Source organism: Acidovorax sp. GW835-FHT14B10 (assembly GCF_058793725.1).
In genome coordinates, this window is the sequence record NZ_JBXAGC010000011.1 from 93312 (window position 1) to 144461 (window position 51150).

The window sequence follows — 51150 nt, forward strand, 5'->3', positions numbered from 1 at the left end:
TCCCCCCCCCCCCCCCCCCCTCCCCCCCCCCCCCCCCCCCCCCCCCCCCCCCCCCCCCCCCCCCCGCCGGACCGGCAGGGGATGAAGTTGCAATCGCTCAGGTGCCGATCTTGCCGCCGTCATTCTTGGTGATGACGATGGTGGCCGAACGGGGGCGCTTGCCGGCGCCATAACCGGCGTTTGCTGGCCACTGGCTCTGGTACTTGGTGGCATCGCCAATGTTGGCCATGGCGGTGCCTTCGCCCGGGTGCTGGATGTTCACGAAGATCGCCTTGCCATCCGGTGTCTCAGCCAGGCCGGTGATCTCGCAACCCTTGGGGCCGACCAGGAAGCGCTTGAGCGTGCTCTCCGTGGCGGCCTTGCCCACGGGCGTAATGATGTCGAGCTTGCTGCCATCCGCCTTGGTGTAGCTCAGCGTCTTCTTGGCGCCATCGCCCACCTGGCCGGGCACGGCGGCCAGCATCATGCAGTTGGTCACATCGGTGTAGGCGCCGTCGTCGGTCTGGATCCAGCAGATGCCGGTAGCCTTGCTGAACACCAGGCCATCGGGGCTGGAGAAATCTTGGTCGGCGGTCAATGCCGAGATATTGACCAATGCCTTGTCCGCACCGGATTCCGCGCCGAACAGGTACACGTCCCAGCTGAAGCTGGAGACAGAAGAGCCTTCCTTCAGGCGCACCAGGTGACCATTGGGGTTGCCGTTCTGTGCGCTGGTGCCCTTCATGTCGGTGTAGGCACGGGGGTTGGCCGCATCGGGCAGGTACTGGCCGCTGGCGGGGTCGATGCGGCGGTTGCTGTTGTTGGTCAGCGTGAAGTAGATCTCGCCGTTGGCGGGGTTCACGGCGTTCCACTCGGGGCGGTCCATCTTGGTGGCGCCCACGGCGTCGGCGGCCAGGCGGGTGTTGATGGCGATGTCTGCCGCATCGGCAAAGCTGTAGGTGGTGTAACCCGAAATCGCCGTATTGGTCAGCGCGAGTTCGACCCAGGTGCCCGTGCCATCGGCGTTGAACTTGGCCACATAGAGCTTGCCGCTGTCGAGGTACTTGTCGCCCACGGCCATGCGGTCGGCGGCATTGGCATCGGCCGTGCTCCACAGCGCGGTGGAGACAAACTTGTAGATGTATTCGCCGCGCGAATCGTCGCCCATGTAGACGGACAGCGGCTTGCCGGCTTCCACCTTGCCAAACGCTGCGCTCTCGTGTGCAAAGCGGCCCAGCGCGGTGCGCTTCTTGGCCATGCGGGTCTTGTCGTAGGCATCGATCTCGACGATGTAACCCATGCCGTTCATCTCGTTGCGATAGTCATCGCTGCCATTGGCCGACACACCGATCTTGCTGTTGTTCCAGCGCTGGTACTTGTCGTCGATACCGCCCGTTTCCCAGCCGTGGCGCGATGCGGCGCCCTGGTTGCGGCCATAGCGCTTCAGGGACGTGACGCTCTTGTCGTTGCCACGCGCTGCATCGTCGGTCGCGCCGCGGGTGAAGTAGCCAAACCAGTTTTCTTCGCCGGTCAGGAACGTGCCCCACGGCGTCTTGCCGGTGCCGCAGTTGTTCAGCGTGCCACGGGTCCTGGTGCCGTCGGTCGAGTACTTGGTGACCAGTTGCGCGTGGCCACGGGCAGGGCCGGCAATTTCGATGGCGCTCAGGGCAGTCAGGCGGAAGTTCAGCGCAGAGGTGGGCACATAGCCCCACTTGCCAGCCGTCGTGGCCACTTCGATCACGGCGATGCCGTGGATGTCGGTTTCCTTGTCCACTTCGGCCGCAGGGCGTGGCAGGGTCGAGGTGCCGCCATTGGCATGCAGGAAGAAGGACGACAGCTTTTCGTCCGTGGTGGCTTCGTGGTTGATGGCCAGCAGACCGCGCTCGGTGGCGCTGTCGTTGCGCTTGCCGTCGGCCCCCAGGCCAAACCACTCCATGCCGTCATGGTGGTCGCCGGCACGCTTGTTGAAATCGCCATCGGTGCCGTCGTTCTTGTAGGCTGCAACGCCTGCGGCCAAGGGGTCGCCCAGCGCGAACAGCACGCTGGCGGTATAGCCTGCAGGCACCACCACCGTGTCGGCCAGGCTCTTGGGCACAGCGCCGAAACCCAGCAGCTTGGCTTCTGGAACGGGGTTGGCTTCTGCAATGGGATCATCGCTGCCGCCACAGGCGGTCACGCCAAAACCACCGAGCACGGCCGTGCCCACCGTACCCACGCTGCCACGCAGCAGACCACGGCGCGACAGACGGGCGCCCAGCACGGCATCAAACGTAGGGTTTGCAGAGGTGTTGGAGTTTTCGTTGTTGAAATCAATCGCCTGTTCGGGCGCATCCACGCGGTGGTTCATCGGGGTTCCTTGGGTTGTGGGTTGCAAAACCACTGGAGCGTAAGAACCCTTCACGACAACTTCGTGACGCTTGCAAGGCACTTTGACGGCAGGCCAAAGCGCAGCGCTTGAGCGGCCATGACAGCACCGCAGCCAGAAGGCACCGCACTGGGCCGACCCGCTTTGAGCGCCTGCCGCTATTGCGCTGATCGCTGCGCTTTTTGCATCCAACGTCCCGCTTGGCGTGCAATACAGCCGGTGCTGTCAGCGCCCGGCTGCATTCTTGCTGCGGTGCTCATGCAGGTACACCCGATCGTCCACACCGGAGAAAATCACGGCAAACACGATGCCCAGCGCCGCGCCCAGAATGGTGTCCAGCACACGCTCGACCGGCATGCTTGCGGCCACCGCCGGCGATGCCAGGTAGGTCATGAGCAGCGCCATGGGTGTCACGGTGATCTGGCCCAGGGCGTAGTTGTAGCCAATGACCACCTCGGTCAAAAACTGGAACACCACGATGGCCGCCACCACGATCCAGAACGAGGGCTGTTGCGCCAGCATGGCCCAGACGATGAACGAGCCCACGATGGTGCCCGCCATGCGCTGCAGCGCGCGGTTCATGGTGATATGCAGGTGCCCACCCTGCAGCACCGACACCGCACCGATCGCCGCCCATGCCGGGTGCTGCCAGCCGGCCATGAAGGCAATCCAGGCGGCCAATGCAGCGCAGGCCGTGATGCGCCCCGCCGCAATCCACTGGTGCGACCAGGGGGCCACATGCGCCGGCGGCAAGCGCAGGGCCTTGAGTTCAGGGGCGCGCCACCGGTCCGTCACGAGGCAGGTCAACACCGCCACCCCGCCGCCGGCAAGGGTGGCCAGCACCCGGGCCAGAGCCTCTGCGCCACTGCCCACGGGGTGGTAGGCCGCCCCGGCGGCAAACACGATGATTACCGCCCCGGGCCCGCCCAGACCCCACCACGACACCGCCACGGTGGCCGCGCCAGCCACCAGGGCCAGCGCGAACGCCATCATCCATGGCAGCGCGCCCGCCCACGATGCGAGCGAAGGCACCAGCACCCCCAGCGCCAGCAGCAGCGCGCAGACCACAACGATGCGCATGCGCCGCTCCACCGTGGCAAAGCGCCCGAACAAGGCCGCCAGCGCGCCCAGCGAGGCAAAACCCACCAGCTGGGGCCAGGGCGAGAAATGGGTGGCCACGATCGCCAGCAGCACGGCCAGCGCGGCCTGCAGACCGGCAATCGCAAAGATGCGCGGCGAAGGCGGCGCGCCGATGGCCATGCTCTCCCGCCACTGCGCCGGGCTGACAAGGTGGCGCGCAGAGGTGCCGTGCGATGCGCCAGGATGGTGCCGGGATGCTTGTGCAGGGTCGTTTTTATCGGTCATGGAGTCATCACTCCGTGCGACGGGCGTTCACTCCACCACCGTCAGCTTGGCCACCGACAGCGCCAGCCACTTGGTGCCATGGCGCGGAAAATTGACCTGCGCGCGCGCGTCGTCGCCCTGGCCTTCGATGGCCAGCACCTTGCCTTCGCCGAACTTGGTGTGGAACACGTTGATGCCCGCGCGCAGGCCGTGGGAGGGCGTGGCTTTCTGCGCCGGCACGGGCGGATTGGCGAAGGTTTCGGACTTGAAGCCAAATGTGCCTCTAGCGTTGGACGGATAGGCGCCTCCAGCTCCCATGTTAGGAGCATACGAACCAAAACCCTGCTGCCTGGGTGTGATCCATTTGAGCGCGCCCTCGGGCAATTCGTCAAAAAAGCGGCTCTTGATGTTGTAGCGCGTCTGGCCGTGCAGCATGCGCGTTTGCGAGTGGCTCAGGTACAGGCGCTTGCGCGCACGGGTGATGGCCACGTACATCAGGCGGCGCTCCTCCTCCAGGCCATCACGGTCGCTGGCCGAGTTTTCGTGCGGGAACAGGCCCTCCTCCATGCCGCCGATGAACACGGCATCAAACTCCAGGCCCTTGCTGGCGTGCACGGTCATCAATTGCACAGCGTCCTGCCCCGCCTGGGCCTGGTTGTCGCCGGCTTCGAGCGCGGCGTGCGTCAGGAACGCGGCCAGGGGCGAGAGGGTTTCGCCGGTGTCGGCATCCACGATGCCGGGGATGGCGGGTTTCAGGGGTTCGTCGAGCACCGGGGCGTTGGGGTCGATCCCTTGGCTCACTGCGCTCTGCGTGAGCGGCGTGCCATGCTCGTCCAGCGGCAGGGCCACGGCGTCGCGGCCAAAGCCTTCCTGCGTGACGAAGCTCTCGGCGGCGTTGACCAGTTCTTCCAGGTTCTCGATGCGGTCGGCGCCTTCCTTCTCGGTGCGGAAATGCTCCACCAGGCCCGTGGATTCGAGCATCTGTTCGATGATGCCGCGCAGGTTCAGGCCCTGGGTCTGCTCGCGCAGCACATCCACCATGGCCACGAACGCGCCCAGGTTGGCGCCCGCCTTGCCGGGCACGGCGCTCACGGCGTCGTGCAACGAGCAGCCGGCGGCGCGGGCGGCATCCTGCAACACCTCGATGCTGCGCGCGCCAATGCCGCGCGGCGGAAAGTTGACCACGCGGGTGAAGCTGGTGTCGTCGTGCGGGTTTTCCAAAAGCCGCAGATAGGCCAGCGCGTGCTTGATTTCAGCGCGTTCAAAGAACCGCAGGCCGCCGTACACGCGGTAGGGCACGCTGGCGTTGAACAGCGCCGATTCGATCACCCGGCTTTGCGCATTGCTGCGGTAGAGCACGGCGATTTCCTTGCGCGCCAAGCCGTCGTTGCGCACCAGCTGCTTGATCTCATCGACCATCCACTGCGCCTCGGCCAGGTCGGAGCTGGCCTCGTACACGCGCACCGGCTCGCCGGCGCCCTGCGTGGTGCGCAGGTTCTTGCCCAGGCGGCGGCTGTTGTGGCGGATGAGGGCGTTGGCCGAGTCGAGGATGTTGCTGTAGCTGCGGTAGTTCTGCTCCAGCTTGATTTGCTGCTTTACGTCGAATTCGCGCACGAAGTCGGTCATGTTGCCCACGCGCGCGCCACGGAATGCGTAAATGCTCTGGTCGTCGTCGCCCACGGCAATCACGCTGCCACGCGCTTCAAAGCGCCCGCCCACCTCATTGCCTGCCAGTTGCTTGAGCCAGGCGTACTGCAGCTTGTTGGTGTCCTGGAACTCATCGACCAGGATGTGCTGAAACCGGCGCTGGTAATGTTCCCGGATGGGGTCGTTGTCACGCAGCAGTTCGTAAGAGCGCAGCATCAGCTCGCCAAAGTCCACCACGCCTTCGCGCTGGCATTGTTCTTCGTAGAGCTGGTAGATCTCGACCTTGCGGCGCGCATCGCTGTCATTGGTCTGCACGTCGCCGGGGCGCAGGCCTTCTTCCTTGCAGTTGGCAATGAAGTAGGCCAGCTGCTTGGGTGGAAAACGCTCGTCGTCCACGTTGTGCTGCTTGCACAGGCGCTTGATGGCCGAAAGCTGGTCTTGCGTGTCGAGGATCTGGAACGACTGCGCCAGGCCCGCCGCCTTGTGGTGCGCACGCAGCAGCCGGTTGCACAGGCCATGGAAGGTGCCGATCCACATGCCGCGCACGTTCACCGGCAGCATGGCCGACAGGCGCGCCACCATTTCCTTGGCGGCCTTGTTGGTGAAGGTGACGGCCAGAATGCCGCCGGGCGTGGCGTAGCCGTTCTGCAGCAGCCAGGCGATGCGGGTGGTGAGCACCCGGGTCTTGCCCGAGCCCGCCCCCGCCAGAATGAGCGCATGGCCTGCGGGCAGCGTGACGGCAGCCAGTTGCTCCTCGTTCAGGTTGGCCAGGAGGGGCGATGCGGCCGAGGCCGCACCGGTGTGTGGGGGCACCAGGGCTTCTGATGCGCCCGAAAACGGGTCTTGTGGGAACATGGGGCCATTGTAGAAAGCACCCCGCCCGCCCATGAGAAACCTGGCTTTCACCCTGACCGCCCTGCTGGCACTGCACAGCCCCCCGCTGGCGGCGCAGGCCAGTTGCAGCAGCGACGGCGCACCGCGCCCCGTGGCCTTGTTTGAACGCTTCCTCAGCGCCGACTGCGAGGCCTGCTGGAGTGATCCCACCACGCCGGCGCCCGGTGCGGGTGCGCTGGTGCTGGACTGGATCGTGCCCGGCACCCTGGGCGACGATGCGCCCCTGTCGGCCGCCGCCAGCGCGGATGCCCTGGGCCGTTTGCAGGCGCTCGGGCGCCAGGCGCCCGCCACCACCGATGTGCACACCGCACCGGTAGAGGGCGCATCCTCTGGGCGGCTGCGCGTGGCGCATGGCATGGCCTTCAACGACTATCTGGGCACCTCCATCGCACTCACGCCGGTGCGGGCGGCGGCTGGGCGCAACGCGCCACCGGCCCCGTGGCACTTTTTCCTGCTGCTGGTGGAAGCCGTGCCTGCAGGCACCGAAGGCTCGCCCGTGGCCCGCAATATTGCGCGAAACCTGCTGCACGGCATATGGAATCAACGCGAACAGCGATCACAAGCAGAGCCAAAGCGCTGGATGGAAGCACGCCCCATGCGCATCCCCGAAGGCGCCCGGCCCGAACGCCTGCGCCTGGTGGGCTGGGTGCAGGATGCGCAGGGGCGGGTTGTGGCTGCGGCGCAGTCCAACTGCGGGGCGCGACCTGGCGGCCAGCAGGGCCATGACGGAAACCCCGCGCGCGGGTAGAATCAATCACCGGGCCCAAGTTTCTTGCAGCCCGGTTTTTTGTGCCTGCGCACTGCAGGGTTCGGAGCAGCCACCACGCCAGCACCCACGAAGCCGGTTTTCAAGCCAAGCGCCCATCGCGCCGGAAATCCTTCCGCTGCGACCCTTTCACAGGAGCTTGGAATCTCATGGAAATCTTCGACTACGACAACGTTCTTTTGCTGCCGCGCAAATGCCGCGTGGAAAGCCGCTCGGAATGCGATGCCAGCGTGGAGCTGGCCGGCCGCTCATTCCGCATCCCGGTGGTGCCGGCCAACATGAAGACGGTGGTGGACGAAAAAATCTGCACCTGGATGGCACAGAACGGCTACTTCTATGTCATGCACCGGTTTGACCTGGACAACCTGCAGTTCGTGCGCGATATGCACGCCAAGGGTTGCTACGCGTCGATCTCGCTGGGTGTCAAAAAACCCGACTACGACACCGTGGACCAGCTGGTGGCCGAGGGACTGTGCCCCGAATACATCACCATCGACATCGCCCACGGCCATGCCGACACGGTGAAGGCCATGATCGGCTACCTCAAGGAAAAGCTGCCCAGGGCCTTCGTGATTGCCGGCAACGTGGCCACGCCCGAAGCCATCATCGACCTGGAGAACTGGGGCGCCGATGCCACCAAGGTGGGCGTGGGCCCGGGCAAGGTGTGCATCACCAAGCTCAAGACGGGCTTTGGCACGGGCGGCTGGCAGCTGAGCGCGCTCAAGTGGTGCGCGCGCGTGGCCACCAAGCCCATCATTGCCGACGGCGGCATCCGCAGCCATGGCGACATCGCCAAGAGCATCCGCTTTGGCGCCACCATGGTGATGATCGGCTCGCTGTTCGCGGGCCACGAAGAGTCACCCGGCAAGACCGTGGAGGTGGACGGTGAACTGTTCAAGGAGTACTACGGCTCGGCCAGCGATTTCAACAAGGGTGAATACAAGCACGTGGAAGGCAAGCGCATCCTGGAGCCCATCAAGGGCAAGCTGGCCGAGACGCTGATCGAGATGGAGCAGGACGTGCAAAGCTCCATCAGCTACGCGGGCGGCACCCGGCTGATGGACGTGCGCAAGGTGAACTACGTGATCCTGGGTGGCGACAACGCGGGCGAACATCTGCTGATGTAGGCCACGCGCCCGACAGCGGGCGCGTGCAACGCGGAGCTGCAAGCTCGCTGACAGGGAGCGTCAGCGAAAACGTCCATGATGGCGGCATAAAAATAGCTGCCAAGGATGCAACCATGACCACCACCACACCGCTTCGCATTGCTGTTCTCGGCATTGGCATGATGGGCCTGCCCATGGCCCGGCGCCTGTGCGCGGCGGGCCACCGGGTGCACGCCTGGAACCGCACCCGCGCCAAGGCCGATCCGCTGGCCACCTTGGGCGCCACGGTGCACGACACCCCTGCGGATGCAGTCCGCGGCGCCGACTTCATCATCAGCCTGCTGGAAAACGGCCCCGCAGTGGACCAGGTGCTGTTCGAAATGGGCACGGCACAGGCCATGCGCGCGGGCGCCCTGTTCATCGACATGGCATCGATACAACCCCGGGAAGCCCGCGACCACGCGGCCCGCCTTGATGAAATGGGGCTGGCCCATCTGGATGCGCCCGTGTCCGGCGGCACGGTGGGCGCTGAAAACGGCACGCTGGCCATCATGGCCGGCGGCCGGGCGCAGGATTTTGCGCGCGCACAGCCCCTCTTCGCCATTTTTGGCCGCGCCACCCATGTGGGGCCCCACGGTGCCGGCCAGCTGGCCAAGCTGGCCAACCAGATGATTGTTGGCATCACCATTGGCGCGGTGGCGGAAGCACTGCTCTTTGCCGCCAAGGGCGGTGCCGACATGGCCAAGGTGCGGGAAGCCATCGGCGGCGGATTTGCCGACAGCCGGATTCTGCAGCTGCACGGCCAGCGCATGGTGGACCGCGACTTTGCACCACGCGGGCGCATGACGGTGCAGCTCAAGGATCTGGACAACGCCCTGGTCACCGCCCGTGAAATCGGTTTTGACGCCCCCATCACCACACTGTTCGAGGCGCTGTACAAGGACGGCATCGAGCACGGACTGGGCCAGCTGGACCACAGCGGCCTTTTTGTGGAGCTGGCGAGTCGCAACGCCATGCAATAATTTTTTCGTTTCGCCTTGCCATCGCCAGAAAAAATAGTGCATAATTCGAGGCTTAGCAGCAATGCTGAAAGATTAAATAGTTTGGGTTCTTAGCTCAGTTGGTAGAGCAGCGGACTCTTAATCCGTAGGTCGAGTGTTCGAGTCACTCAGGACCCACCAAGCTAGCCCGCACGGGCACACGAAACCCTGCTATCACATCGGTAGCAGGGTTTTTTGTTTTGGGGTTCGTTCCGGCTCATGTAGCCACCATGTAGCCAGCGGTACAGGGTTTTGTACCGTGTAGCCAGCATGTAGCCACCCAGCACCAGACAAAAGAAAAGCCCCACGGCGGCGGCTTCGGCCCTTCGGCATTTCAAACGCGGAAGGGTGCAACCTCAAGTTGCGCCCCTTGAACGTGGTCAGCCCTTGCGGGTGTGAAAGTACGGCAGCAGAGCCACGGCGCAGGCCATGCGCAGGCGCAGCGGCAGGGCTTCATGGTTCATTGCGTTAAGCAGCCATTGCAGGGGGCAATCGCACGCGGGCAGGCCATGCACCAGCGCAGGCCGATTGCGACTGCCTGCGGGCCTTCCAGCGCCTTTGCGGCGTCCTCCATGTCCTGCCATTTGCTGAAACTTGATTGATTTCAAAAGGGGAAAATTTTCCCTACGTGCGAAGCAATGGGGTGTCGCCAGTTCGCGGATTGCAGACTTTGAACGCCCCCCACCCCTGCAACTTTTTTTCTGTACGTTTAGCGTTGCTTGGCTGTACTGCCGGTTTACATGTCGCCCTGCTCCGACTTTGCACCGGCCCCTGCCTCGCGCGCGCACGACACGACTTGTGCGTTAGCGTTATCGCAAACCAGAACAGTCGGTTTACATATCGGCAGGGTGTACGTTTTGACCGTGCCCCCCACCCTTGCCACACCTCCAGAAAAATATTCTCAACTCGCGGGTGTGTGCAAAAAGGAGACTGAATCGGTTTCCGGGTAGCTCAGCGCAAATTTGAGCCTGCCCCCTACTCAAGCGGCAGGCCATCGCGCCCCAGCCGGAAACCATGCTTACCCAGTGCTGGCCTTTGTGTGCCGGTCAGTGCGGCTATGTCGTGGCGGTCAATGGCTTGCAGGTCGGCCACTAGGACGCGGTGCCCATGCCCCAGAACCTCGAAACCAAACGGACGGGGAATGACGCGAACCCCTGCGGCTTCGAGCGTTTTTGCTGTGTGTTGCATATGCTGTAAACGGCAGGCCCGAAGGCCCGCCTGCTCCCCTTAGCTCAGGATGGCCTCAGCAGTCGCAGCCATTGGGCGCGGTGTCTTGCTGGGCTTGGCTTGTGTCTGCTCGCCATGCCCCAATGCGACAAGGTGCGCCAGCGTTGCCCCGTCCGTCCGCACCACGTCACCCACGCTGCCCAGCCCTTCAACGCTCACCAGCAGGCGCGCATTCACCGGCCCGGCAGTGCGAAGGCGTTGCACCTCCAGGCGGCGGGTTACATCACCCAGCAGGCGGGACGCGGCGCTTTCAGTGTCTGCAAAGTTCAGTTCAGGCTCTGCCACCGCCTCAAGGCTGCATTGATACCCGGCGGCCTCGATTCCAGTCCTCACAGCAGCCTCAGCAGCCAGTGCAGCACGCAGGCCTACCAGCGCATCAGCCACGCCTTGAACGGCCTTTGCGTGCCCCGGCTGGGCCTCAGCGTTTGCTGCGGCGCTCAGTTCGCTTTGCAGCGCAGCCACCACGGCGCGTTGCGCTTCAACGGCGGGGCGCAGGGTGTCCATACGCTCGCGCACTGCGGTCAGTTCACGATTCAAGCCCGCGTTGTCGTTGCGCTGGGCAGGCTCACCACGCAGCAAGCGCAAGCCAGCGGCCAGCGGGTCGAATGTTTCGGCAGGCCCGGCCAGTGCAGCCAGCAGGCGCGATTCCTCAGCAGTGGCTGCGGCGTGTGCGTTGCTCAGTTCGGCCAGCGTGTTTTGCGCTTCGGTGAAGCGGGTGTTTTGATTGATGTTTTTCATGATGGTGCTTTCGTTTTAGATGATGACGGGGGCGTTCTTAACCAGCGCCAGGACGGCGCGGCGCTGTGCGGGCGTGAGATTGCGCGGCATGATTCCGCCAATGTTGGCGATGCCGTAGGCGATTTGCTCGGCAGTGGCTTGTTCAAATTTCGCCATCGCGGCGGCCAGTTCGGGGGTCGGTTGTTGCCCGGATGATTTTTGGTACATGGTTTGTCTTTCAAAAGTTGGTGAATGAATGGGCGGGCGGCTTGTCATGGGGCCTGTGCCACGCAAGGGAAACGCTCATGTCTGCCCCATCCGTTCCTTCCGTTCCCATCCGTTCCCATCCGTTCTTTATTTACTTGGAACGAATGGATGGGAAGGGGGGATTTAGTCCCCCTTCCATCCGTTCCCGCGTTCTCTCCCTTAGGGGAACGGATGCACGGGAACGGATGCAACCTCTCCCGTTCACTCGGCTGCATTGCATGGCTCCAGGGCTTCCGGCGTCGATTCCTCGGGAACGGATGGAATCACCCCTTTTCGCCACGATGCAGGCACGGCCAGCTTGTCCGATGGGACGGGTTCGCCACGCAAAACGGCTTCATGCTCTTCGGTGCTCAGGTTCACAAGGTAGGAACTGCGGCGCGGGTGTGCGCGCTCTTTTGCCGGGATAGCCACCTCGATAAGCCAGCGTTCCGACACAAGGTTTTCAATGCAGTCCGATACGTCTTGCCGCTTGCGTGAAACCTTCGCCTTCAACCCTTCACGGTTCAGCGGGTTCCCTGTCTGCCAGGCAATTTGCACGGCATCGCGCAGGCTCTGGCGAAGTTCGGCAGCGTCAGCCTTGCGCGCCTCTTCCTGGGCCTCTGCGGCCACTTCCCGGCGGCTCTGCTCTGGTGCTGCCAGCGTTGCCCATCGCAGCCTTACGGGCTCCAATGTCCCGAATTCATTTTTTGCCGTCACGTCGGTGAAGTGGCTCGAAACTTCCAGTTCAGGCCAGCGCGCCTCAAACCGGGTTTTGCCGCGCACCAGATAGCGGGTCTCGCCTTCTTTCACCAGATACAGCACTTGGTTCGCGTCAGCCTCAAACGCACCGGCTCCGCGTAGCGTCATACCTTGCGCTTCGCTGCGGCCCAAGTTGCTTTTGGACAGGTGCCCCACCAGCCACACGGGCAGCCCGTCAAAGCCTTGTTTCAGTGCAGCCATTGCGGCGCTTGCTTCGCTGTTGTCGTTCTCGCTATCGAGTTCCAGCGTGGCGGCCATCGTGTCGATAACAACCAGCGGCAGCACTTGAACCCCGGCGGCCTCACGGGTGAAGCTCTCACGGTACAGGCTGCCCACTTGCGCCACGTAGTCGGGGGGCAGGCGGCGGGCTTCGACAATGTGCAGGCGCTCGCGCACGGTTACCCAATCGAGCCCCAGCCCACCATAACGAACCAGCCCGGAAACGATGCGCTCGGCTTGTTCGCGCTCTTCCACGATGTAGACAACATGCCTCCAGTGCTGCGGGGCGATGGGGTCGCCTGCCACATGCAAGCCAGCGGCCAGCATGGCAAGGGGTAACAGGGTGGTGGTCTTGCCTACGCCATGCGCGCCTGCAATCACTGTCACGCCATGCCCAATGAAACCGGGAATCACCCAGCGCGGGGCGCGGGGCTCTTCGTCCAAGTCAACAAACAACGCCAGCGGGTGCGGTGTCTTTGGCTCTGGTGCGGTTGCAGTGCTGGCGCTTGCGGCCTCGTTCATAAGTGCGGAAAAGTCCACCGGCTCGGCTCTGGTGCGCTCCATGCCCAGCAGGCGGGCGGCAGCCTTCACAGCGGCGGGGAAGTCGCCCGCATGGTTCAGGATGCACCACACGCTAAAGGCGTCGTGTGAATGCTTTTCGTTGTGCAGCGGGTCGCCTGGGTGGTGCGAGTACACGCGGCCCGTGTCGGGCAGCAGTACCACGCCAGCAAGGCCCGAAGTGCTGCCATGCCACATCCAACGGTTGCGGCCCTTTGGCATGTAGCCATGCTGTTCCAGCAGGTGTGCAATGTCCGCTTGTGCGTTGAACGTGGCAATCACACTGGCACCAGCCGGGCCCGCCTTGCGTTGGGGCGGCTCTGCGCTGCGCTTGGCTTCGGTCAATAGCGCGTCAACATCCAGCACCGCACCATCCAGCACGGCAGACTGTGCAAGGTGTGCGCGCTCTTCCGGGCAGCGCGGCAAAAAGAACAAGCGGGCAGGCTCCAGGCATTTTGTGTCTGTGCAGTCACTCACACCCAGCATGGCAGCCACAGCAAGCCCCAGCGGCTTGATTTCAGCAGGCAGGATAGGACGGCTCGGGTTGAGTACCACGCGATAACGTGGGCCCAATGTGTCGCCATCGGCTGCGGGCTCTTCATGGGTGTGTGTCGTGTGCAGCACAGCAGCCAAACCCCACAGTTCAAGCTCTGCGGCCATGTCGGACATGGTTGGAGCCTTGGGGCCAATCAGGCGCTTGGAGCCATTGGGCACGCGCTCGGCCTTGCCTTCCACATCCAGCGCCAGAACGTCCCAATGTGCGACACGCTCACCAGTGCGCGGGCCCGGCTCGATGTAGCCAGGAACCCAGCCCGGCCCCTCTTTTGATGGGCTCACTACAGCATGGCAAAGCATGGCGGCAAGGTCGGAAAATTCGCAGGTTTGCATGGAACCCACGGGCGCGGATTTGTCTTGGACGGTTGCGAAGTTCATTTGTTTTTTGTCTCCCATGCCTCGGGCGGGCATGTGCCGATTTCTGCCCACTTGCGCGGGCCAAATTTGGGGGCGTGTCGCCACTCTGCGCAGGCTTGGGCCCATGCTTTCAGGTCGTGCCCCTCGGCTGCATCGCGGGCGGCGCAGTAGGCGGCCTGGGCATAGCCCCGGCGGTATGCCTTTTCGATTTCGGCGCGTATTTCCGGCGTCATGCAGCACCCCCATTCATGCGCTTTGCCTGCCACTGGTACACCTTGCGGCGGTCGCCTTCGGTCAGGAAATACACGCCAGGGCGGCAAATGAACCCGTCACGGTCAACAAAGTTGATGCGCTTGCATGGCACCTCCAGGCCACGGCGGCGAAGCTCTGCCACCAGCTCCGGCCCGTTGCTGCATCCGGCCTCTTTGTCCAGGCTCTCGCGTGGCATCGGGCGGCGCAGCAGTGCGGCAATTGCGCGCAGGTGACGGGGGTTAGCGGTGCCGGTAAACTTCGGTGTGTGTTCTTTGGAAAGCCCCTTGCCCGTTGCAGCGGTCTGGGGCTTTTTCTTTGGGGCGGCGGTCATGGGCGGCCCCCCTTGCGAAACCAGCGTGACGGGGCAGCGCACCACAGCGCCAGCAGCAGGCGATTGATAGCGGCGCTCATTCCGTCGCCTCCATTTCATCGGCCAGCTCTAGCAGCTTTGCAGCTACATCGCGCAGGCCAATCGGGCCAATCAGTGCATAGGCGCTCAGGCCCTCGGCATCGTTCGATGTAAACAGGCGGCCCGTGGCAGCCTCGAAAAAGATTTCGCCCTCGCCATCGGGGTGCAGGTAAAGCGCTTTCATTACGCCACCCCCAGCACGCGGCGCAGTTCAGAAACGGGCCACGCAAGGCGGCCAGATATACGGATGGGGCGCAGCGGCCCGTTTTCCAGACAAGCCCATGCGCGGCATGTCTGCGGCTTGCGGTTCAGGTAGTAGGCAGCGGCTGCGGTGTCCACTGTCGGGCGGGTAACAGATTCCAGCGGGGGGAACTGTTGGGGCTCAGATACAGCGCGGCGGGTGTCTGCGCTGTGTTGTGTTGCTTGCATGGTTCGCTTTCCATTCCAGCATCGCGGGCCTTGCGTTGTGCATGGCGTCCGGGCTAGGAATGAGCGAATTGCAAATTTCCGGGGTTTGCACGCAGTCACCCCGGAATTAGAAAATCCTTCTAAATCAGATACTTACGTTCATTGCAGTTGAGAAAATCGGAATTAATTCCCGGAAATTCAATGGCTCCCATCGGCATCGTTAAACATCGCGTAATGTTCATCCCAAGCGGTGCGCCAGGGCTCCAATGCCGGGTTGCTTTTGAATTTTCTATTCAAGGCTTCTAGCGTTTTTTGCTTTGCTTTACCCTGTTCTTTGCTGTGTATCAGTCGCGCCAGCGTTGCCGGGCACCATAGGCTTGTCGCTCCACCAGCAGCACCTAATGCAATTTGGGCGGGCTTTAGCCATTTCGCGTCACTCAGTCGCTTGGGCCAGTTTTCAGCGGTGAAGGGCATGGCATCAAAAAACGCTGCAACCTGTGCAGTTGTAATGCCATCCACTGGCGCATTACTGGCGTTTTCAATCACCACGGGCGCAGACGTTGCGGCGCTTTGTGTTGGCGCTGTCTTGTTGATGATTTCGGCCACGCGCTCCACGCTTTCGCGCTTGAACTTCAGTTCAGACAATGGCACGCGCAGGCCGGGCTCCACCTTAACTAAGGTGCCATCGTGGGCGGTAAACATGTTCACCAGGGCATCGCCCCTATCCGACTCCAGGCGGCATAAGTCCCCCTGAAAAATCATGCGGGTCTGGTAGCCCTCGATTCGGTCGCCGTAAATGGTGGGGTAGCCCGGCTTGTAGTCCAGCCAGAAGTGCGGCGTAAGGTGACACTCCAGCAGGCGGGGCAATACCCACGTTTGGCCTGTTTTTGCTTGCAGCCAGTTGCAGGCTTCTTCAATCGTTGCGTCTTTTGGCAAGTAGTCCATAGCACCCCTTCAAGTGCGGCCCTCATAAGGAGCCCCAGCAGGTCGGTGAAGGTGTCCGACTTTTCGGCCCGGTTTCGAAGCGGGCCTAGCTGGGGCGAAACTGTTTTACGCGGCGGCTACCACGCGCAGCGCACCGGGCGCGGCCTTGGCATCAAACGCAATCCCGGCCTGTTCCAGAACCCACGCTTCTATGCGCTCATGGTGCACGCGCAGCAGGTCGAGCGGGCGAACGGTGTAATGTTTTTCAGCGGTTGCGCTGGGCTTGTGGCCCATGATTTGAGCCACCACACCGGCGGGGATTTCCAGCCACTCCGTCAGGCTCTTAAACGAACGGCGCAGGCCATGCAGGGTTAGGCCCTCGATACCGGCCACAGCACAGGCGGCGGTGTGCGGGGCTCTCGGGATGCTCAGGGTCTGCCCTTCGGTGTCCTTGCCCCGTGCGGTGCTGGGAAACACCCATTCACTGCGGCGCGGCAGGGAGTGCAGCAGGTGCGAAACGTAGGGCGTCAGGGGTATGACTCGCTCCCCTTCCACCTTGTCCCGGATGGTCAACCCCTTCCACTTGGTGTTGACGTCCTCCCAGCGCAGCCCCAGCACCTCGCCCGGCCTTGCGCCAGTCAGCACCAGCACTTGCAGATAAGCGGCGGCGATAGGGTTTTGTATCTGTTGCACGGCGGCAAACCACGCGGGTAGCTGCTCTTTCAGCAGTGCATCCTGCTTTACCCCGGCTTTACCCAATGCCTCGCGGGCCTTCTTGGTCTTGGCAGGGTTCACACTGGGCATCGCTGGCGCATATTCCGGCTGTTCTGCGCACCAGCTTAGAAAGGCTTTCAGGCAGCGCCATGCCAGCCGGGCAGACGTTGGGCGGGTCTGTGCCTCGCGTGCTGCCCATGCCTCGATAACGGGTGCTGTCAGGTCACGCAGCGCAAGCCCCATCAGCGGATGCAGCGGCCCGGCCACAGTCACGCCACGGCCACGGGTGCCACGCTTGGAAACATCGCCCCCGACTTGAACCAGCTTCACATGGTCGGCATAGTGCCGTGCTCCCCAGTGCGGGCGGCGGGCCTCAAGGTACACGGCCCACACCTCGCCCACGGTCACAGCTTGAACGGCTGCGGTCGCCTTGGCTGCGGCTTTGTCTGCCTGTTGCTGGCGCTCTATCTCTCGGGGGTCTTGCCCGTTATCCAGCACCACGGCAAGGCGGCGGGCTTCGGTGCGGGCCTGTTCAATGCTCCACAACTTCACGTCCCCGATGGTGCGGCGGATGGTTTGCCGGTCTAGCTTGGCCTCATAGACAAAAGACTTCGCACCAGCAGCGGTTACACGCACACGCAGGCCGGGCGCTTCGCTGTCCCGCATGAATGCCTGTTGCTTGCCAGCGGGGCAGGTCAGGCGCTCGATAGCCCCGGCGGTCAGGTTCACCCGGTCGGCTAGGTCGGGGGCTTCGCTTTTCTTCGGTCGTGCCATGTTGATTGCTCCGGTCGGTTTGGCTACACGGGCAATCCATGTAGCCACCATGTAGCCAAAAACCCCCTATTTTGGGGAATATCAATCAACACTCATGCTGTGTTCTTACCCAGTACATCAGCCGTAAGTTGTTGATTTATATTGATTCTATCAGCATCAATCAACATGGCCAAATATATATTTACTCCGACTCTTAATCCGTAGGTCGAGTGTTCGAGTCACTCAGGACCCACCAAACTGCAAAGCCCCGCCTCTTCAAGATGGCGGGGCTTTTTCATTTACTGCGCCTACCCGGCCGACTGCATCGGCACGCGATGCGTCTGCACTCGCCCCATGGATGGGCCCAGTTGCTGCGCCACCCCCAGGTGAAATCGCTCGCTGATAATGGACCGGCCCGGCACCGATCATGACGCCCCGTCATTTTCGGCCCCTCTCGATCCATCTGCCCCACCACCGCCCCATGAACCCACAAGCCCGCCTGCTATGGCCTGCACCCCAATGGGCGCTGGCCGTGCTGCTGGCTGTGCTGGGCATGCTCGGACCTTTTTCGATCGATACCTACCTTCCCGCGTTCTCGGGCATTGCCTCTGCCCTGGGGGCCACGCCGGTGGAAATGCAGCAGACGCTGTCCGCCTATCTGTTCGGCTTTGCCTTCATGAATCTGTTTCATGGGGCGCTGGCGGACAGCTTTGGCCGCAGACCTGTCGTATTGACCGGTATTGCGATGTTCACGCTGGCATCGGCCGGCTGCGCGCTCTCTCAGACCATTGGGCAACTGGTGTTCTTCCGCGCCCTGCAAGGCCTGTCTACCGGTGCTGGCATCGTGGTGTCGCGCGCTGTCATTCGCGACATGTTTCCGCCCGCCCAGGCGCAGAAGGTCATGAGCCAGGTCACCATCTATTTTGGTGTCGCGCCGGCCATTGCCCCAATCGTCGGCGGCTGGCTGTTTGTGCATCTGGGCTGGCACAGCATCTTCTGGTTCCTGACGCTGGTAGGTGTGGCGCTCTGGATCGCCAACCTGCGCTTCCTGCCCGAAACCCTGCAAGCAGACCAGCGCCAGCCCTTCAACATACCGCACCTCCTGCGGGGTTACTGGGAACTGGGTTCGAGCATGCGCTTTCTCCTGCTGGCCCTCGCCAGCGGGGTGCCATTCAACGGGATGTTTTTGTATGTACTGTCGGCCCCCGCCTTTCTGAGCGACCACCTGGGGCTGGCACCCACCCAGTTTTTCTGGTTCTTTGGCCTGACCATCTGCGGCATCATGGGTGGCGCATGGCTGAGCGGTCGGCTGGCAGGGCGCATTGCACCCAAGCGGCAGATACAGCATGGCTTCGTGATCATGTGCGTGGTTGCGGTTGCCAATGTGGTCGCGAATACCGTTTTTGCAGCACATGTGGGCTGGGCACTCCTACCCGTCGCGCTGTTCGCTTTTGGCTGGGCATTGATGGTGCCGGTGGTCACCCTGCTGGTACTGGATCTGTACCCGCACCGACGTGGCATGGCATCGTCTTTGCAAGCATTTGTGGGCTCTGCCGCCAATGGCGTGGTGGCCGGCGTGGTGGCCCCACTGGTGATGCACTCCACGGCATGGCTGGCGGTGGCGTCGCTGATGATGATGGGCGTCGGCATGCTGGCCTGGATCTGCGTACACCATCGCTGGCCCGAGATCGGACGCAGCACCCCCGGGCATGGTTGACGGCACTGGCATGCGCCACTGCCAGCGGCTCTTCCACAATCAACCAGAATGCCCTGCCCCCCCCTGGACGATTTACAACACACATGACGCGCCCAACCGGGTTCGACACAGATCGATGAAATGGCCCAGATGTGCGCATGGCCGATGTTTTCATGGCGCGCATCGGCCGGACCACCGCCACCGATGGCAAAAAAAAGGGCTGGCTCCTTGCGGAGCCAGCCCTTTTCAGCGCTTGTCAGGGAGTCTGAGCAGCCCTATCAGCGTGCAGGGCGCGCAGGGCGCTTGCGGGCATCATGGGGAGCAAAAGGCTTGCCACCACCACCAGCGCCGGCTGGCTTGGAGAAAGCAGGCTTGCGGGGAGCGTAGTCACCGCGGGGTGCGCCGGCGTCGCCACGGGGGGCAAAGCCGCCACGGCCCGCATCACCGAAACCCGGCTTGCGGCCGTAGCCCTCGCTGTCGCGACGGGGAGCGCCGAAGCCGCCACGGTCGTCACGGCCGGCATAGCCGCCGTTGCCACCCTGGTAGCCATCCCGGGGAGCGGAAGCACCACGGTTGTCGCTGCCACGGCCAGCGAAACCGCCGCCAAAGCCACCACCGAAACCACCGCGGTCATTGCCACCACGCGCGGGGCCACCAAAGCGGCCGCGCGACTGGTTGTCACGGTTGTCGTACGAACGGCCCGGGGCACCACGGCCACCACCGAAATCGCCACCGCGGGGTGCCTGGGGCGAACGCTGCGAAGGCTCCATGCCGGCAATGACGTCCGACTTGAACTGCTGGCGGCTGTAGCTTTCGATGTCGAAAATCTTGCGGCGATCGCGGAACTCGGCAAAGGTGATGGCCAGGCCATCGCGGCCGGCTCGGCCCGTGCGGCCAATGCGGTGGGTGTAATCCTCGGCCTTCATGGGCAGGCCGAAGTTGAACACGTGGGTGATCGTGGGCACGTCGATGCCGCGGGCCGCCACATCGGTGGCCACCAGGATCTGCACCTGGCCGGCGCGCAGCGCCATCAGGCGGCGGTTGCGCAGGCCCTGGCTCAGGGCGCCGTGCAGTGCCACGGCCGAGAAGCCTTCCTGCTGCAGGTCGTTGGCCAGACCGTCGCACTCCACCTGGGTGCTGGCAAACACGATGGCCTGGTTGATGGTGGTGTCGCGCAACCAGTGGTCCAGCAGCTTGCGCTTGTGCTGGGCGTTGTCGGCCCAATACAGCACCTGCTTGATGTTGGCATGCTTCTCTTGCGGAGAATCGATGGTCACCTTCTGCACGGACGAACCGCCGTCGTGCATCACGCGCATGGCCAGTTGCTGGATGCGGGGGGCAAAGGTGGCACTGAACATCATGGTCTGCTTGCGCTGACTGGTCAGCTGGTTCAGCTCGGCCAGGTCGTCCGAGAAGCCCAGGTCGAGCATCCGGTCGGCCTCATCCACGACGAGGAACTGCACCTTGTCGAGCTTGATCTGCATCGAGCGTTGCAGGTCCAGCAGGCGACCGGGGGTGGCGACCACGAGGTTGGCGTTCTGCAGCTTGGCGATCTGCAGCTGGTAAGGCATGCCGCCCACCACGTTGGCCACGCGCAGGCCGCGGCAGTGCTTGACGAGGTCGATGGCGTCGTGCGCGACCTGCTGCGCCAATTCACGCGTGGGGCACAGGATCAGGGCGCCAGGGGTGGCGGCCTTGAAATTGCGCGAGTTGGTGGGGTCCTTGCGCTTGGCGCGCTTGGGAGCGGGCTCGCCCCGGGCAGCGGCTTCGGCCACGGCACGCTCGAAGGCGGCGCGTTCTTCGGCTTCGGCCTCGGCTTGCTGCTGGATCAGCGTGTTCAGCACCGGCAGCAGGAAAGCAGCGGTCTTGCCGGAACCGGTCTGACTGGAGACCATCAGGTCGATGAACTTGGTGGCGTCGTTGCCACCACCCATGGCCAGAGGAATGGCCTTGCGCTGCACGCTGGTGGGCTGGGTGTAGCCCAGATCGGCCACAGCCTGCACCAGTTCAGGCGCCAGTCCCAACTCGATGAAACCATTGGGCTCGGCAGTGACAGCCTCGCTGGTGGATTCCACAGAAGATTCAAGGATGGACTGCACAGAAATATCGGCAGCAATAGAAGTATCGGCAGGCGCGAAATCGCCCTGCACCAAAGAGGTGTCGGTCATGAATTTTTCTCTCACGAAGACGTTCGCAGGCGTAGCCCGCGATGGCTTCGTCAATGGTTAAAAAACATCAACCATCAAACGAAACCTGCATGCGCTCTGGGCGGAATGCGGGTGGGCGTTGTTCGCCAGTCCTGCGCTGTCTGAGACAGCCGGCTGGCAAGCCCGGTGTGTGAGGGGAGATGCACAATCTGCGTACAGTTTCCTGCGCAGCCTGCGATTGTCGCACACTTAAGGGTTTCCCCGCAAGTGCTCTTTGAATTGCGCCCACATGCCAGGCAATTCAGGTGTCACCCACCCGGCGATGCGGCGACCGGCATCAGACGGACAGCAGGTTCTTGCGATAGTGCGCCAGTTCGTCGATGCTCTCGTGCACATCGGCCAGCGCGGTGTGCTTTTGCGCTTTCTTGAAGCTGCTGTAGGCCTCGGGCTTCCAGCGCCTGGCCAGTTCCTTGAGGGTGCTCACGTCCACATTGCGGTAGTGAAAGAAGCGCTCCAGCTTTGGCATGTAGCGCACCAGAAAGCGCCGGTCCTGGCCGATGCTGTTGCCGCACATGGGCACCGTGCCCTTGGGCACGTAACGGGCCAGGAAATCCAGGATCTGCTGCTCGGCCTCGGCCTCGGTCACCGTAGAGGCCTTCACCTTGTCGATCAGGCCGCTGCGGCCATGCGTGCCCTTGTTCCAGGCATCCATCTTGTTCAGCAGTTCATCGGCCTGGTGAATGGCCAGCACCGGGCCTTCGATGCGGGGCTCCAGCTGGGGGCCGGTCACGATCACGGCAATCTCCAGCAGGCGGTCGGTATCGGGCTCCAGGCCGGTCATTTCGCAGTCCAGCCAGACCAGGTTCTGGTCCGATTTGGAAAGCACGGGGGGTACGGGGTTGTTGGCGTCAGACATGGCGCGCATTGTCGCTGATGGCCTAAACTCGCCCCCTCATGCCAACGCCCGACGCCTTTTCGCCCTCCACCGCCCTCACACTCGCCTTTGCTGCGGTGGTCTGCGCTGGCCTGCTGCTCAAATTCTGGCTGGCCTCCCGCCAGATTCGCCATGTGGCAGGGCACCGGTCCCGCGTGCCCGAGGCCTTTGCCACGCGCATTGCGCTGGTCGCCCACCAGAAGGCCGCCGACTACACCATCACCAAGGCACGTTTTGGTCTGCTGGAGATGGCGCTCGGCGCCGCTGTCTTGCTGGGCTGGACGCTGCTGGGCGGCCTGGACGCCCTGAACCAGGCGCTGCTGGGCGCCTTGGGTGGCGGCATGGCGCAGCAACTGGCCCTGCTGGCGGCCTTCGTGGTCATCAGCGCCACCATCGACCTGCCGGTGACGCTGTACCAGACCTTCGTGATCGAGCAGCGTTTCGGCTTCAACAAGATGACGCTGGCCCTGTGGCTGGCCGATCTGGCCAAATCGGCCCTCGTGGGCACCCTCATCGGTCTGCCCATTGCAGCGCTGATGCTGTGGCTGATGGGCGCTGCCGGGCCCTTGTGGTGGCTGTGGGCCTGGGGCCTGTGGATGGGCTTGAACCTGCTGCTGATGGTGGTGTACCCCACCTTCATCGCACCGCTGTTCAACAAGTTCCAGCCGCTCGAAGACGAAGCGCTCAAGGCCCGCGTCACGGCGCTGATGCACCGTTGCGGCTTTGCGGCCAAAGGGCTGTTCGTCATGGATGGCAGCCGCCGCAGCGCCCATGCCAATGCCTATTTCACCGGCTTTGGCGCGGCCAAGCGCGTCGTTTTCTATGACACCCTGCTGCGCCAGCTCTCCCCGGGCGAAGTGGAAGCCGTGCTGGCCCATGAACTGGGGCACTTCAAGCACCGCCATATCCTCCAGCGCGTGGCGAGCCTGTTTGCCCTGAGCCTAGTCGGCTTTGCCCTGCTCGGCTGGCTGTCCACCCAGGTGTGGTTTTATACCGGGCTGGGCGTGCGCCCCAATATCTCGCTGGACCTGTCGGTGGCTGCCGCGCCCAACGATGCGCTGGCCCTGCTGCTGTTCCTGCTGGCAGTGCCTGTTTTCACGCTGTTCATTGCGCCCCTGTTTGCCCAGTTGTCGCGCCGCCACGAATTTGAAGCCGACGCGTATGCGGCATCCCAGGCCAGCGGTGCGGATCTGTCCTCGGCGCTGCTCAAACTTTACGAAGACAACGCCTCCACACTCACCCCCGACCCGGTGTATGTGAAGTTCTACTACTCGCACCCGCCCGCTTCCGAGCGGCTGGCACGCATGCCCTCACCTGCCCGACCATGACATCGATGTTCAAGAAAAAAGACTGGTCAGCGCTGGCCCGCCGTGCGCTGACAGCTACAGAAATTGTGGCCAATCTGGCAAAAATCGAGGGCTGGTCCCTGAGCGGCGACGGCGCCCAGGTGGCCATCGAAAAGACATTCCATTTCGCCAACTACTACGAGACCATCTCGTTCGTGAATGCCGTGGCCTTCGTGGCCAACGCGCAAGACCACCACCCCGATCTGTCGGTGCACTACAACCGCTGCGTGGTGCGCCTCAACACCCACGACGTGCAGGGCATCTCCGCCACCGACTTCGATTGCGCAGCCCGATTCGACGCCCTGCTGGCATGAACCCTGCCAACCGTCCGCATGACTGAACGCAGCGCCCTGATGGAAGGCTTTGTGGTTGCCGGCCACGGGCGCCACTGCATGGTGGAAACCGCCGACGGGCAACGCCGCATCTGCCATCCGCGGGGCAAGAAGAACCAGGCCGTGGTGGGCGACCGGGTGCTGTGGCAGGCCCCTCCCAAGGGCCAGGGCGAGGAAGGCACCATCGAAAAGGTGCTGGAGCGGCGCAACCTGTTCTATCGCCAGGACGAGATCCGCACCAAGTCCTTTGCCGCCAATCTCGACCAGATCCTGATCCTGATCGCCGCCGAGCCGGTGTTCTCGGAAAGCCAGCTGGCCCGCGCATTGATCGCCGCGGAAGCCGCGGGCATCCAGCCGCTGATTGCCCTCAACAAGAGCGACCTGGTGGAGCCTTTTGCCCGCGCCTGGGAACGCCTGCTGCCTTACCGCCACATGGGCGGCGGGCACCACTATGGCGTGCTGCCGCTGTCGTTGTCGCTGTCGGGCGAGGTGGACCGCGCCCTGCTCATGCAACACCTGCAGGGCAAGACCACGTTGGTGCTGGGCCCCTCGGGTTCAGGCAAGAGCACGCTGATCAACCTGCTGGTGCCGGGCGCCAGCGTGCTGACAGGCGAGATTTCACAGGCACTGAACTCGGGCAAGCACACCACCACCAGCACCAACTGGTACTGGGTGGACAGCGCCCGCACCACGGCCCTGATTGATTCACCGGGTTTTCAGGAGTTCGGCCTGCAGCACATCGCCCCCATGCAACTGGCATCCTGCATGCCCGACATCGCCGTCCACGCCACCGACTGCAAGTTCTACAACTGCACCCATCTGCACGAACCGGGTTGCGGTGTGATTGCCACACTCGGAAAGAACGCCAGCGTAGAGGGAATCAGCGCAAATCGCTATAAAATTTATAGCGATTTATTCGCCGAATTGAGCCACACGCGCTACTGAATCACACCTTGCACATCGGTCACCCGGCCAGGGGACGGCCATCAGCCCAACAGGCGCGCCAGGGTCAACAGCGCCAGCAACAGCATCCACACCACCACCGAGCGCCAGACCAGGCCTACCACGCTGCGCAGATGCACCACCTCCGGCTCGCGACCGGGGGTGCTGTCGCTGTCGCCCATGTCGGCCTCGATTTCCAGCCCCTGGGGTGTCGTCGGATCGGCACGGGCAGGCAGGGCCTCGCCGCCCAGCTGCACATTGATGGCACCTGCGGTGGCGGCCAGCACCACGCCGTCGTTGTCACTGGGAAAGCGCTGCGCATGAAAGCGCCAACCCTCGATGGCCTCCTCAAAACTGCCCACTACGGCAAAGCTCAAGGCCGTCATGCGCACGGGCAACCAGTCCACCAGGGTCCAGGCCTGGGCCGAGGCTTGCTGCAATGCCGCGCTGGCGGGCTGGACGCCAGTACGTTCCTTGTACTGCCAATAGCGCGAGACAAATTCGGCCAGCCGGTACAGCACCGCACCCGTGGGCCCCAAACCCAGCGCTGCCAGCACGGAAAACCACGCCAGCACGCCGAATACATGGCGGTGTGCCGACAGCACCGAATACTCGATCACATGGCGCACGATCTCGCTGCGCGGCAGCGCGCCGACATCCACCTGCTGCCAGTCGGCCAGGCGCTCGCGCGCCCGGTCTTCATCGCCCTCCTCCAGTGCATCGCGGATGCCGGTGAAATGGTGGCTGAACTGGCGAAAACCCAGCGTGACATACAGCACCGCCACACTCCACACCACCGCAAACGGCCAGCCCAACCCCAGCAGCAGCAACCAGTGGACAGCCAGCGTGACCAGCGCCGGCACCAGCACGGCCAGGCTCCAGGCCACCCAGCCGTGGTGGGGCTTGCCCGCGTCGAAATTGCGGCTGACCGACAGAGCCCACGCCCGCAGTCCCGCGTGGATGGGGTTGGTGCGGGCCAGAGGGCGGGCCTGCTCGATCAGCAGAGCGAACAGGATGGCAAAGAAACTCATGGAGGACAATGATACTGGGGCTGCACACCTTTGGGCCATGCGGGCGCCTACCCCTCCGTCACGCCTGCATGAATCGATAGAAATTGCGCAGCATGCCGGCAGTAGCGCCCCAGATAAACCGGTTTTTGGTGCCATCCTGGTAAGGCATGGAGAACCATTCCCGGCGCACGCCTTGCCACTCGAAAACATGGCGCTGGTGGTGGGCAGGATTGAGCAGGAACGCCAGTGGCACCTCGAACACATCCGCCACCTCGTAGGGGTTGGGATGCAGCACGCAGTCCGGTTGCACCAGCGCCACCACCGGCGTGATGATGAACGAGGAGCCGGTGACATAGGTGGGCAGCACGCCCAGCACCTCGACAAAGCGCCGCGCCAGCCCGACCTCTTCCTCGGCCTCGCGCAAAGCCGTATCGGCCGTGGAGGCATCTTCTGGATCTGCCCGCCCGCCCGGAAAGGCCACCTGGCCCGAATGGGTGGAAAGATGGGCCGTACGCTCCGTCAGCAGCACCATGGGCTGTTCGCGCAGCACGATGGGCACCAGCACGGACGCGTGGGCCGGCGCGCGATGCATGAACTGCTTTTCCAGCACCACCTCGGGCGTCCATACGGGCGGGTGGGCAAAACGCGCCCGCAGGGCCTGCGGCGTCTGGGCTTGCACCGGCACTGCGGGCAGGTGCCCGTCCACGCCCACCACCGGGACGGCACGCGGATCGAAATCAGGCAGCGCCGAAAGCGACGCCGGGTTGACCGATGGAACAGGGGCGGAAGAGGGATTCACGACAAGCCTGGAACGCAAGGCCCAAGGGGGGCCGCAAAAAACAAAAAGCCGCTACAGGCAGATGCTGTAGCGGCTCCGATCAGGGATGGCCTGTGCCTTATGCGGCGACAGCGGCGGCCACCTTGGCGCGCGAAGGCAGCTTTTCCTTGATACGTGCCGACTTGCCACTGCGTTCACGCAGGTAGTACAGCTTGGCACGGCGCACGTCACCACGGCGCTTGACTTCAATGCCTGCGATCAGCGGGCTGTAGGTCTGGAACGTACGTTCCACGCCTTCGCCGCTGGAGATCTTGCGCACGGTGAAGCCGCTGTTCAGGCCGCGATTGCGCTTGGCAATCACCACGCCTTCGTAGGCCTGCACGCGCTTGCGCGTGCCTTCGACCACGTTCACGCTCACAATGACCGTGTCGCCAGGGGCGAACACGGGAATGGTCTTGTTCAAGCGGGCGATTTCTTCCGCTTCCAGGGTCTGGATCAGGTTCATTTGGGTATCCAACGATCTTGTCCGCGCCAAAAATGGCAGCGTCGGGATTGACGATTCAGGGTTTCGCGGCAGGCTTTGCAAGCAAAGCCACTGGGCAAAACGGCCGGCCAGAGGATCGAAAAGCCTTTGATTATAGCAATTCAAGCCAGCCTGGCCAAGACCACCTCATCGGCGGGCGCCAGGCGTCCTGCCTTGCGTGCGGCGTCGATCAGGTCGGGACGGTACTTTGCCGTGGTGGCCAGGCGCTGATCACGGCGCCAGCGCTCAATCTGCGCGTGGTGCCCGGACATCAGCGGCGCGGGCACCGGGCGACCCCGCCATTCCTCGGGGCGGGTGTAGTGGGGGCAATCGAGCAAGCCGTCGAGCGCCGGATTGAAGCTGTCGAGCTGGTGGCTGCCCTCGTCATGGAGCACCCCCGGCTGCAGCCGCGCCACGGCATCGAGCAAGGCCATGGCCGCAATTTCACCGCCCGAGAGCACGAAGTCACCCAAACTGATCTGCAGATCGACATGGGTGTCAATAAAGCGCTGGTCGATCCCTTCATAACGCCCGCACAGCAGGACAGCGCCAGCGCTGGCAGACCAGCGCTCCACCGCTGCATGGTTGAGCGATTCGCCGATGGGCGAGAAAAGCACCAGCGGCGCCTGGCTGTCTTGCGGTTCGCCACGTTCGGCGCGAATGGCGGCCAGGCACCGCGCCAGCGGTTCGGCCAGCATCACCATGCCCGGGCCACCGCCAAACGGGCGGTCGTCCACGCGCCGGTAATTGCCCTCGGCATGGTCGCGCGGGCTCCACAGATGCACATCGACCTGTCCGCTGGCGTAGGCGCGGCGGGTCACGCCGCTGACCAGGAAGGGCGCAAACAGCTCGGGGAACAGGGTGATGATGTCAAAGCGCATGGTGCGCGGCATGCCAGAACACAGGCCGGTCAGTAGTCAGGCTGCCAGTCGACCGTGATGCGCTTTTCGGGCAGATCCACCTTGTCGACAAACGCCGAAACGAAGGGAATCATGCGCTCCTGGGCCTTGCCGTCCTGCTCGTAGGCCAGCACCAGCACGGTTTGCGGGCCGGTGGACATCAGCTCCTGCACCTGCCCCAGCGCCACGCCTTCGCGGTTGAAGACCTGAAGGCCGATCAAGTCAACCCAGTAATACTCGTCCTGCGTGGTGGCCGGAAAACTCGACCGCGGCACGAAGATGCGCGCACCCCGCAAGGCCTCTGCGGCATCGCGGTCATCAATGCCCTGCGCCCAGGCCACCACCGTGTCGGAATGGTCCTTGGCCTGGCGGATCGGCAACAGCACGGTGCCAGAAAACGTCTTGGCGCCCCGCTCGGAAGGCTGCAGATACCAATGCTTGGCGGCAAACAGCGCCTCGGGCGTGGTGCTGTGCGACACCACCTTGAACCAGCCCTTGACGCCCCAGGCGTCGGCAATGCGTCCGACCTCGACGGCATCGGCAGGGAGTTCGGCGGATTCGAGCGACAGGGGTGCGGCCATGGTGTGTCTCGTGCAAAAAAGAAAAGGGCGGGTTCCGCCGGGCAAGCCCACGGAACCCGCCCTTTTCGGGGAGCTTTAAGCAGCCTTCTTGGCGGCTTGCTTGATCAGGCGGTCCACCGTGGGCGAGGACTGGGCGCCCACGCTCTGCCAGTACGTCAGGCGGTCTTGCACGATGCGCAGACCTTCTTCGTTTTCCTTGGCGGTGGGGTTGTAGAAGCCGATGCGCTCGATGAAGCGGCCATCACGGCGCACGCGCTTGTCGGCAACGACGATGTTGAAGAAAGGACGGCCCTTAGAGCCGCCGCGGGAGAGTCGAATGACGACCATGATTTATCCTTCGGGTGGTGAACTCCGGCAACATTTGCCCAGAGCCACAGTGTTCGCAACCATATTCGCAACGCTTGAGACACGCGACATGGCCACCCGGCCAGCGACACGCTGCAAAGCCCGCGATTATATCTATTTGTTCCAATGTCCACCATCCGTCCCAGCACAGACCGCGATATTCCCGCCATCACCGCCATTTACCAACACCATGTGCTGCACGGCACAGGCACGTTCGAGCTCGACCCGCCCTCCGAAACCGACATGGCCGGCCGTCGCGCCGACGTGCTGGCCAAAGGCCTGCCCTGGCTGGTGGCCGAAAAAGACGGCCAGGTGCTGGGCTTCGCCTACGCCAACTGGTTCAAGCCACGCCCGGCCTACCGCTTCTCGGCCGAAGACTCCATTTACGTGGCCGACAGCGCGCGCGGCATGGGTGTGGGGCGCAAGCTGCTGGCCGCACTGGCGGTGCAGGCCGAGGCCGCCGGCGTGCGCAAGCTGCTGGCCGTGATCGGCGATTCGGCCAACGCGGGCTCGATCGGATTGCACCGCGCGCTGGGCTTCACCGACGTGGGCGTCATGCGCTCGGTGGGCTGGAAGTTCGGCGCCTGGCGCGACATCGTGCTGATGGAAAAGCCCCTGGGCGCGGGCGACACCACATCCCCGGAATAATGCCGCGCATGAACAATAACCCCCACGCTCCCCACTTCGTCTGGTCACTTCCCCCCGAGGGGGCCGCTTTTCATCTTGGGGCGACCCGGCGATGAAAAACAAAACCGTGGCGGCCTGGCTCGCCTTCGTGGGGGGTCCCCTGGGCCTGCACCGCTTCTATCTGCATGGCCTCTCCGACATGCTCGGCTGGCTGCTGCCCATTCCCACCGCCCTGGGCCTGTACGGCATCCAGCGGGTGCAGGCGCTGGGGCAGGACGACCACACCAGCTGGATATTGATACCGCTGCTCGGCTTCACCATTGCAGGCTGCGCACTGCAGGCCATTGTGTATGGCCTGACGCCCCCCGAGAAATGGAATGCCCGCTTCAATGCGGTGGCCGCGCCGGATGCGCCTGCCGGCCGCACCCGATGGGCCACCATTTTTGCCATCGGACTGGCGCTGATGATCGGCACCACCGTGCTGATGGCCAGCCTGGCCTTCAGTTTTCAGCGCTACTTCGAGTACCAGATCGAAGAAGCACGCAAGATCTCGCAGTAAGCACCGGCTTCAAGCAAAAAGAGCTGCCAGCGCATTTTTATCAGGCGCTGGCAGCTCTTTTTTTGATAGCGTTCTGCGACCTCAATACAGCTGCAAGCTGACCCAGTAAGCCATGGCAGCAACGAACGCACTGGCCGGAATGGTCAGCACCCAGGCCCAGATGATGTTGCCCGCCACACCCCAGCGCACCGCGCTGGCGCGCTGCGTGGAGCCCACGCCGACAATCGCCCCGGTGATGGTGTGGGTGGTGGACACTGGAATTCCCAGCGCGGTCGCCAGGAATAGTGTCAAGGCCCCGCCGGTTTCGGCGCAGAAACCGCCCACGGGCTTGAGCTTGGTGATTTTCTGCCCCATCGTTTTCACGATGCGCCAGCCGCCAAACATGGTCCCGAGGCCGATGGCCAGATAACAGCTCACGATGGTCCAGGTGGGCGGAGAGGCATCCGCAGCCGACGCATAGCCCGTGGCAATCAACAGCAGCCAGATGATGCCGATGGTCTTTTGCGCGTCATTGCCACCATGCCCCAGGCTGTAGGCCCCGGCGGACACCAGCTGCAGGCGGCGGAACCACTTGTCCACCTTGTTGGGACGGGCGCGCCGGAACATCCACGCCACCAGCACCATCATCGCCGAGCCGAGCAGAAACCCCAGCAGCGGCGACACAAAAATGAAGGCCACCGTCTTGAGGATGCCCGCGGACACCAGCGAACCAGCCCCCGCCTTGGCAATCACCGCGCCCACGATGCCGCCGATCAGCGCATGCGAGGAGCTGCTGGGAATGCCGTAGTACCAGGTGATCACGTTCCAGGTGATGGCGCCCACCAGCGCGCCGAACACCACATGGGTATCGACCACGCCCGGCTGGACGATGCCCTTGCCCACCGTGGCTGCCACGCTCAGATGGAAAACAAAAATGGCCACCACGTTGAAAAACGCGGCAAACAGCACGGCCTGGGCCGGCTTGAGCACGCCGGTGGAAACCACCGTGGCAATCGAATTGGCGGCGTCGTGGAACCCGTTCATGAAATCGAACAGGATGGCCAGCGCCACGAGCAAGACCACAACCCACAGGGCCGTCTGTACGGTTTGCATGGTGATGGGCCCTGCGGATCAGGAGTTTTCGAGGACGATGCCCTCGATGCAGTTGGCCACGTCCTCGCACTTGTCGGTGATCGTCTCCAGCAGCTCGTAGATGGCCTTGAGCTTGATCACCTCGCGCACATCCGGCTCTTCGCGGAACAGCTTGCTCATGGCGCTGCGCATCACGCGGTCGGCATCGCTTTCGAGCCGGTCGATCTCTTCGCAGGTCTTGAGCGCGGCTTCGGCCACGGCCGGATCGGCAATCGTGCCGAGCAGCTTGACCGCATCGCGCAGGCGCTCGCAGCATTTCACGCTGAGGTCCGTGAGGCGCGTGATTTCCTCGGTCATGTGGTGCACGTCATACAGCGCCATGGTCTCGGCCGAATCCTGGATCAGGTCGGCCACATCGTCCATGGTGTTGATGAGCGTGTGGATCTGCTCACGGTCAATGGGCGTGATGAAGGTCTTGTGGATCAGGCGATTGACGTCCTGGGTGACACGGTCGGCGGCACGCTCGGCGTTGTCCACATCCTCGTTGTACTTGTCGCGCAGGTGCGGATCGTTGTAGTTGGCCACCAGTTGCGAAAAGGCCCTGGCGGCCTCGACGATGCGGTCCGCATGCTGGTTGAACATCTCGAAAAAATTGCCTTCGCGCGGCAACAGCTTGCCAAACAGCATGAGGGGGGCTCCTGGTGCGGAATCTGAATAAAAGTGGCCACTTAGCGCCTTTTCATGACGGGCGAGTGACCAATTTGTGACTTTGAAAACCCGCGGAGTTTAACCGCCCGCCACCTCTCGCCCGGCCCCCACCCCGCACCAATGCGGCGCGAAGCGCCCCCAACCACCCACTGTGGAAGATGAAATACACCGCACCGACCCTGCACAGACCCACCCAAAGGCAGTCCCACTGGAGGGGCTGGTCGAGAGAGAACACCGCAAACGGCACAAACACCGACGGCGTGATGACCTCTTGCAGGATCTTGAGCTGCCCCACATTGAACTGGGTGTAGCCCATGCGGTTGGCGGGCACCAGCAGCAGGGACTCGAACAGCGCAATGCCCCAGCGGGCCAGCGCCGCCACGTACCAGGGCGATGTCGCCAGGTTTTTCAGGTGACCCTGCCAGGCAAAGGTCATGAAAATATTGCGGCCCACCAGCAACACGATGGTTGGCAGGCTGACGGGAAGCGATTGCACAGAGTTCATGGACACCATGCCACAGAGCAGTCAACACGAAAACACAAGCCAGATATGGCTGCATCCATTGCCGGATAAGCGCTAATAGCTATTCATAATGAGGTATTCCACACCCGGCACAGGACCAACAAAAAAGGCACTGCAGCCCGTGCAGTGCCTCTGGAATAACGCCTGCGCCCGCAGGCACCACGCTCACTCGCCCAGATAGGCGGCGCGCACGCGCGGGTCGCTCAGCAGCTCCTGCCCGGGGCCGGTCATGGTGATGAGGCCCGACTCCATGACGTAACCACGGTCGGCAATGGCGAGGGCCCGGCTGGCGTTCTGCTCCACCAGCAAGATGGTTACACCCAGGGCGTACACGTCGCGCACCACTTCGAAGATCTTGTCCACCATGATGGGCGACAAGCCCATGGAGGGCTCATCAAGGAGCAGCACCTTGGGCTGGCTCATCAGCGCCCGACCCATCGCCAGCATCTGCTGCTCGCCACCGCTCATGGTGCCGGCCAGCTGATCCTTGCGCTCGCGCAGGCGCGGGAAGATGGTGAACATCTTCTCGATGTCGGCCGCGATGCCCGCCTTGTCGTTGCGGATGTAGGCGCCCATCTGCAGGTTCTCGGTGATGGTCATGCGGGCAAACACGCCGCGGCCTTCCGGCACCATCACCAGGCCCTTCTTCACCAGGTCCCAGGCGCCCTTGCCCTTGATGCTTTCACCCAGGTACTCGATGTCGCCATCGTTGATGGGCAGCGTACCGGTAATGGCCTTCATGGTGGTGGTCTTGCCGGCGCCGTTGGAGCCGATCAGCGACACCAGCTCGCCCTCGCGCACCTCGAAGTCCACGCCCTTGACGGCCTGGATACCGCCGTAGGCCACCTTCAGGCCCTTGACCTGCAGCAGTACCTTGTTGGAATTTTCGGCCATTCTCAGTGTCCTCCGGTGCCCAGATAGGCCTCAATCACTTTTTCGTTCTTCTGCACTTCGGCAGGGTTGCCTTCGGCGATCTGCTTGCCGTAGTCGAGCACCGTCACGCGGTCGCACAGGCCCATCACCAGCTTCACATCGTGCTCGATCAGCAAGATGGTGCGGTTGTCGTTGCGAATGCGATCGATCAGCTCGCGCAGCTGCACCTTCTCGGTGGCGTTCATTCCGGCGGCGGGCTCATCGAGCGCGATCAGCTGCGGGTCGGTGGCAAGCGCACGGGCAATCTCCAGGCGGCGCTGGTCGCCATACGACAGCGTGCGCGCCTTGTAGTCGGCGAACTTGCCAATGCCTACATAGTCGAGCAGTTCCTGCGCGCGCTTGGCAATGGCCGCCTCCTCCGCCTTGAAGCCCTTGGTGCGCAGCACGGCGCCCAGCAGGCCGGACCTGGTGCGGATGTGGCGGCCCACCATCACGTTCTCCAGGGCCGTCATCTCGGCGAACAGTCGGATGTTCTGGAAGGTGCGGGCGATGCCCGCCTTGGCCACTTCATGCACGGCCGTGGGCTCGTAGGGCTTGCCGGCCAGCTCGAAGCTGCCGCTATCGGGCGTGTACAGGCCGGTGATCACGTTGAAGAACGTGGTCTTGCCCGCGCCGTTGGGGCCGATCAGGCCATAGACCTGGCCGCGCTGGATGGTGATGCCCACGTCGGACAGGGCCTGCAGACCGCCGAAACGCTTGGAAATGCCGGCGACCTTCAGCACCACATCATTGGATTTCTCTGTCATTGCGAACTTTCGGTGGGATGCTTCAGGTCTTCTGCGTCAGGCTCTTGCCGCGCTCGGGCGTTGGCCACAGGCCGCGGGGGCGCAGCAGCATGATGATGATCATGGCCAGAGCAATCAGCAGCTGGCGCAGGATGGCGGAATCGAGGCGGCCGTCCGTCATGGCCTGCAGCGGGCCGGCGACATAGCGCAGCACTTCGGGAAGGGCCGACAGCAGCACAGCGCCCAGGATCACACCGGGGATATGGCCAATGCCGCCCAGCACCACCATGGCGACGATCATCACCGACTCCATCAGGCTGAACGACTCGGGCGACACGAAGCCCTGGAAGGCGCCGAACATCGCACCCGACACACCGCCAAACGAGGCGCCCATGGCAAAGGCCAGCAGTTTCATGTTGCGGGTGTTGATGCCCATGGCCTTGGCAGCGATTTCGTCCTCGCGGATCGCCATCCAGGCGCGGCCGACGCGCGAGTCCTGCAGGCGGTAGCAGATCACCACGCTGACGACCACCAGCACCAGGAACAGGTAGTAGTAAAGCGTGACGGAGTTGATGTCGAAGCCGAACAATTCGAGCCGCTTGCCCAGATCGAGCCCGAAGATCTTGACCGAGTCGATCTGGCCCATGCCCTTGGGGCCGTTGGTCAGGTTGACGGGATGGTCCAGGTTGTTCAGGAAGATGCGGATGATTTCGCCGAAGCCCAGGGTCACGATGGCCAGGTAGTCGCCGCGCAGCTTGAGCGTGGGCGCCCCGAGCAGCGCCCCGAAGAACGCCGCCACCAGCGCCGCCAGCGGTATCACCAGCCACAGCGAGGTGTGCAGCCCGTCGGGGAACATGGCGGCAAACGCCGCGAAGTTGTCGGCCAGGTGCGGCGACGCCATCAGGGCAAACAGGTAGGCGCCCACGGCGTAGAACGCCACGTAGCCCAGATCGAGCAGGCCGGCATAGCCCACCACGATGTTCAGGCCCAGCGCCAGCAGCACATACAGCAGCGCCAGGTCGGCAATGCGCACCCAGGCGTTGCCAAAGTACTGCAGCAGCAGCGGCAGGACCAGCAGGGCGATGCCGCCCAGGATCCAGTTGGTTTTGGTGTTCTTCATGGCAATAGGTCCTCAGGCACGGTCGGCCACGCGTTCACCCAGCAGGCCCGAGGGGCGCAGCGTCAGGATGATGATGAGCACGATGAAGGCAAAGATGTCGGTGTAGTGGCTGCCCAGCAGGCCGCCGGTGAGCGTGCCGATATAGCCCGAACCGATGGCCTCGATCAGGCCCAGCAGGATGCCGCCCACCACGGCACCGGCCAGGTTGCCGATGCCGCCGAACACCGCCGCCGTGAAGGCCTTGAGCCCCGGCAGGAAGCCCATGGTGTGCTGCGCCGTGCCGTAGTTGGATGCATACATGATGCCGGCGATCGCCGCCAGAACGGCACCGATGATGAAGGTGGCCGAGATCACCATGTCGGGTTTCACGCCCATGAGCGAGGCCACACGGGGGTTCTCTGCCGTGGCGCGCATGGCACGGCCCAGTTTGGTGTAGTTCACCAGATACATCAGGGCAGCCAGAGCCACCACCGTCACGCCCAGAACCAGGATCTGGGTGGAAGTGATGACGGCCCCGCCCACCTGGAACGGCGTGGCCGGCAGCAAGGTGGGATAGGACTTGTAATTGGGCTTCCAGATGATCATGGCCAGCGTCTGCAGCAGGATCGACATGCCGATGGCCGTGATCAGCGGCGCCAGACGCGGGCTGGTGCGCAGCGGCTTGTAGGCCACCTTCTCGATCGTGAAATTGAGCGCGGCGGCCACCACGCAGGCAATGATGGTGGCCAGCAGCAGGATGAGCCAGCCCGGGGCTCCCGGCATGGCCTCCTGCATGAGTCCGATACAGCTCCAGCTGGTGAGCGCGCCGACCATGAGCACTTCGCCATGGGCAAAATTGATCAGCTGAATAATGCCGTACACCATGGTGTAGCCCAAGGCTATCAAGGCGTACATGCTGCCGAGAACCAGACCGTTGATGATCTGCTGCAGCAAAATGTCCATAAGAGAATCCTTCGTTTGTGACGTACCCACCGCTTTGGCACCGAAATCGGCACAGCCTTGTGGGCCCGACTGCCATGTAGCAAAAAACCCGCCAGGAATGCAGCTGTGCGGGTTTGAGGACGCGATTGTAGCGAGTAGTTTTCGGCCGTCCGGGCCTTATCTGGCGGGGTTTTCCCTTGGGTTTCGGGTCCATCAGACGGGCACGCGCCGTATAAGAAAGATTGATGGATCTATCTCAAAAACGGTGCCCATGGATTGCCGGCGGCAGGCCGGGCCGGACGCACCGCTCGGTGACCCGGTTGGTGCGGTGGCTCAGGGGTTTTCCGGGTCTGCGCTGGCGGCCGCATTGCGCCCCCGCAGGTCCCGCAGCTTTTGCGCGATCTTGATTTCCAGGCCCCGCTCCACCGGCCGATAGAAACCCGGCTCCGCCATGCCTTCGGGCAGGTAAGTTTCGCCGGCAGCAAAACCGCCCTCCTCGTCATGGGCGTAGCGGTAGCCCTTGCCGTAGTCGAGCTCTTTCATGAGCCGGGTGGGTGCATTGCGCAGGTGCATGGGCACGGGGCGCGTACCGTCTTGCTGGACATGGGCGCGCGCGGCGTTGTAGGCCTTGTACACGGCGTTCGATTTGGGCGCCACGGCGAGGTAGATCACGCACTCGGCCAGCGCCAGCTCGCCCTCGGGGCTGCCCAGGCGCTCGTACACCTCGCTGGCGTCCAGTGCCAGGCGCAGCGCGCGCGGGTCGGCCAGGCCCACATCCTCGGCCGCCATGCGCACCAGGCGACGCGCCATGTAGCGCGGATCGGCGCCACCGTCGAGCATGCGCACCAGCCAGTACAGCGCGGCGTCGGGGTCGGAGCCGCGCACCGACTTGTGCAGCGCGCTGATGGTGTCATAGAACTGCTCGCCGCCCTTGTCGTAGCGGCGCATGCGCTCGCCCAGCACGCGGACCACCCAGGCGTCGGTGATCTCGGCCAGTTGCTCCTGGGCGGCCGCCATGGACAGCGTCTCCAGCGTGTTGAGCAGGCGGCGGGCATCGCCATCGGCATAGGCCACCAGCCGTTCGACGGCCATATCCTCTATCGCTGGAAGCGCCTGTTCCGATTGGGCTAGAGCCACAATTTGCTTCAAATCGTCGGCGGACAGCGGTTGCAGCACATACACCGCCGCACGCGACAGCAGCGCGGAGTTGACCTCGAACGACGGGTTCTCGGTGGTGGCGCCGATGAAGGTGAACAGCCCGCTCTCGACATGCGGCAAAAACGCATCCTGCTGGCTCTTGTTGAAGCGGTGCACCTCATCCACAAAGACGATGGTGCGCTGCTGCATGAGGCCACCCCTCGCCGTCTCGGCGCGCTCCACCGCCTCGCGGATGTCCTTGACCCCGCCGAGCACCGCGCTGATGCTGATGAACTGCGCATCGAACGCGTTCGCCATCAGGCGCGCAATGGTGGTCTTGCCCACGCCGGGCGGGCCCCAGAGGATGCAGCTGTGCGGCCGGCCCGACTCGAACGCCAGGCGCAGCGGCATGCCCGGCCCCAGCACATGCTGCTGGCCAATGACTTCGGAGAGCTGGCGCGGGCGCAGGCGCTCGGCCAGGGGCTGGTGGGAGACGGCGGGCGGTTTCACGTTCGGCGAGGGGGCGGCCGCCAATGGTAGCCGGCAATCCGGCCGATGACCGCCGGCTTCTAGAATGACCCGCATCGCGTCAGCAGCCCCGGAGAATTTCCATGTCCGTGCGCATCGTTCAACTCGGCAGTCCCCGTGCCCCCGGCGAGGGCACCCGCATCGGCACCGTGCGCCGCCCGCCGCGCGGTGTGCCCAAGGCGCAGTTCGCGGCGCAGGACTGGTACGACGTCTGGTACCCCAACCTGGCACCGAGCCCCGAAACCGTCAAGCAGGCCCAGGCTGCCGCCACGCCCCAGGAATGGGCGGCCTTCGCACGCAAGTACCGCACCGAAATGGCCACGCCCGAGAACCGCCACACCCTGGCGCTCCTGGCCCGGATGTCGCAGGACGCGAACTTCTCGGTCGGCTGCTACTGCGAGGACGAGGCCCACTGCCACCGCTCGGTCTTGCGCCAACTGCTGGCCGAGGCCGGCGCACGCATCGCGCCGTGACGCAGGCAGAGCCGCTCGACGCCCTGCTCACGCGCGTGCGCGCCTGCCAGCTTTGCGCGGCGCAGCTGCCGCTCGGGCCACGCCCGGTGTTGCAGGCGCATGCAGATGCACGCATCCTCGTCGCAGGCCAGGCACCGGGCCGCAAGGTGCATGCCTCGGGCGTGCCCTTCGACGACGCCAGCGGTGAACGCCTGCGCATGTGGATGGGCATCTCGCGCGAGACCTTCTACGACCCACGCCAGGTGGCCATCCTGCCCATGGGCTTTTGCTACCCTGGCCGGGGCACATCGGGGGACCTGCCGCCGCGTCCCGAATGCGCGCCGGCCTGGCGCCAACCGCTGCTGGGCCACCTGCCCCAGGTGCGGCTCACCCTCGCGATCGGCCTGTACGCCCTGGCCTGGCACCTGCCCGCCTGCAAGGGCCAGCCGCTGGCGGAGGCCGTGCGGAGCACCTGCGCGCGGCCGGATGCGCCCGTCCTGGCCCTGCCCCATCCGAGCCCGCGCAACCACGGCTGGCTCAAGCGCCACCCGTGGTTCGAGATCGAGCTGCTGCCCCTGGTACGGGCACGCGTGGCGGCCGTGCTGGCCACCCAGAGCAAAAATGGATCTGGCGCCTGACCAGCCAGCGCCAGCAGCGATCAAAACAGAAACATTTATTGCTTGAGCACATCCGCCCCCGCTGGCGGCTTGAACTGGAAGGTGCCCGGCGGCAGCGCAGCGTTGGTCTGCATGCCCGTGAAGCGGATGGCCGAACGCTGGCCGAAGCTGTCCAGGATGTCGAGCGCGGCCAGTTGCTCGCCCGCAAAACCCACGCGCACGCTCTGCAACTGGCCGTCCTTGGCCTTGGGGCGGGCCAGCACCCATTGCAGGCCCTCCTGGTCAGGGGCCGCTTCGAGCGTGAAATCGGCCTTCAGCGCCGACAGATCGGGCGCCGATGCCACCAGGGCCGCGGGCGTGCTGCCCAGGACCTGGGACTGCGAGCGCTGGGTAACCTGGTTCAGGTCCACGTCGTACAGCCACAGGGTCTGGCCGTCGGCCACGATGGTCTGCTCAAAAGGTTTCTTGTAGACGAACTTGAAGCGCCCTGGGCGCTGGAATTCAAAGCTGCCGGTGGATGTCTTGGTGCGCGCGGCCTGGCCGTCCTTGGGCGGCGAGATCACGGTCTGCGTGAAATCGGCCTTGCCCGTCTGCGTGCCCTTCATGAAGGATTCCAGGCTTTTCAGCCCGTCAGCGCTAGCGATGCCTGCCGCAGCAGCTATCAAAATTGCAGTAGCGATCTTTTTCAACAGAAACTCCCGTGGGGTAGGGACCGGCCCTGCGGTCCGGCCAGTCATTCACTGCGGTTGGGAACCAGCACTTCGCGCTGGCCGCTGGCGGTCAGGCCGCTGACCAGACCGGCCTTTTCCATGTCTTCCAGCAGCCGCGCCGAGCGGTTGTAGCCAATGCGCAGCTTGCGCTGCACGTACGAGATGCTGGCCTTGCGGTCCTTGAGCACCACTTCCACAGCCTGGTCGTACATGGGGTCTTTCTCGCCCCCATCGCCGCCGCCGTCCCCTGACAGATCACCGTCGCCATCCACAGTTCCGCCTTCGAGCACGCCCTCGATGTAGTCCGGCTCCCCTTGTTGCTTGAGGTAATGGACGACACGGTGCACTTCCTCGTCCGATACGAAGGCCCCATGCACACGGATCGGCAGGCCGGTGCCGCTGGCCATGTAGAGCATGTCGCCCATGCCCAGCAGGGCTTCGGCGCCCATCTGGTCGAGGATGGTGCGGCTGTCGATCTTGGAGCCCACCGAGAACGCAATACGGGTGGGAATATTGGCCTTGATCAGGCCCGTGATCACGTCCACGCTGGGGCGCTGCGTGGCCAGGATCAGATGAATGCCGGCGGCGCGCGCCTTTTGCGCCAGGCGGGCAATCAGCTCTTCGATCTTCTTGCCCACCACCATCATCAGGTCGGCCAGCTCGTCGATGATGACCACGATGTGCGGCAGGCGCTGCAGCGGCTCGGGCTCTTCGGGCGTCAGGCTGAAGGGGTTGTAGATGAATTCCTCGCGCGCCTTGGCTTCGTCGATCTTGACGTTGTAGCCGGCCAGGTTGCGCACGCCGAGTTTGGACATCAGCTTGTAGCGGCGCTCCATCTCGGCCACGCACCAGTTCAGGCCATGCGCCGCCTGCTTCATGTCGGTGACCACGGGCGCCAGCAGGTGCGGGATGCCTTCGTAGACCGACATTTCCAGCATCTTGGGGTCGATCATCAACAGGCGCACGTCGCGCGCCTCGGCCTTGTAGAGCAGCGAGAGGATCATGGCGTTGATCCCCACCGACTTGCCCGAGCCCGTGGTGCCGGCCACCAGCACGTGCGGCATCTTGGCCAGGTCGGCCACCACCGGATTGCCCACGATGTCCTTGCCCAGGCCCATGGTGAGCATGCTCTTGGCCTCGTGGTAGACCTGCGAGCCCAGGATCTCGGACAGGCGGATCGACTGGCGCTTGGCGTTGGGCAGCTCCAACGCCATGAAGTTCTTGCCCGGGATGGTCTCCACCACGCGGATCGACACCAGGCTGAGCGAACGCGCCAGGTCCTTGGCCAGGCCGACGATCTGCGAGCCTTTCACGCCGGTGGCGGGCTCGATCTCGTAGCGCGTGATCACGGGGCCGGGCATGGCGGCCACCACGCGCACTTCCACGCCGAAGTCCTTGAGCTTTTTCTCGATGAGGCGGCTGGTCATCTCCAGCGTCTCGGGCGCCACAGTTTCCTGGCGCTGCAGTGCGCTGTCGAGCAGATCCACCAGCGGCAGCTTGCTGTCGGGCATCTCGGTGAACAGGGGCTTTTGCCGCTCTTTCACCACGCGGGCGCTCTGCGGCACATCCACCAGCACCGGCTCGATGATCTGCACCGGCTGCGGGTGGTGTTCTTCGCTTTCGGTGCGTTCCTCCAGCACCACCACCGCGCGCTCGCGGGCGGCCTTGCGGCCCACGGCCACATCCTTGGCCACTTCGCGCTGGGCGCGGCGCGACTGCACCAGGGCATCAATCCGCGCGCCCAGCGCTTCGGCCACATGCCCCCAGGAAAAACGGAACACCAGGGCCGCCCCCAGCACCAGCAGCACGATGCCCAGCAGCCCCGAGCCGGTAAAGCCCAGCCATTTCACGCTGGCAGGCCCCACAAGGTAGCCGAGCACGCCCCCCGCGTGCCCCGGCAGCAAGGCTTCGAGCCGGTACAGGCGCGACCACTCGAGCGCTGTGCTGGCGCCCATCAGCAGCACCAGCCCAACCCAGAACAAGGAGCGCCGCACGGCAGGGCTGACGGCACCCGCTGCCGCTTCGCCACCACGCATCCACCGCGCCAGCGAGGCAATCCAGGCACGCACCCCTGCCGCCACACACCACCACACCGAAAACCCCAGTGCGAAATAGCTGCCATCGGCCAGCCAGGCGCCAAAACGCCCCGCCCAGTTGGCTACCAGTGGATCGCCGCGCGTGCCCGAGGTGGACCAGGCAGCGTCCTGCGCGGAATAGCTGACCAGGGCCAGCAGCCAGAAAACCAGCGCCAAAAGGCCCACGATCAGGCCTATTTCGTGGCCAAAGCGGGCCGCACCGGTGCGAGGCGCAGACTTGGCCGAAGAGGATGCATTCAGGGTATTGAGGGAGTAGGTCATAAGCGTGCCGGGCAAGCTTACCCCATGCACGACGGGGGTTGCGCCACCCCCCGCCACCACGCGGCAACACCGCCACACGCACTCACATTTAGTAACGCACGTGACGCTATCTTGCTGTTTTGCCGCGGCCATATGGCCACCGGGGCACCGTCCCCGCTGGCCCGGCAAGCCGTACCACAAGGGCTTTTCCATGGGTTCTTACAATCGCGCTGATTGATAAGGCATCACCAGAAAAAGCCGCGCGCGGTGGATACTTCATGGCTGATTCCGCATTTTTTCAACAGCAGCTGCCTTGAGGCAAATGCAACACACAGGTCTTGTCCATGTCTTCCACCCCCCACGCGAAAGTTCTGATCCTCGGCTCCGGTCCTGCAGGCTACACGGCGGCCGTCTATGCGGCACGCGCCAACCTGAACCCGGTGCTCATCACCGGCATCGCGCAGGGCGGCCAGCTCATGACCACCACCGAGGTGGACAACTGGCCCGCCGATGTGCACGGCGTGCAGGGCCCCGACCTGATGCAGCGCTTTCTGGAGCACGCCGAGCGCTTCAAGACGCAGATCATCTTTGACCACATCAACAAGGTCGATTTCAGCCAGCGCCCGTTCACGCTCACCGGCGACAGCGGCACCTACACCTGCGACTCGCTGATCATCGCCACCGGCGCGTCGGCCAAATACCTGGGCCTGCCCTCGGAAGAGGCCTTCATGGGCAAGGGCGTGTCGGGCTGCGCCACCTGCGACGGTTTCTTTTACCGCGACCAGGACGTGTGCGTGGTGGGCGGCGGCAACACCGCCGTGGAAGAAGCCCTGTACCTGTCGAACATCGCCCGCAAGGTGACGCTGGTGCACCGCCGCGACAAGTTCAAGGCCGAGCCCATCCTCGTGGACAAGCTCAACGAGAAAGTGGCGGCCGGCAAGATCGAGCTCAAGGTGTTCCACACCCTGGACCAGGTGCTGGGCGACAACACCGGCGTGACGGGCATCCGCATCAAGAGCACGATCGACGGCAGCACCCAGGACATCGCACTGCAGGGCTGCTTCATTGCCATCGGCCACGCGCCCAACACCGATATTTTCCAGGGCCAGCTGACCATGGAGAACGGCTATATCGTCACGCAGGGCGGGCTCAAGGGCTTTGCCACCCAGACCAGCGTGCCCGGCATCTTTGCCGCGGGCGACGTGCAGGACCATGTCTACCGCCAGGCCATCACCAGCGCCGGCACGGGTTGCATGGCGGCACTCGATGCCCAGCGCTTCCTGGAACAGGAAGCTTGACGAGGCGAAGACCCCCACGCTCCGCCGCTGCGCGGGTCGCTGCCCCCATGGGGGCTTTTTTGTCTTGGGGCGGCCAGGCGACAAAAACTGGGCATCAGGCTATAATCTGCGGCTTTGCTGAATTCGGCCCGCCTTGCGGCACCCCGAAACAGGCAAATCGGGTTACCGCCACCCTTTCTGGCGAGGTGAGGCCACAAGCCATCCTGGGGGAAAACCCCCCGGGGCCGAGTGAGTGGCCGTTAAAAAGTATCGGAGTGTCCTCATGGCACGCGTCTGCGACGTAACGGGCAAGAAGCCCATGGTCGGGAACAATGTTTCCCACGCCAACAACAAAACCAAGCGCCGGTTCCTGCCGAACCTGCAATACCGCCGTTTCTGGGTCGAGACCGAAAACCGCTGGGTGCGCCTGCGTGTTTCGAGCGCTGCCCTGCGTTTGATCGACAAGAACGGTATCGACTCGGTGCTCGCAGATCTGCGTGCACGTGGTCAGGCTTAAGGAGAAGCACCATGGCAAGCAAAGGCGGACGCGACAAGATCAAGCTGGAATCCACTGCGGGTACCGGCCACTTCTACACCACGACCAAGAACAAGAAGACCATGCCCGAGAAGATGCTGATCATGAAATTTGATCCCAAGGCTCGCAAGCATGTGGAATACAAGGAAATGAAGCTGAAGTAATTCAGCCTCAGGTCTTTCGGAAAAACCGCCCTGCCGCAAGGTTGGGCGGTTTTTTCATGCCCGCAGACAGTGCAGGCCACGAGCGTGGCAAGGAGCTTGCATGCAGCCCAGGTCCTGGGTTGGCGTTCAGGCCTGCGCCGCACGCAGGCGCATCGAGAAATCACGCAGCGCCGCAATGCCGCTGTCCTCGGCCCGGTGGCACCAGGCCTGCAGGTCCGCCGTGAGCTGCTCGCGCGAGTGCGAGGTATTGAGCCACAGCTGGCGCAGTTCTTCGCGCATGGTCACCATCTTGTCGAGCACCGGAGAAACGGCGCGTGCCCGTGCCAGCTGCGGCAAGGCCACGGCGGGCACCTTCTCCACATCGCGGTGCAGCCAGCGCCTGGCGGCCCGGAACATCGACGCATCGGCCTGGCGCGCCTGCAACGCGGCCATTTCGGCCTTGCAGGCCTGGCGCACCCCGCGCGCATAGGCGGCCATGACCTCGTAACGGTTGGCAATCAGGGCTTCCAGCGTCTTTTCATCGGCCACGGGCTTCACATCGCCCAGTTGCAGCCTGGGTGGCACCTTCTTGACCTTGGCCCAGCCGATCGCCTGCATCAGGCGGATGTAGGCCCAGCCAATGTCCAATTCATAGGGTTTGATCGAGAATCTGGCCGACGTGGGATAGGTGTGGTGGTTGTTGTGCAGTTCCTCGCCACCAATGAGGATGCCCCAGGGCGAGAGATTGGTGCTGGCGTCCTGCGCCTCGAAATTGCGGTAGCCCCAGTAATGGCCCACGCCATTGACCACGCCCGCCGCCCAGAAGGGAATCCAGACCATCTGCACCGCCCACACGGCTGCGCCGAGCGCGCCAAACAGGGCCAGATCCAGGACCAGCATGAGCGCCACCCCCTGCCAGCTGAAGCGGCTGTACAGGTTGCGCTCGATCCAGTCGTTCGGTGTGCCGTGGCCGAACTTTTGGATCGTTTCCATGTTCGTCGACTCGGCGCGGTACAGCTCGGCGCCACGCCACATCACGGTGCCAAGGCCGCGCGTCTGGGGGCTGTGGGGATCGTCCACGGTTTCGCATCTGGCGTGGTGCTTGCGGTGGATGGCCACCCATTCCCGGGTGACCATGCCCGTGGCTATCCACAGCCAAAAGCGGAAAAAATGCGCGGGAATGGCGTGCAGTTCCAGCGCGCGGTGCGCCTGGGCGCGGTGCAGAAAGATCGTGACCGCGGCAATGGTGATGTGGGTGGTGGCCAGGGTGTACAGCACGATCTGCCACCAAGCCAGGCCCCACAAGCCATGGGCCAGCCAGTCCACGGCAGCGTTCAAGACCGCCCCATCCGGCAACAGCATGTTCAAGACTCCTTGTTTCCCATACCCTATCCACCACGGCCCACGGCATCTGGTGCGGGAGTACCGCGCCTGCTGAAGTTCAGCCCTTTCTGACCCAGACCGCCGCGAAAAATCCGTCGGTCTGGTGGACATGGGGCCACAAACGCAAATAACCACTGCCGGTATCACCGCCGCTGCACAGCCCCCTGGCACCCTCCACCTTGAGTTGCTCCAGCAATTCACCGGCGTCCAGCAGGCGGAAATCCGTGTGCGCGGCGCTGAAAGCCTCGGCAATGGCCTCATTTTCCTGCGGCAGGATGCTGCAGGTGGCATACACCAGCCGTCCACCCGGCTTGAGCAGGCGGGCAGCACTGTCCAGGATGGCCGTCTGCTTGGCCACCAGTTCCTCCACCGCCTTGGGCGACTGGCGCCATTTGAGATCGGGGTTGCGGCGCAGCGTGCCCAGGCCCGAGCAGGGGGCGTCCACCAGCACGCGGTCGATCTTGCCGGCCAGGCGCTTGATGCGCTCGTCCCGCTCGTGGGCAATGGCTGCCGGGTGCACGTTCGACAGGCCGCTGCGCGCCAGCCGCGGCTTGAGCGCATCGAGCCGGTGGGCCGACACGTCAAACGCATACAGGCGGCCAGTGCTGCGCATGCTGGCGCCAATGGCCAGCGTCTTGCCGCCCGCGCCCGCGCAAAAATCCACCACCATCTCGCCGCGCTTGGCGTCGAGCAGCAGGGCCAGCAGCTGCGAGCCCTCGTCCTGCACCTCGATGGCGCCGCGCGTGAACGCATCGAGCTTGGTCAGCGCAGGCTTGTCGTCCACGCGCAGCCCCCAGGGCGAATACGGTGTGGGGCTGGCCTTGATGCCCGCCTTGGCCAGCTCTTTCTGCACATCGGCGCGCTTGTCCTTGAGCGCGTTGACGCGCAGGTCCAGCGGCGCGCTCTGTGCCAGGCTTTCCACCAGCGGCCAGAAACCCTCACCCAGCTGGTCCTTGAGGGGTTTGACCAGCCATTCGGGCAGGTTGTGGCGATGGCGCTCCATCAGGTCATCCACCGTGACGGCATCACACTGGTCCAGCCAGTTCTTTTCCTGATCGGTCAGCGCGCTCTTGAGAAAATCGCGCGGGCCATGGAAGCCCAGAATGGCCAGGCGGCGCTCCTTGGGGCCCGAGCCCGAGGGCGCCATGTGGTCGAACAGCAGCTTTTTGCGCAGCACGGTGTAAACCGTCTCGGCCAGCGTGGCACGTTCGCGGGGGCCCAGGCCCCGGTTATCGCGGAAGAATCGTGACACCACCGCGTCGGCGGGGTGTTCAAACGTAAGGGTGAGCCTGACAAGTTCGGCGCAGGCGTCGAGAAGGACTTTGGGATGCATGCCCCGATTGTCCCACCGACACCCTGATCGGTGCATGCACATCACCCCGGGATGCAGCGGCAAAGCGGCCCTTTTGTGTCAGCCAGCATTGCCGCAGCCGTCTGCGGGACGGCTCGTTGCGAACGCACCAGGCGCGCACAATCTGCGCCTCCCCTTCTTATTCACCGCCCTTCCCCCATGACCGACGAAGACCTGCCCGCACCCATCCGCACGCCACCTGGCCTGTACCGCCACTACAAGGGAATGCTCTATCAGGTGATCGACACCGTGCGCCACAGCGAGACGCTGGAGCCCATGACGCTGTACCGCGCGCTTTACGGCCAGCGGGGCCTGTGGGTGCGCCCCGCAGCCATGTTTCTGGAAAATGTTTCGGTGGATGGGCAGTTGCGGCCCCGCTTTGAGCGCTGCAGCGACGCGGCCCCTGACATGGAGAGCTGACCCTCCGTTGCGCCAACGCAGTTACAAGGCTTGCACCAGCGTCCGCACAGCGCGCGGGTAGATCACATGTTCCTGGGTGAGCACACGCGCCGCCAGCGTCTCGGCTGTGTCCCCCGGCAGCACCGGCACCACGGCCTGGTCCAGGATCGGGCCGACATCCAGTTCGGCCGTCACCTGGTGCACCGTCACACCGGCAAACCTGCAGCCCGCATCAATGGCGCGCTGGTGCGTGTGCAGCCCGGTGAAAGCCGGCAGCAGCGAGGGGTGGATATTGATGAGCCGCCCCGCGTAGTGCGCCACAAAACCCGGCGTGAGGATGCGCATGAACCCGGCCAGCACCACCAGGGCGGGCTGATGGCGGTCGATGGTGGCGGCCAGTTCGGCGTCAAAGGCCTCGCGGCTGGCAAAGGCCTTGTGGTCCAGCACCGCGGTGGCAATGCCCTGCGCGCGGGCGAAAATCAGCCCGCCGGCATCGGCTTTGTTGCTGACCACGGCAGCCACGCGCGCGCCGTAGCGCTGCTCCCAGTTTTCCTGCTGCGCGGTTCGGACGATGGTGGCCATGTTGGAGCCGCCGCCAGAGATCAAAATCACAATGTTTTTCATTGCCTGCAATTATCCCCGCCATGCCGTTCGACCCTCGTACCCGCCCCCTCACGCCCCCAGAAGCCCGCGTGCTCGCCACCCTGATGGAGAAGGCCCGCACCGTGCCCGACAGCTACCCCATGTCGCTCAACGGCCTGCTGACCGGCTGCAACCAGAAGACCAGCCGCGACCCGGTGATGCAACTGAGCGATGCCCAGGCGCAGGAGGCGCTGGATTCGCTCAAGCAGCTGAGCCTGGCGTTCGAGAGCAGCGGCAACCGCACCACCCGCTGGGAGCACAACTTCCAGCGCGGCGTGGGCGTGCCCGAGCAGTCGGCGGTGCTGCTGGGCCTCTTGATGCTGCGCGGCCCGCAGACGGCGGGCGAGCTGCGCATCAACGCCGAACGCTGGTACCGCTTTGCAGATATCTCGTCGGTGGAGGCATTTCTGGACGAGCTGCGGGAGCGCAGCGCAGAGAAAGGCGGCGCGCTGGTCGTGCAGCTGCCCCGCGCGCCCGGCGCCCGCGAGCAGCGCTGGGCGCATCTGCTGTGCGGACCGGTGGATACCACGGCCAGCGCTGACACTGCAGGCCACAGCGCCGCAGGCCCGTCTCCCGCCCTGCAGCCCAGGGTGGATGCGCTGGAGGCCGAAGTGGCCAGTCTCAGAACCGTCGTGCAGCGGCTGTGCGCAGAGCTGGGCATTTCCCCCGACTTCAGTCCGATGTCGCCACCCGGACAGGAATGAAAAGAACGCTCGTGCTACAAACACACCCTCACTAGGAGACGCACCGCATGGATCTCGCATTCACCCCCGAAGAACAGGCCTTTCGCGAAGAAGTTCGCGCATGGGTCCACGCCAACCTGCCCCCCGAAATTTCCCACAAGGTGCACAACGCTCTGCGCCTGACCCGTGCCGACATGCAGGGCTGGGCCAAGATTTTGGGCAAGAAGGGCTGGCTCGGTTTTGGCTGGCCCAAGGAGTTTGGCGGCCCCGGCTGGACGGCCGTGCAAAAGCACCTGTTTGAAGAAGAGTGTGCCCTCGCCGGCGCGCCCCGCATCATCCCCTTCGGCCCCGTGATGGTGGCCCCGGTGATCATGGCGTTTGGCAACGCCGAGCAGCAAAAGCGCTTCCTGCCCGGCATCGCCAGCGGTGAAGTGTGGTGGAGCCAGGGCTACAGCGAACCGGGCTCGGGCTCGGACCTGGCCAGCGTCAAGACCCGCGCCGAGCGCGTGGGCGACAAATACATCGTCAACGGCCAGAAGACCTGGACCACCCTGGGCCAGCACGGCGACTGGATGTTCAACCTGGTGCGCACCGCTACCTCCGGCAAGCCGCAGACCGGCATCTCCTTCCTGCTGCTCGACATGAAGTCCAAGGGCGTCACCGTGCGCCCCATCAAGCTGCTCGATGGCGAGTGCGAAGTGAACGAGGTGTTCTTCGACAACGTCGAAGTGCCTGCCGAGAACCTGATCGGCGAAGAGAACAAGGGCTGGACCTACGCCAAGCACCTGCTATCCCACGAACGCACCAACATCGCCGACGTGAACCGCAGCAAGCGCGAGCTGGAGCGCTTGAAGCGCATCGCCCGGGCCGAAGATGTGTGGGACGACCAGCGTTTCCGCGACCAGATCGCGCTGCTGGAAGTGGACATCGTGGCCCTCGAAATGCTGGTGCTGCGCGTGCTATCCAACGAGAAGTCGGGCAAGAACTCGCTCGACATTGCCGGCCTGCTCAAGATCAAGGGCAGCGAAATCCAGCAGCGTTACGCCGAGCTGATGATGCTGGCCGCCGGACCCTTTGCCATGCCCTTCATCGAAGAGGCCATGGAAGCTGGCTGGCAGGGCAACTTCCCGGGCGGTGTCACCGCCAATGCGCCGCTGGCGTCCACCTACTTCAACCTGCGCAAGACCACGATCTACGGCGGCAGCAACGAAGTGCAACGCAACATCGTCGCGCAGACTGTTCTCGGCTGACGCCGACAACAGTCTGCGCATTGCACGACAGGACTGCTCCCCCGTGCCCCCTCCACGAGGGGGTTCCAGCTAGAGCTTCGCTGGTTGTACAAAGAAGGCGCCGCGGCGCCACAACCGGCACAAGGAGAGACACATGGATTTCGATTTTTCTGATGACCAGGAACAACTGCGCGACGCCGTGCGCAAGTGGGTGGACAAGGGCTACACGTTTGAGCGCCGCCGCGCCGCCGTGGCCGCTGGTGGTTTTGACCGCGCCACCTGGAACGAACTGGCCGAGCTGGGCCTGACCGCACTGACCGTCCCCGAAGCGCACGACGGCATGGGCCAGGGCACCATCGACGCCATGGTGGTGGCCGAAGAACTGGGCCGCGGCATCGTACTGGAGCCGATCGCCCAGGCCTTCATCGCCAGCAGCGTGCTGTCGCACTGCGCACCGGCCGACGTGCAATCGGACTGGCTGCCCCGCGTGGCCAGCGGCGAGGCGCTGGTGGTGCTGGCCCAGCAGGAGCGCAAGGCACGCTACCGCCTGGACGTTTGCGATGCCAAAGCGACCCCAGCGCAATCTGGTCATACGGTAACAGCGATCAAAAGCGTAGTACCTGCCGGTGACCAGGCCGATGCCTTCATCGTGCCCGCGCAGCTCGACGGCACGATCGCCCTCTTCCTGGTCGAGCGCACGGCCAGCGGCGTGACCACGCGGGGTTACGTCACGCAAGACGGCAGCCGCGCCGCCGAAGTGAAGCTCACCAACGCCCCCGCCACGCTCATCACCACCGACGGCCTGGCCGCGCTGGAGCTGGCCGTGGACACCGGCATCGCCGCCACCTGCGCCGAAGCCGTGGGCGTGATGGACAAGACCGTGGCCATCACCGTCGAATACATGAACCAGCGCAAGCAGTTCGGCGTGTTCATCGCCAGCTTCCAGGCCCTGCGCCACCGCGTGGCCGACATGAAGATGCAGCTGGAGCTGGCCCGCTCGATGAGCTACTACGCCAGCCTCAAGCTGGGCGCTCCCGCGGACGAACGCCGCCGCGCCATGGCCCGCGCCAAGGTGCAGCTGGGCCAGTCCATGCGCTTCGTGGGCCAGCAGGCCGTGCAACTGCATGGCGGCATCGGCGTGACCGATGAATACATCGTCAGCCACTATTTCAAGAAGCTCACGCAACTCGAAGTGGCCTTTGGCGACACGCTGCACCATCTGGGTGAAGTGTCGGCGCGCATGCAGGACACCGCGGGCGTGTTTGCCTGAGGCCCGATTCCCGCCGCCCAAAAAACCGCCTTCGGGCCAATGCCAGTCAGTTAAGACGGCAGCTTGCCCCGGGCAGGTAAAAAGGGAGCATGTTCTTCATGCTCCCTTTTTCGTTTGACTTCCGTACTGCAAAAATCCCTGGATGAGACCTTGGCGGCGTTGCCCGCCAACGCCATGACCGAGTTGGGCACGCTGATTGATCCACAGTGGATCGAGCAAGCGCTGCATGCCAGCGGCAAAGCATCTATACGTCGTCGCAAGCTGCCCGCAGATCACGCCATCTGGCTGGTCATTGGTCTGGCCTTGTTTCGTCACATGCCCATGTGGCAGGTGGTGCAGGAGATGGCCTTGACCCTTGAGGGGCAAGAGTTACCGGCTCCCAGCAGCAGCGTGCAGGCTCGCCAGCGGCTGGGCTCGCAACCCTTGGAGCACTTGTTTGCACTGCTCACGCAGGCCTGGGCAAGATCGCATCCCGTGCATGAAGATCGCTTGCGTGTGC

At 64.0% G+C, this 51150-nt stretch carries 50 protein-coding genes, 1 tRNA gene and 1 pseudogene; 20 read left to right on the plus strand and 32 right to left on the minus strand.

Annotated features, from left to right (window positions below; all coding sequences use genetic code 11):
- Positions 1 to 97 precede the first annotated feature (97 nt).
- The 3 genes from AC1Q5S_RS10590 to AC1Q5S_RS10600 form a co-directional block, all read right to left on the minus strand.
- The gene (locus AC1Q5S_RS10590) at positions 98 to 2326 is read right to left on the minus strand and encodes a PhoX family protein (protein WP_422203393.1); all 2229 of its coding nucleotides are present in this window, start codon (positions 2324 to 2326) and stop codon (positions 98 to 100) included.
- A gap of 243 nt (positions 2327 to 2569) precedes the next feature.
- Positions 2570 to 3709 (minus strand): FUSC family protein, encoded by a 1140-nt coding sequence (locus AC1Q5S_RS10595; protein ID WP_422203391.1) that lies wholly within the window; start codon positions 3707 to 3709, stop codon positions 2570 to 2572.
- Positions 3710 to 3736: 27 nt separating this feature from the next.
- Positions 3737 to 6190 carry a UvrD-helicase domain-containing protein gene (locus tag AC1Q5S_RS10600; RefSeq protein ID WP_422203389.1) on the minus strand — a complete coding sequence of 818 codons (2454 nt, stop codon included), beginning with the start codon at positions 6188 to 6190 and terminating at the stop codon, positions 3737 to 3739.
- A 31-nt stretch (positions 6191 to 6221) separates the two neighbouring features.
- Between AC1Q5S_RS10600 and AC1Q5S_RS10605 the strand changes: the two genes are divergently transcribed.
- The 4 genes from AC1Q5S_RS10605 (at position 6222) to AC1Q5S_RS10620 (ending at position 9282) form a co-directional block, all read left to right on the plus strand.
- Entirely contained in the window at positions 6222 to 6977 is a 756-nt protein-coding gene (locus AC1Q5S_RS10605) for a hypothetical protein (protein WP_422203387.1), read from the plus strand.
- Positions 6978 to 7144: 167 nt separating this feature from the next.
- Positions 7145 to 8122, plus strand: coding sequence for a GMP reductase (locus tag AC1Q5S_RS10610; protein ID WP_303838191.1), 978 nt, complete (start codon positions 7145 to 7147; stop codon positions 8120 to 8122).
- Positions 8123 to 8145: 23 nt separating this feature from the next.
- Entirely contained in the window at positions 8146 to 9123 is a 978-nt protein-coding gene (locus AC1Q5S_RS10615) for an NAD(P)-dependent oxidoreductase (protein ID WP_422203385.1), read from the plus strand.
- Positions 9124 to 9206: 83 nt separating this feature from the next.
- A tRNA-Lys gene (locus AC1Q5S_RS10620) sits at positions 9207 to 9282 on the plus strand.
- Between the two features lie 834 nt (positions 9283 to 10116).
- Here AC1Q5S_RS10620 and AC1Q5S_RS10625 read toward each other — a convergent pair.
- The 8 genes from AC1Q5S_RS10625 to AC1Q5S_RS10660 form a co-directional block, all read right to left on the minus strand.
- Complete coding sequence (locus tag AC1Q5S_RS10625) at positions 10117 to 10329, minus strand: hypothetical protein (protein ID WP_492238836.1); 213 nt, start codon at positions 10327 to 10329, stop codon at positions 10117 to 10119.
- A gap of 39 nt (positions 10330 to 10368) precedes the next feature.
- Positions 10369 to 11106 carry a hypothetical protein gene (locus AC1Q5S_RS10630; RefSeq protein ID WP_492238837.1) on the minus strand — a complete coding sequence of 246 codons (738 nt, stop codon included), beginning with the start codon at positions 11104 to 11106 and terminating at the stop codon, positions 10369 to 10371.
- Between the two features lie 15 nt (positions 11107 to 11121).
- Positions 11122 to 11313 (minus strand): hypothetical protein, encoded by a 192-nt coding sequence (locus tag AC1Q5S_RS10635; RefSeq protein WP_492238838.1) that lies wholly within the window; start codon positions 11311 to 11313, stop codon positions 11122 to 11124.
- Between the two features lie 240 nt (positions 11314 to 11553).
- Positions 11554 to 13800 (minus strand): AAA family ATPase, encoded by a 2247-nt coding sequence (locus tag AC1Q5S_RS10640; protein WP_492238839.1) that lies wholly within the window; start codon positions 13798 to 13800, stop codon positions 11554 to 11556.
- Positions 13801 to 14008: 208 nt separating this feature from the next.
- Positions 14009 to 14362, minus strand: a complete 354-nt coding sequence (locus tag AC1Q5S_RS10645) for a hypothetical protein (RefSeq protein WP_492238840.1) — start codon at positions 14360 to 14362, stop codon at positions 14009 to 14011.
- A 76-nt stretch (positions 14363 to 14438) separates the two neighbouring features.
- A complete protein-coding gene (locus AC1Q5S_RS10650) occupies positions 14439 to 14624 on the minus strand; it encodes a hypothetical protein (protein WP_492238841.1) in 186 nt (61 codons plus the stop codon).
- Between the two features lie 422 nt (positions 14625 to 15046).
- A complete protein-coding gene (locus tag AC1Q5S_RS10655; RefSeq protein ID WP_492238842.1) occupies positions 15047 to 15793 on the minus strand; it encodes a hypothetical protein in 747 nt (248 codons plus the stop codon).
- Positions 15794 to 15898: 105 nt separating this feature from the next.
- Complete coding sequence (locus tag AC1Q5S_RS10660; protein WP_492238843.1) at positions 15899 to 17260, minus strand: tyrosine-type recombinase/integrase; 1362 nt, start codon at positions 17258 to 17260, stop codon at positions 15899 to 15901.
- A 460-nt stretch (positions 17261 to 17720) separates the two neighbouring features.
- On the opposite strand from AC1Q5S_RS10660, the gene AC1Q5S_RS10665 reads away from it, so the two are divergent.
- Entirely contained in the window at positions 17721 to 18956 is a 1236-nt protein-coding gene (locus AC1Q5S_RS10665; protein WP_492238844.1) for a multidrug effflux MFS transporter, read from the plus strand.
- A gap of 257 nt (positions 18957 to 19213) precedes the next feature.
- Here the strand turns inward: AC1Q5S_RS10665 and AC1Q5S_RS10670 are convergent, their stop codons facing one another.
- Together AC1Q5S_RS10670 and orn are read right to left on the minus strand one after the other, a co-directional pair.
- Complete coding sequence (locus AC1Q5S_RS10670; RefSeq protein ID WP_492238845.1) at positions 19214 to 21103, minus strand: DEAD/DEAH box helicase; 1890 nt, start codon at positions 21101 to 21103, stop codon at positions 19214 to 19216.
- Between the two features lie 316 nt (positions 21104 to 21419).
- Positions 21420 to 21998: an oligoribonuclease gene (gene orn, locus AC1Q5S_RS10675; RefSeq protein ID WP_303835568.1), complete on the minus strand. Its 579-nt coding sequence runs from the start codon at positions 21996 to 21998 to the stop codon at positions 21420 to 21422.
- Between the two features lie 38 nt (positions 21999 to 22036).
- Here orn and AC1Q5S_RS10680 point away from each other — a divergent pair, with 38 nt between their 5' ends.
- Genes AC1Q5S_RS10680 through rsgA form a run of 3 tightly spaced genes read left to right on the plus strand, consistent with a single transcriptional unit; the run spans position 22037 to position 24639 of the window.
- Entirely contained in the window at positions 22037 to 23344 is a 1308-nt protein-coding gene (locus AC1Q5S_RS10680; RefSeq protein ID WP_422203379.1) for a M48 family metallopeptidase, read from the plus strand.
- A complete protein-coding gene (locus AC1Q5S_RS10685; protein ID WP_303835572.1) occupies positions 23341 to 23676 on the plus strand; it encodes a 4a-hydroxytetrahydrobiopterin dehydratase in 336 nt (111 codons plus the stop codon). The genes AC1Q5S_RS10680 and AC1Q5S_RS10685 overlap by 4 nt, the downstream gene beginning before the upstream one ends.
- Positions 23677 to 23694: 18 nt before the next feature.
- Entirely contained in the window at positions 23695 to 24639 is a 945-nt protein-coding gene (gene rsgA / locus AC1Q5S_RS10690; RefSeq protein WP_422203376.1) for a ribosome small subunit-dependent GTPase A, read from the plus strand.
- A gap of 41 nt (positions 24640 to 24680) precedes the next feature.
- Here the strand turns inward: rsgA and AC1Q5S_RS10695 are convergent, their stop codons facing one another.
- From AC1Q5S_RS10695 to rpsP, 6 genes are all read right to left on the minus strand, one after another.
- Entirely contained in the window at positions 24681 to 25667 is a 987-nt protein-coding gene (locus AC1Q5S_RS10695; RefSeq protein ID WP_303835576.1) for a CobD/CbiB family protein, read from the minus strand.
- A 58-nt stretch (positions 25668 to 25725) separates the two neighbouring features.
- Positions 25726 to 26445, minus strand: coding sequence for a CoA pyrophosphatase (locus tag AC1Q5S_RS10700; protein ID WP_303835578.1), 720 nt, complete (start codon positions 26443 to 26445; stop codon positions 25726 to 25728).
- Between the two features lie 97 nt (positions 26446 to 26542).
- Entirely contained in the window at positions 26543 to 26929 is a 387-nt protein-coding gene (gene rplS / locus AC1Q5S_RS10705; protein ID WP_303835580.1) for a 50S ribosomal protein L19, read from the minus strand.
- A 140-nt stretch (positions 26930 to 27069) separates the two neighbouring features.
- Positions 27070 to 27828: a tRNA (guanosine(37)-N1)-methyltransferase TrmD gene (gene trmD, locus AC1Q5S_RS10710; protein WP_303835581.1), complete on the minus strand. Its 759-nt coding sequence runs from the start codon at positions 27826 to 27828 to the stop codon at positions 27070 to 27072.
- A gap of 29 nt (positions 27829 to 27857) precedes the next feature.
- Positions 27858 to 28427: a ribosome maturation factor RimM gene (gene rimM, locus AC1Q5S_RS10715; RefSeq protein ID WP_303835583.1), complete on the minus strand. Its 570-nt coding sequence runs from the start codon at positions 28425 to 28427 to the stop codon at positions 27858 to 27860.
- Between the two features lie 75 nt (positions 28428 to 28502).
- Positions 28503 to 28754, minus strand: coding sequence for a 30S ribosomal protein S16 (gene rpsP, locus AC1Q5S_RS10720; protein ID WP_303835585.1), 252 nt, complete (start codon positions 28752 to 28754; stop codon positions 28503 to 28505).
- 144 nt (positions 28755 to 28898) lie between these two features.
- On the opposite strand from rpsP, the gene AC1Q5S_RS10725 reads away from it, so the two are divergent.
- The gene (locus AC1Q5S_RS10725; protein ID WP_303835586.1) at positions 28899 to 29420 is read left to right on the plus strand and encodes a GNAT family N-acetyltransferase; all 522 of its coding nucleotides are present in this window, start codon (positions 28899 to 28901) and stop codon (positions 29418 to 29420) included.
- A 91-nt stretch (positions 29421 to 29511) separates the two neighbouring features.
- Positions 29512 to 29958: a TM2 domain-containing protein gene (locus AC1Q5S_RS10730; RefSeq protein ID WP_303835587.1), complete on the plus strand. Its 447-nt coding sequence runs from the start codon at positions 29512 to 29514 to the stop codon at positions 29956 to 29958.
- 81 nt (positions 29959 to 30039) lie between these two features.
- Here AC1Q5S_RS10730 and AC1Q5S_RS10735 read toward each other — a convergent pair whose 3' ends face one another.
- From AC1Q5S_RS10735 to AC1Q5S_RS10770, 8 genes and pseudogenes are all read right to left on the minus strand, one after another.
- Positions 30040 to 31050 carry an inorganic phosphate transporter gene (locus AC1Q5S_RS10735; RefSeq protein WP_303835589.1) on the minus strand — a complete coding sequence of 337 codons (1011 nt, stop codon included), beginning with the start codon at positions 31048 to 31050 and terminating at the stop codon, positions 30040 to 30042.
- An 18-nt stretch (positions 31051 to 31068) separates the two neighbouring features.
- Positions 31069 to 31716: a DUF47 domain-containing protein gene (locus AC1Q5S_RS10740; protein ID WP_303835591.1), complete on the minus strand. Its 648-nt coding sequence runs from the start codon at positions 31714 to 31716 to the stop codon at positions 31069 to 31071.
- Positions 31717 to 31885: 169 nt separating this feature from the next.
- Positions 31886 to 32242, minus strand: a pseudogene (locus tag AC1Q5S_RS10745) (DMT family protein); the annotation flags it as partial.
- Between the two features lie 183 nt (positions 32243 to 32425).
- Positions 32426 to 33154 carry an ABC transporter ATP-binding protein gene (locus AC1Q5S_RS10750; protein ID WP_303835593.1) on the minus strand — a complete coding sequence of 243 codons (729 nt, stop codon included), beginning with the start codon at positions 33152 to 33154 and terminating at the stop codon, positions 32426 to 32428.
- Between the two features lie 2 nt (positions 33155 to 33156).
- A complete protein-coding gene (locus tag AC1Q5S_RS10755; protein ID WP_026435863.1) occupies positions 33157 to 33939 on the minus strand; it encodes an ABC transporter ATP-binding protein in 783 nt (260 codons plus the stop codon).
- A gap of 22 nt (positions 33940 to 33961) precedes the next feature.
- On the minus strand, positions 33962 to 35038 hold the full coding sequence (locus tag AC1Q5S_RS10760; RefSeq protein WP_303835596.1) for an ABC transporter permease subunit: 1077 nt from the start codon (positions 35036 to 35038) through the stop codon (positions 33962 to 33964).
- 12 nt (positions 35039 to 35050) lie between these two features.
- Positions 35051 to 35980 (minus strand): branched-chain amino acid ABC transporter permease, encoded by a 930-nt coding sequence (locus AC1Q5S_RS10765; protein WP_303835598.1) that lies wholly within the window; start codon positions 35978 to 35980, stop codon positions 35051 to 35053.
- Positions 35981 to 36292: 312 nt separating this feature from the next.
- Complete coding sequence (locus tag AC1Q5S_RS10770; protein WP_492238846.1) at positions 36293 to 37606, minus strand: replication-associated recombination protein A; 1314 nt, start codon at positions 37604 to 37606, stop codon at positions 36293 to 36295.
- A gap of 101 nt (positions 37607 to 37707) precedes the next feature.
- Here AC1Q5S_RS10770 and AC1Q5S_RS10775 point away from each other — a divergent pair, with 101 nt between their 5' ends.
- Positions 37708 to 38097 carry a DUF488 domain-containing protein gene (locus tag AC1Q5S_RS10775; protein WP_303835602.1) on the plus strand — a complete coding sequence of 130 codons (390 nt, stop codon included), beginning with the start codon at positions 37708 to 37710 and terminating at the stop codon, positions 38095 to 38097.
- On the plus strand, positions 38094 to 38714 hold the full coding sequence (locus AC1Q5S_RS10780) for a uracil-DNA glycosylase family protein (RefSeq protein ID WP_492238847.1): 621 nt from the start codon (positions 38094 to 38096) through the stop codon (positions 38712 to 38714). The genes AC1Q5S_RS10775 and AC1Q5S_RS10780 overlap by 4 nt, the downstream gene beginning before the upstream one ends.
- Positions 38715 to 38749: 35 nt before the next feature.
- Here the strand turns inward: AC1Q5S_RS10780 and lolA are convergent, their stop codons facing one another.
- Both lolA and AC1Q5S_RS10790 read right to left on the minus strand, forming a co-directional pair.
- Positions 38750 to 39382 carry an outer membrane lipoprotein periplasmic chaperone LolA gene (gene lolA, locus AC1Q5S_RS10785; protein WP_303835605.1) on the minus strand — a complete coding sequence of 211 codons (633 nt, stop codon included), beginning with the start codon at positions 39380 to 39382 and terminating at the stop codon, positions 38750 to 38752.
- Between the two features lie 44 nt (positions 39383 to 39426).
- Positions 39427 to 41760 (minus strand): DNA translocase FtsK, encoded by a 2334-nt coding sequence (locus AC1Q5S_RS10790; protein WP_492238848.1) that lies wholly within the window; start codon positions 41758 to 41760, stop codon positions 39427 to 39429.
- 323 nt (positions 41761 to 42083) lie between these two features.
- Between AC1Q5S_RS10790 and trxB the strand changes: the two genes are divergently transcribed.
- The 3 genes from trxB (at position 42084) to rpmG (ending at position 43715) form a co-directional block, all read left to right on the plus strand.
- Positions 42084 to 43037, plus strand: coding sequence for a thioredoxin-disulfide reductase (trxB, locus tag AC1Q5S_RS10795; protein WP_303835607.1), 954 nt, complete (start codon positions 42084 to 42086; stop codon positions 43035 to 43037).
- A gap of 262 nt (positions 43038 to 43299) precedes the next feature.
- Entirely contained in the window at positions 43300 to 43533 is a 234-nt protein-coding gene (rpmB, locus tag AC1Q5S_RS10800) for a 50S ribosomal protein L28 (protein WP_007859763.1), read from the plus strand.
- An 11-nt stretch (positions 43534 to 43544) separates the two neighbouring features.
- Complete coding sequence (rpmG, locus tag AC1Q5S_RS10805) at positions 43545 to 43715, plus strand: 50S ribosomal protein L33 (RefSeq protein ID WP_008904999.1); 171 nt, start codon at positions 43545 to 43547, stop codon at positions 43713 to 43715.
- A 126-nt stretch (positions 43716 to 43841) separates the two neighbouring features.
- Here rpmG and AC1Q5S_RS10810 read toward each other — a convergent pair whose 3' ends face one another.
- Complete coding sequence (locus AC1Q5S_RS10810; protein ID WP_492238849.1) at positions 43842 to 45056, minus strand: DesA family fatty acid desaturase; 1215 nt, start codon at positions 45054 to 45056, stop codon at positions 43842 to 43844.
- A gap of 79 nt (positions 45057 to 45135) precedes the next feature.
- Positions 45136 to 46410 (minus strand): RsmB/NOP family class I SAM-dependent RNA methyltransferase, encoded by a 1275-nt coding sequence (locus AC1Q5S_RS10815; RefSeq protein WP_303835623.1) that lies wholly within the window; start codon positions 46408 to 46410, stop codon positions 45136 to 45138.
- Positions 46411 to 46587: 177 nt separating this feature from the next.
- On the opposite strand from AC1Q5S_RS10815, the gene AC1Q5S_RS10820 reads away from it, so the two are divergent.
- Complete coding sequence (locus AC1Q5S_RS10820) at positions 46588 to 46848, plus strand: DUF1653 domain-containing protein (RefSeq protein ID WP_422203493.1); 261 nt, start codon at positions 46588 to 46590, stop codon at positions 46846 to 46848.
- A 21-nt stretch (positions 46849 to 46869) separates the two neighbouring features.
- On the opposite strand, the gene purN is transcribed toward AC1Q5S_RS10820, so the two are convergent.
- The gene (gene purN / locus AC1Q5S_RS10825) at positions 46870 to 47451 is read right to left on the minus strand and encodes a phosphoribosylglycinamide formyltransferase (protein ID WP_303835624.1); all 582 of its coding nucleotides are present in this window, start codon (positions 47449 to 47451) and stop codon (positions 46870 to 46872) included.
- Positions 47452 to 47471: 20 nt separating this feature from the next.
- On the opposite strand from purN, the gene AC1Q5S_RS10830 reads away from it, so the two are divergent.
- From AC1Q5S_RS10830 to AC1Q5S_RS10845, 4 genes are all read left to right on the plus strand, one after another.
- Complete coding sequence (locus AC1Q5S_RS10830) at positions 47472 to 48173, plus strand: YceH family protein (RefSeq protein ID WP_492238850.1); 702 nt, start codon at positions 47472 to 47474, stop codon at positions 48171 to 48173.
- Between the two features lie 47 nt (positions 48174 to 48220).
- Positions 48221 to 49402: an acyl-CoA dehydrogenase family protein gene (locus tag AC1Q5S_RS10835; protein WP_492238851.1), complete on the plus strand. Its 1182-nt coding sequence runs from the start codon at positions 48221 to 48223 to the stop codon at positions 49400 to 49402.
- Between the two features lie 133 nt (positions 49403 to 49535).
- On the plus strand, positions 49536 to 50651 hold the full coding sequence (locus AC1Q5S_RS10840) for an acyl-CoA dehydrogenase family protein (protein ID WP_492238852.1): 1116 nt from the start codon (positions 49536 to 49538) through the stop codon (positions 50649 to 50651).
- Between the two features lie 114 nt (positions 50652 to 50765).
- The coding region (locus AC1Q5S_RS10845) for a transposase domain-containing protein (protein WP_492238853.1) at positions 50766 to 51150 on the plus strand (385 nt) is incomplete at its 3' end.

What these genes read in the sequence shown, in the direction of transcription:
- AC1Q5S_RS10590 (WP_422203393.1), bottom strand. Translation starts at nt 2,326, where the DNA reads ATGAACCACCGCGTGGATGCGCCCGAACAGGCGATTGATTTCAACAAC.
- AC1Q5S_RS10595 (WP_422203391.1), bottom strand. Translation starts at nt 3,709, where the DNA reads ATGACCGATAAAAACGACCCTGCACAAGCATCCCGGCACCATCCTGGC.
- AC1Q5S_RS10600 (WP_422203389.1), bottom strand. Translation starts at nt 6,190, where the DNA reads ATGTTCCCACAAGACCCGTTTTCGGGCGCATCAGAAGCCCTGGTGCCC.
- AC1Q5S_RS10605 (WP_422203387.1), top strand. Translation starts at nt 6,222, where the DNA reads ATGAGAAACCTGGCTTTCACCCTGACCGCCCTGCTGGCACTGCACAGC.
- AC1Q5S_RS10610 (WP_303838191.1), top strand. Translation starts at nt 7,145, where the DNA reads ATGGAAATCTTCGACTACGACAACGTTCTTTTGCTGCCGCGCAAATGC.
- AC1Q5S_RS10625 (WP_492238836.1), bottom strand. Translation starts at nt 10,329, where the DNA reads ATGCAACACACAGCAAAAACGCTCGAAGCCGCAGGGGTTCGCGTCATT.
- AC1Q5S_RS10630 (WP_492238837.1), bottom strand. Translation starts at nt 11,106, where the DNA reads ATGAAAAACATCAATCAAAACACCCGCTTCACCGAAGCGCAAAACACG.
- AC1Q5S_RS10635 (WP_492238838.1), bottom strand. Translation starts at nt 11,313, where the DNA reads ATGTACCAAAAATCATCCGGGCAACAACCGACCCCCGAACTGGCCGCC.
- AC1Q5S_RS10640 (WP_492238839.1), bottom strand. Translation starts at nt 13,800, where the DNA reads ATGAACTTCGCAACCGTCCAAGACAAATCCGCGCCCGTGGGTTCCATG.
- AC1Q5S_RS10645 (WP_492238840.1), bottom strand. Translation starts at nt 14,362, where the DNA reads ATGACCGCCGCCCCAAAGAAAAAGCCCCAGACCGCTGCAACGGGCAAG.
- AC1Q5S_RS10650 (WP_492238841.1), bottom strand. Translation starts at nt 14,624, where the DNA reads ATGAAAGCGCTTTACCTGCACCCCGATGGCGAGGGCGAAATCTTTTTC.
- AC1Q5S_RS10655 (WP_492238842.1), bottom strand. Translation starts at nt 15,793, where the DNA reads ATGGACTACTTGCCAAAAGACGCAACGATTGAAGAAGCCTGCAACTGG.
- AC1Q5S_RS10660 (WP_492238843.1), bottom strand. Translation starts at nt 17,260, where the DNA reads ATGGCACGACCGAAGAAAAGCGAAGCCCCCGACCTAGCCGACCGGGTG.
- AC1Q5S_RS10665 (WP_492238844.1), top strand. Translation starts at nt 17,721, where the DNA reads ATGAACCCACAAGCCCGCCTGCTATGGCCTGCACCCCAATGGGCGCTG.
- AC1Q5S_RS10670 (WP_492238845.1), bottom strand. Translation starts at nt 21,103, where the DNA reads ATGACCGACACCTCTTTGGTGCAGGGCGATTTCGCGCCTGCCGATACT.
- orn (WP_303835568.1), bottom strand. Translation starts at nt 21,998, where the DNA reads ATGTCTGACGCCAACAACCCCGTACCCCCCGTGCTTTCCAAATCGGAC.
- AC1Q5S_RS10680 (WP_422203379.1), top strand. Translation starts at nt 22,037, where the DNA reads ATGCCAACGCCCGACGCCTTTTCGCCCTCCACCGCCCTCACACTCGCC.
- AC1Q5S_RS10685 (WP_303835572.1), top strand. Translation starts at nt 23,341, where the DNA reads ATGACATCGATGTTCAAGAAAAAAGACTGGTCAGCGCTGGCCCGCCGT.
- rsgA (WP_422203376.1), top strand. Translation starts at nt 23,695, where the DNA reads ATGACTGAACGCAGCGCCCTGATGGAAGGCTTTGTGGTTGCCGGCCAC.
- AC1Q5S_RS10695 (WP_303835576.1), bottom strand. Translation starts at nt 25,667, where the DNA reads ATGAGTTTCTTTGCCATCCTGTTCGCTCTGCTGATCGAGCAGGCCCGC.
- rplS (WP_303835580.1), bottom strand. Translation starts at nt 26,929, where the DNA reads ATGAACCTGATCCAGACCCTGGAAGCGGAAGAAATCGCCCGCTTGAAC.
- trmD (WP_303835581.1), bottom strand. Translation starts at nt 27,828, where the DNA reads ATGCGCTTTGACATCATCACCCTGTTCCCCGAGCTGTTTGCGCCCTTC.
- rimM (WP_303835583.1), bottom strand. Translation starts at nt 28,427, where the DNA reads ATGGCCGCACCCCTGTCGCTCGAATCCGCCGAACTCCCTGCCGATGCC.
- rpsP (WP_303835585.1), bottom strand. Translation starts at nt 28,754, where the DNA reads ATGGTCGTCATTCGACTCTCCCGCGGCGGCTCTAAGGGCCGTCCTTTC.
- AC1Q5S_RS10725 (WP_303835586.1), top strand. Translation starts at nt 28,899, where the DNA reads ATGTCCACCATCCGTCCCAGCACAGACCGCGATATTCCCGCCATCACC.
- AC1Q5S_RS10730 (WP_303835587.1), top strand. Translation starts at nt 29,512, where the DNA reads ATGAAAAACAAAACCGTGGCGGCCTGGCTCGCCTTCGTGGGGGGTCCC.
- AC1Q5S_RS10735 (WP_303835589.1), bottom strand. Translation starts at nt 31,050, where the DNA reads ATGCAAACCGTACAGACGGCCCTGTGGGTTGTGGTCTTGCTCGTGGCG.
- AC1Q5S_RS10740 (WP_303835591.1), bottom strand. Translation starts at nt 31,716, where the DNA reads ATGCTGTTTGGCAAGCTGTTGCCGCGCGAAGGCAATTTTTTCGAGATG.
- AC1Q5S_RS10750 (WP_303835593.1), bottom strand. Translation starts at nt 33,154, where the DNA reads ATGGCCGAAAATTCCAACAAGGTACTGCTGCAGGTCAAGGGCCTGAAG.
- AC1Q5S_RS10755 (WP_026435863.1), bottom strand. Translation starts at nt 33,939, where the DNA reads ATGACAGAGAAATCCAATGATGTGGTGCTGAAGGTCGCCGGCATTTCC.
- AC1Q5S_RS10760 (WP_303835596.1), bottom strand. Translation starts at nt 35,038, where the DNA reads ATGAAGAACACCAAAACCAACTGGATCCTGGGCGGCATCGCCCTGCTG.
- AC1Q5S_RS10765 (WP_303835598.1), bottom strand. Translation starts at nt 35,980, where the DNA reads ATGGACATTTTGCTGCAGCAGATCATCAACGGTCTGGTTCTCGGCAGC.
- AC1Q5S_RS10775 (WP_303835602.1), top strand. Translation starts at nt 37,708, where the DNA reads ATGTCCGTGCGCATCGTTCAACTCGGCAGTCCCCGTGCCCCCGGCGAG.
- AC1Q5S_RS10790 (WP_492238848.1), bottom strand. Translation starts at nt 41,760, where the DNA reads ATGACCTACTCCCTCAATACCCTGAATGCATCCTCTTCGGCCAAGTCT.
- trxB (WP_303835607.1), top strand. Translation starts at nt 42,084, where the DNA reads ATGTCTTCCACCCCCCACGCGAAAGTTCTGATCCTCGGCTCCGGTCCT.
- rpmB (WP_007859763.1), top strand. Translation starts at nt 43,300, where the DNA reads ATGGCACGCGTCTGCGACGTAACGGGCAAGAAGCCCATGGTCGGGAAC.
- rpmG (WP_008904999.1), top strand. Translation starts at nt 43,545, where the DNA reads ATGGCAAGCAAAGGCGGACGCGACAAGATCAAGCTGGAATCCACTGCG.
- AC1Q5S_RS10810 (WP_492238849.1), bottom strand. Translation starts at nt 45,056, where the DNA reads ATGCTGTTGCCGGATGGGGCGGTCTTGAACGCTGCCGTGGACTGGCTG.
- AC1Q5S_RS10815 (WP_303835623.1), bottom strand. Translation starts at nt 46,410, where the DNA reads ATGCATCCCAAAGTCCTTCTCGACGCCTGCGCCGAACTTGTCAGGCTC.
- AC1Q5S_RS10820 (WP_422203493.1), top strand. Translation starts at nt 46,588, where the DNA reads ATGACCGACGAAGACCTGCCCGCACCCATCCGCACGCCACCTGGCCTG.
- purN (WP_303835624.1), bottom strand. Translation starts at nt 47,451, where the DNA reads ATGAAAAACATTGTGATTTTGATCTCTGGCGGCGGCTCCAACATGGCC.
- AC1Q5S_RS10830 (WP_492238850.1), top strand. Translation starts at nt 47,472, where the DNA reads ATGCCGTTCGACCCTCGTACCCGCCCCCTCACGCCCCCAGAAGCCCGC.
- AC1Q5S_RS10835 (WP_492238851.1), top strand. Translation starts at nt 48,221, where the DNA reads ATGGATCTCGCATTCACCCCCGAAGAACAGGCCTTTCGCGAAGAAGTT.
- AC1Q5S_RS10840 (WP_492238852.1), top strand. Translation starts at nt 49,536, where the DNA reads ATGGATTTCGATTTTTCTGATGACCAGGAACAACTGCGCGACGCCGTG.